Annotated in this window: 54 protein-coding genes and 1 pseudogene (2 of these 55 only partly in view); 31 read left to right on the top strand and 24 right to left on the bottom strand. The window is 36.1% G+C overall.

Features of this window, described 5'->3' with window-relative positions; genetic code table 11:
- On the top strand, positions 1-212 hold the 3' portion of the coding sequence (locus C8N46_RS10400) for a hypothetical protein (RefSeq protein ID WP_108114827.1). It extends 190 nt beyond the left edge of the window; the window shows 212 of its 402 coding nt (coding positions 191-402); its start codon lies off the left edge, out of view; its stop codon occupies positions 210-212.
- Positions 202-843 (top strand): YkgJ family cysteine cluster protein, encoded by a 642-nt coding sequence (locus tag C8N46_RS10395; protein ID WP_108114826.1) that lies wholly within the window; start codon positions 202-204, stop codon positions 841-843. Before C8N46_RS10400 ends, C8N46_RS10395 begins: the two co-directional genes overlap by 11 nt.
- Here C8N46_RS10395 and C8N46_RS10390 read toward each other — a convergent pair.
- The 8 genes from C8N46_RS10390 to C8N46_RS10355 form a co-directional block, all read right to left on the bottom strand.
- Positions 814-1,731, bottom strand: coding sequence for an ATP-grasp domain-containing protein (locus tag C8N46_RS10390; RefSeq protein WP_108114825.1), 918 nt, complete (start codon positions 1,729-1,731; stop codon positions 814-816). The two genes, C8N46_RS10395 and C8N46_RS10390, sit on opposite strands and share 30 nt — an antisense overlap.
- Positions 1,732-1,808: 77 nt before the next feature.
- Positions 1,809-2,990: a cytochrome-c peroxidase gene (locus C8N46_RS10385; RefSeq protein WP_108114824.1), complete on the bottom strand. Its 1,182-nt coding sequence runs from the start codon at positions 2,988-2,990 to the stop codon at positions 1,809-1,811.
- A 188-nt stretch (positions 2,991-3,178) separates the two neighbouring features.
- Complete coding sequence (locus tag C8N46_RS10380) at positions 3,179-4,069, bottom strand: GIN domain-containing protein (protein ID WP_108114823.1); 891 nt, start codon at positions 4,067-4,069, stop codon at positions 3,179-3,181.
- Positions 4,070-4,093: 24 nt separating this feature from the next.
- Entirely contained in the window at positions 4,094-4,480 is a 387-nt protein-coding gene (locus C8N46_RS10375) for a CBM20 domain-containing protein (protein ID WP_108114822.1), read from the bottom strand.
- Between the two features lie 49 nt (positions 4,481-4,529).
- A complete protein-coding gene (locus C8N46_RS10370) occupies positions 4,530-5,027 on the bottom strand; it encodes a DoxX family protein (RefSeq protein WP_108114978.1) in 498 nt (165 codons plus the stop codon).
- A gap of 214 nt (positions 5,028-5,241) precedes the next feature.
- Positions 5,242-6,030, bottom strand: a complete 789-nt coding sequence (locus C8N46_RS10365; protein ID WP_108114821.1) for a TerC family protein — start codon at positions 6,028-6,030, stop codon at positions 5,242-5,244.
- Between the two features lie 2 nt (positions 6,031-6,032).
- Positions 6,033-6,410 (bottom strand): hypothetical protein, encoded by a 378-nt coding sequence (locus tag C8N46_RS10360; RefSeq protein WP_108114820.1) that lies wholly within the window; start codon positions 6,408-6,410, stop codon positions 6,033-6,035.
- Between the two features lie 139 nt (positions 6,411-6,549).
- Positions 6,550-6,972: a helix-turn-helix domain-containing protein gene (locus tag C8N46_RS10355; protein ID WP_108114819.1), complete on the bottom strand. Its 423-nt coding sequence runs from the start codon at positions 6,970-6,972 to the stop codon at positions 6,550-6,552.
- A 308-nt stretch (positions 6,973-7,280) separates the two neighbouring features.
- Between C8N46_RS10355 and C8N46_RS10350 the strand changes: the two genes are divergently transcribed.
- The 4 genes from C8N46_RS10350 to C8N46_RS10335 all read left to right on the top strand — a co-directional run bounded on the left by C8N46_RS10350 (position 7,281) and on the right by C8N46_RS10335 (position 12,551).
- Positions 7,281-8,420 (top strand): M14 family metallopeptidase, encoded by a 1,140-nt coding sequence (locus C8N46_RS10350; protein ID WP_108114818.1) that lies wholly within the window; start codon positions 7,281-7,283, stop codon positions 8,418-8,420.
- 87 nt (positions 8,421-8,507) lie between these two features.
- The gene (locus C8N46_RS10345) at positions 8,508-8,987 is read left to right on the top strand and encodes an Lrp/AsnC family transcriptional regulator (RefSeq protein WP_108114817.1); all 480 of its coding nucleotides are present in this window, start codon (positions 8,508-8,510) and stop codon (positions 8,985-8,987) included.
- Positions 8,988-9,169: 182 nt separating this feature from the next.
- Positions 9,170-11,758, top strand: coding sequence for a phosphoenolpyruvate carboxylase (locus C8N46_RS10340; RefSeq protein WP_108114977.1), 2,589 nt, complete (start codon positions 9,170-9,172; stop codon positions 11,756-11,758).
- A 280-nt stretch (positions 11,759-12,038) separates the two neighbouring features.
- Complete coding sequence (locus tag C8N46_RS10335; protein WP_108114816.1) at positions 12,039-12,551, top strand: DinB family protein; 513 nt, start codon at positions 12,039-12,041, stop codon at positions 12,549-12,551.
- Positions 12,552-12,553: 2 nt separating this feature from the next.
- Here the strand turns inward: C8N46_RS10335 and C8N46_RS10330 are convergent, their stop codons facing one another.
- Together C8N46_RS10330 and aroB are read right to left on the bottom strand one after the other, a co-directional pair.
- Complete coding sequence (locus C8N46_RS10330) at positions 12,554-12,832, bottom strand: hypothetical protein (RefSeq protein WP_108114815.1); 279 nt, start codon at positions 12,830-12,832, stop codon at positions 12,554-12,556.
- Between the two features lie 126 nt (positions 12,833-12,958).
- The gene (gene aroB, locus C8N46_RS10325; RefSeq protein ID WP_108114814.1) at positions 12,959-14,026 is read right to left on the bottom strand and encodes a 3-dehydroquinate synthase; all 1,068 of its coding nucleotides are present in this window, start codon (positions 14,024-14,026) and stop codon (positions 12,959-12,961) included.
- Between the two features lie 97 nt (positions 14,027-14,123).
- Here aroB and C8N46_RS10320 point away from each other — a divergent pair, with 97 nt between their 5' ends.
- Positions 14,124-15,290 carry a proline dehydrogenase family protein gene (locus C8N46_RS10320; protein ID WP_108114813.1) on the top strand — a complete coding sequence of 389 codons (1,167 nt, stop codon included), beginning with the start codon at positions 14,124-14,126 and terminating at the stop codon, positions 15,288-15,290.
- A 57-nt stretch (positions 15,291-15,347) separates the two neighbouring features.
- On the opposite strand, the gene C8N46_RS10315 is transcribed toward C8N46_RS10320, so the two are convergent.
- The 8 genes from C8N46_RS10315 to porX form a co-directional block, all read right to left on the bottom strand.
- A complete protein-coding gene (locus C8N46_RS10315; RefSeq protein ID WP_108114812.1) occupies positions 15,348-15,740 on the bottom strand; it encodes a DUF4258 domain-containing protein in 393 nt (130 codons plus the stop codon).
- 4 nt (positions 15,741-15,744) lie between these two features.
- A complete protein-coding gene (locus tag C8N46_RS10310) occupies positions 15,745-16,944 on the bottom strand; it encodes an alanine dehydrogenase (protein WP_108114811.1) in 1,200 nt (399 codons plus the stop codon).
- 55 nt (positions 16,945-16,999) lie between these two features.
- Positions 17,000-17,527 (bottom strand): hypothetical protein, encoded by a 528-nt coding sequence (locus C8N46_RS10305; RefSeq protein WP_108114810.1) that lies wholly within the window; start codon positions 17,525-17,527, stop codon positions 17,000-17,002.
- 262 nt (positions 17,528-17,789) lie between these two features.
- Positions 17,790-18,293: a hypothetical protein gene (locus C8N46_RS10300; RefSeq protein WP_245896815.1), complete on the bottom strand. Its 504-nt coding sequence runs from the start codon at positions 18,291-18,293 to the stop codon at positions 17,790-17,792.
- A 264-nt stretch (positions 18,294-18,557) separates the two neighbouring features.
- Positions 18,558-19,010 (bottom strand): hypothetical protein, encoded by a 453-nt coding sequence (locus C8N46_RS10295; RefSeq protein WP_245896814.1) that lies wholly within the window; start codon positions 19,008-19,010, stop codon positions 18,558-18,560.
- Positions 19,011-19,086: 76 nt separating this feature from the next.
- A complete protein-coding gene (locus C8N46_RS20900) occupies positions 19,087-19,245 on the bottom strand; it encodes a hypothetical protein (RefSeq protein WP_245896812.1) in 159 nt (52 codons plus the stop codon).
- A 212-nt stretch (positions 19,246-19,457) separates the two neighbouring features.
- The gene (tsaE, locus tag C8N46_RS10290) at positions 19,458-19,865 is read right to left on the bottom strand and encodes a tRNA (adenosine(37)-N6)-threonylcarbamoyltransferase complex ATPase subunit type 1 TsaE (protein ID WP_108114807.1); all 408 of its coding nucleotides are present in this window, start codon (positions 19,863-19,865) and stop codon (positions 19,458-19,460) included.
- 88 nt (positions 19,866-19,953) lie between these two features.
- Positions 19,954-21,501 (bottom strand): T9SS response regulator signal transducer PorX, encoded by a 1,548-nt coding sequence (porX, locus tag C8N46_RS10285; protein ID WP_108114806.1) that lies wholly within the window; start codon positions 21,499-21,501, stop codon positions 19,954-19,956.
- Positions 21,502-21,573: 72 nt separating this feature from the next.
- Between porX and C8N46_RS10280 the strand changes: the two genes are divergently transcribed.
- From C8N46_RS10280 to C8N46_RS10245, 8 genes are all read left to right on the top strand, one after another.
- Positions 21,574-22,803, top strand: coding sequence for an HD domain-containing protein (locus C8N46_RS10280; protein ID WP_108114976.1), 1,230 nt, complete (start codon positions 21,574-21,576; stop codon positions 22,801-22,803).
- Between the two features lie 24 nt (positions 22,804-22,827).
- Positions 22,828-23,856 carry a UDP-3-O-(3-hydroxymyristoyl)glucosamine N-acyltransferase gene (gene lpxD / locus C8N46_RS10275; RefSeq protein WP_108114805.1) on the top strand — a complete coding sequence of 343 codons (1,029 nt, stop codon included), beginning with the start codon at positions 22,828-22,830 and terminating at the stop codon, positions 23,854-23,856.
- Positions 23,849-25,270: a bifunctional UDP-3-O-[3-hydroxymyristoyl] N-acetylglucosamine deacetylase/3-hydroxyacyl-ACP dehydratase gene (locus C8N46_RS10270; protein WP_108114975.1), complete on the top strand. Its 1,422-nt coding sequence runs from the start codon at positions 23,849-23,851 to the stop codon at positions 25,268-25,270. Before lpxD ends, C8N46_RS10270 begins: the two co-directional genes overlap by 8 nt.
- A 61-nt stretch (positions 25,271-25,331) precedes the next feature.
- Positions 25,332-26,117 carry an acyl-ACP--UDP-N-acetylglucosamine O-acyltransferase gene (lpxA, locus tag C8N46_RS10265; protein ID WP_108114804.1) on the top strand — a complete coding sequence of 262 codons (786 nt, stop codon included), beginning with the start codon at positions 25,332-25,334 and terminating at the stop codon, positions 26,115-26,117.
- 10 nt (positions 26,118-26,127) lie between these two features.
- Positions 26,128-26,694, top strand: a complete 567-nt coding sequence (efp, locus tag C8N46_RS10260; RefSeq protein ID WP_108114803.1) for an elongation factor P — start codon at positions 26,128-26,130, stop codon at positions 26,692-26,694.
- 67 nt (positions 26,695-26,761) lie between these two features.
- Positions 26,762-27,703, top strand: coding sequence for a UDP-3-O-(3-hydroxymyristoyl)glucosamine N-acyltransferase (locus C8N46_RS10255; RefSeq protein ID WP_108114802.1), 942 nt, complete (start codon positions 26,762-26,764; stop codon positions 27,701-27,703).
- A gap of 300 nt (positions 27,704-28,003) precedes the next feature.
- Positions 28,004-28,876 carry a succinate--CoA ligase subunit alpha gene (gene sucD / locus C8N46_RS10250; RefSeq protein WP_108114801.1) on the top strand — a complete coding sequence of 291 codons (873 nt, stop codon included), beginning with the start codon at positions 28,004-28,006 and terminating at the stop codon, positions 28,874-28,876.
- A 449-nt stretch (positions 28,877-29,325) separates the two neighbouring features.
- Positions 29,326-32,286, top strand: a complete 2,961-nt coding sequence (locus tag C8N46_RS10245) for a M16 family metallopeptidase (RefSeq protein ID WP_108114800.1) — start codon at positions 29,326-29,328, stop codon at positions 32,284-32,286.
- Positions 32,287-32,395: 109 nt separating this feature from the next.
- Here the strand turns inward: C8N46_RS10245 and C8N46_RS10240 are convergent, their stop codons facing one another.
- On the bottom strand, positions 32,396-34,321 hold the full coding sequence (locus tag C8N46_RS10240) for a S9 family peptidase (RefSeq protein WP_108114974.1): 1,926 nt from the start codon (positions 34,319-34,321) through the stop codon (positions 32,396-32,398).
- Positions 34,322-34,564: 243 nt separating this feature from the next.
- Between C8N46_RS10240 and fabG the strand changes: the two genes are divergently transcribed.
- The 4 genes from fabG (at position 34,565) to C8N46_RS10220 (ending at position 38,898) form a co-directional block, all read left to right on the top strand.
- On the top strand, positions 34,565-35,311 hold the full coding sequence (gene fabG / locus C8N46_RS10235; protein WP_108114799.1) for a 3-oxoacyl-[acyl-carrier-protein] reductase: 747 nt from the start codon (positions 34,565-34,567) through the stop codon (positions 35,309-35,311).
- 103 nt (positions 35,312-35,414) lie between these two features.
- Positions 35,415-35,951, top strand: a complete 537-nt coding sequence (locus C8N46_RS10230) for a hypothetical protein (RefSeq protein ID WP_108114798.1) — start codon at positions 35,415-35,417, stop codon at positions 35,949-35,951.
- A gap of 109 nt (positions 35,952-36,060) precedes the next feature.
- On the top strand, positions 36,061-37,992 hold the full coding sequence (locus C8N46_RS10225) for a hypothetical protein (RefSeq protein WP_108114973.1): 1,932 nt from the start codon (positions 36,061-36,063) through the stop codon (positions 37,990-37,992).
- Positions 37,993-38,082: 90 nt separating this feature from the next.
- On the top strand, positions 38,083-38,898 hold the full coding sequence (locus C8N46_RS10220; RefSeq protein ID WP_108114797.1) for a prohibitin family protein: 816 nt from the start codon (positions 38,083-38,085) through the stop codon (positions 38,896-38,898).
- Between the two features lie 165 nt (positions 38,899-39,063).
- On the opposite strand, the gene C8N46_RS10215 is transcribed toward C8N46_RS10220, so the two are convergent.
- Together C8N46_RS10215 and C8N46_RS10210 are read right to left on the bottom strand one after the other, a co-directional pair.
- A complete protein-coding gene (locus C8N46_RS10215) occupies positions 39,064-39,630 on the bottom strand; it encodes a hypothetical protein (RefSeq protein ID WP_108114796.1) in 567 nt (188 codons plus the stop codon).
- A gap of 20 nt (positions 39,631-39,650) precedes the next feature.
- Positions 39,651-40,493 carry an OmpA family protein gene (locus C8N46_RS10210; protein ID WP_108114795.1) on the bottom strand — a complete coding sequence of 281 codons (843 nt, stop codon included), beginning with the start codon at positions 40,491-40,493 and terminating at the stop codon, positions 39,651-39,653.
- A gap of 337 nt (positions 40,494-40,830) precedes the next feature.
- Between C8N46_RS10210 and hisG the strand changes: the two genes are divergently transcribed.
- The 10 genes and pseudogenes from hisG to C8N46_RS10160 all read left to right on the top strand — a co-directional run bounded on the left by hisG (position 40,831) and on the right by C8N46_RS10160 (position 51,137).
- Positions 40,831-41,688, top strand: coding sequence for an ATP phosphoribosyltransferase (hisG, locus tag C8N46_RS10205; RefSeq protein WP_108114794.1), 858 nt, complete (start codon positions 40,831-40,833; stop codon positions 41,686-41,688).
- The gene (gene hisD, locus C8N46_RS10200; RefSeq protein WP_108114793.1) at positions 41,688-42,971 is read left to right on the top strand and encodes a histidinol dehydrogenase; all 1,284 of its coding nucleotides are present in this window, start codon (positions 41,688-41,690) and stop codon (positions 42,969-42,971) included. The genes hisG and hisD overlap by 1 nt, the downstream gene beginning before the upstream one ends.
- A 65-nt stretch (positions 42,972-43,036) precedes the next feature.
- On the top strand, positions 43,037-44,083 hold the full coding sequence (gene hisC / locus C8N46_RS10195; protein WP_108114792.1) for a histidinol-phosphate transaminase: 1,047 nt from the start codon (positions 43,037-43,039) through the stop codon (positions 44,081-44,083).
- 134 nt (positions 44,084-44,217) lie between these two features.
- Positions 44,218-45,351, top strand: a complete 1,134-nt coding sequence (gene hisB / locus C8N46_RS10190) for a bifunctional histidinol-phosphatase/imidazoleglycerol-phosphate dehydratase HisB (RefSeq protein WP_108114791.1) — start codon at positions 44,218-44,220, stop codon at positions 45,349-45,351.
- A gap of 75 nt (positions 45,352-45,426) precedes the next feature.
- Positions 45,427-46,008, top strand: a complete 582-nt coding sequence (gene hisH / locus C8N46_RS10185; protein ID WP_108114790.1) for an imidazole glycerol phosphate synthase subunit HisH — start codon at positions 45,427-45,429, stop codon at positions 46,006-46,008.
- Between the two features lie 191 nt (positions 46,009-46,199).
- On the top strand, positions 46,200-46,955 hold the full coding sequence (gene hisA, locus C8N46_RS10180; protein WP_108114789.1) for a 1-(5-phosphoribosyl)-5-[(5-phosphoribosylamino)methylideneamino]imidazole-4-carboxamide isomerase: 756 nt from the start codon (positions 46,200-46,202) through the stop codon (positions 46,953-46,955).
- 129 nt (positions 46,956-47,084) lie between these two features.
- Positions 47,085-47,840 (top strand): imidazole glycerol phosphate synthase subunit HisF, encoded by a 756-nt coding sequence (gene hisF, locus C8N46_RS10175; RefSeq protein WP_108114788.1) that lies wholly within the window; start codon positions 47,085-47,087, stop codon positions 47,838-47,840.
- A gap of 263 nt (positions 47,841-48,103) precedes the next feature.
- Positions 48,104-48,715 (top strand): annotated as a pseudogene (gene hisIE, locus C8N46_RS10170) (bifunctional phosphoribosyl-AMP cyclohydrolase/phosphoribosyl-ATP diphosphatase HisIE); the annotation flags it as partial.
- 211 nt (positions 48,716-48,926) lie between these two features.
- Positions 48,927-49,364 carry a hypothetical protein gene (locus C8N46_RS10165; RefSeq protein ID WP_108114786.1) on the top strand — a complete coding sequence of 146 codons (438 nt, stop codon included), beginning with the start codon at positions 48,927-48,929 and terminating at the stop codon, positions 49,362-49,364.
- Between the two features lie 9 nt (positions 49,365-49,373).
- On the top strand, positions 49,374-51,137 hold the full coding sequence (locus C8N46_RS10160) for a tetratricopeptide repeat protein (RefSeq protein ID WP_108114785.1): 1,764 nt from the start codon (positions 49,374-49,376) through the stop codon (positions 51,135-51,137).
- Position 51,138: 1 nt separating this feature from the next.
- Here the strand turns inward: C8N46_RS10160 and C8N46_RS10155 are convergent, their stop codons facing one another.
- Entirely contained in the window at positions 51,139-51,558 is a 420-nt protein-coding gene (locus tag C8N46_RS10155) for a thiol-disulfide oxidoreductase DCC family protein (RefSeq protein ID WP_108114784.1), read from the bottom strand.
- Between the two features lie 199 nt (positions 51,559-51,757).
- Entirely contained in the window at positions 51,758-52,993 is a 1,236-nt protein-coding gene (locus tag C8N46_RS10150; RefSeq protein WP_108114783.1) for a mechanosensitive ion channel family protein, read from the bottom strand.
- 172 nt (positions 52,994-53,165) lie between these two features.
- On the opposite strand from C8N46_RS10150, the gene C8N46_RS10145 reads away from it, so the two are divergent.
- Positions 53,166-55,967, top strand: a complete 2,802-nt coding sequence (locus C8N46_RS10145) for a triple tyrosine motif-containing protein (protein ID WP_108114782.1) — start codon at positions 53,166-53,168, stop codon at positions 55,965-55,967.
- 99 nt (positions 55,968-56,066) lie between these two features.
- Here the strand turns inward: C8N46_RS10145 and C8N46_RS20460 are convergent, their stop codons facing one another.
- Positions 56,067-56,234 carry a hypothetical protein gene (locus C8N46_RS20460; protein WP_158269128.1) on the bottom strand — a complete coding sequence of 56 codons (168 nt, stop codon included), beginning with the start codon at positions 56,232-56,234 and terminating at the stop codon, positions 56,067-56,069.
- Positions 56,235-56,579: 345 nt separating this feature from the next.
- Between C8N46_RS20460 and C8N46_RS10140 the strand changes: the two genes are divergently transcribed.
- Positions 56,580-57,671, top strand: partial view of a SusC/RagA family TonB-linked outer membrane protein gene (locus tag C8N46_RS10140; protein WP_108114781.1) — the beginning only. 2,070 nt of this gene lie beyond the right edge of the window; only the first 1,092 of its 3,162 coding nucleotides appear in the window; its start codon is at positions 56,580-56,582; its stop codon lies beyond the right edge, outside the window.

Genomic DNA, 57,671 nt, shown 5'->3' with positions numbered 1-57,671 from the left:
GCGCACAACGCGTGGTAGAAGGCGTCTTACAACAAAAACTCGGTTGGAAAGCTGGACAAGGATATCCGAAAGATTCTAATGGCGAACAACAATTCTTAGCCTTGTGGAAGGCGAATGGTAATTATAATGCAGAAGCTTCTGAGGAAGAGCGCTTGGCGTCAATTCAAAAATGGAAAGATTGGTTAACAGAAAATTCAAAAAATGGAAAATAAAGATATTATAGATATTGAAAATGGACGTTTACATGTGCTGGAAGACCAAGTGTTGCGTGGCAATTTGTTTACGCATACTTCTATCGGAAATCAGGCAAATCGTATTAATGAAGTCGAATCTTTTGTATTTGGTTTGATTGATGTTTTGATAGAAAAAGGAAATATCAACGAAGAAGAAATTAAAGAAGCAACCGCTAGGATTCGTCAAGAAATGGTAGAAAAGGGTGAAATTGCCCACGCAGGCGTTCAGTTGCGAATGGACAGCGAAAAAGATAAATTGTTTACGCCTGTCAATTGTGAAGAACGCATGCCTATTTGTAATGCGATTTGCTGTAAGCTAACTTTTCCTCTGTCAGCCGAGGAAGTAGAGGCTGGAAATGTAAAGTGGGATTTGGGACAACCATATCACATCCGACATAAAAAAAGTGGATTTTGCACACATTTAAATGAACAAAAAGGATGTTGTTCTGTGTACGATAATCGTCCAAAAGTTTGTAGTAAGTATAGCTGCGCAGACGACAAGCGCATTTGGAAAGATTTTGAAAAAATGGAACTGAATACTGAGTGGATTGAAAAAAATCTAAAAGAACGAAAAATGGTATTACAGCGCGCTACGATGGTGTTGCAATAAACTCTTAATCCCTTTTGCTAATTGTATCGCCGCATTATTATTGAAACGAAACCACAATTCAGGCTCTATCAATTCCAATTCGGAAATGGCGAGTTGATTGTCATTATCCCAAATGATATCAACACGAGCGTAGATTGGAAATTCAATACAGGCTTTTACGGCGTTTTCGGCAAAAGTGATTTCTTCTTGTGATGGAGTGTATTCATGAACGCTTCCGCCGAAATCATCTTGCACTCTGAAATCGCCTTTTTTGGCTTGTTTTAGAATTGCGTGTGTGTACGTTCCGTTGATAATCATCAACGAGATTTCACCTTTGGTTACGACCTGATGCATAAACGGTTGCAACATCATGGCTTCTTCCGAAATTAAATCTTTAAATATTGTTTCGTGTTGGTGAATATTCTCAGGATGTAATTTATACGTATGTCGCGCAGCACCAGAAATACAAGGTTTTACAACCGTTTCTGTCCAACCCAATTCTTGATGAATTTCAGCAAGTGTGCGCGAATCGCCTTTTTCAATAAAATACGTCGGGACGATAGCTATATGTTGCTTCTTTAAATCTTGTAAATAATGTTTGTCAATATTCCAACGAATCATCTTGGCAGAATTCAACAAAATGGTTTGCTCGCTTACCTTTTTCAGCCAAATAGAAAATTCGTCAAAACGATCAAAATAATCCCACGTAGTTCTAAAAAGCGCATATTTGGTAGTATTCCAATCAAAATCAGCATCATCCCACGAAAGTCGTTTCACGGTTAATCCTTCGTTTTCTAGCGCATTTTGTACCAATGTATCTTCTAACAACACATTATCAATATAATCGTTGCGCTCTGTTGGATTCACATAACGATGATCAGTAAGAATAACGACGTCAATAGGTTTCATATTAAAAAAGGAATTGCACAAATATAAAAAGCCTGTCAATGAAAACAGGCTTTCTAAAAAATATATGCTAACAAAATTTAGTTGATAAATGGATTCGAAAATTTGGAGTCACTCACCACGGTTTCGTCTGTCAACGTTCGTAAAAAGGCAACCAAGGCATCTTTTTCAGCTTGTGTTAAATTCATACGTCTTGGACCATTTTGATCGCGCAAACGATTGTCTAACGCAGGACCATCTTGGATTCCTGAATTGTAAAACTCAACAACTTCTTCTAAACTTGTCAAGCTTCCATCGTGCATGAATTGTGCAGAAGTTGCGATATTTTTTAGCGATGGTGATTTAAAAATAATCGTTTCTCCAGCATCCAAACCATTACTTCTTGAATTGGCAGCTAATGAAAAACTTGGCAATTCATGACACGCCGCACAATTGATATTCCCTGCATTTGTAGTAAATAGTTGTTTTCCTAAGTTTTCTTCTGCGGTAAAGCTTGGAAAATTTTGTCCAACACCATTTCCAGGCGCATTCGGATTGTACACTTGCGCAAATGCTTGGTCAAATCTACTATCAGTAGAAACCATGCAACGAATATATTGCGCCAACGCACGTTGAATGCGATTTACCGTAATAGTTCCGTCACCAAACGCCAATTCAAATAATGCTGGATAATAATCAATCGTGTTCATCTTCGCAATCAATGCGTCCAATCCGCCATTGCTGTCATCAAAGCCCATTTCTACGCTGTTGATGATAGGTTCGGTAGTTTGTGCTTCCAGTGTTGGTGCGCGCTTGTCCCAAAAAAACGATTCGCCTTCATAAAAACGCGCATTCAGCAATCGCATGGAATGTGCGCCTGTTACGCTTACGCCATCAAATCCAGTACTAAATTGATTGTTGTCTGTAAAAGCAATTCCCTGTTGGTGACAACTTGCACACGAAACTGCATTGTTGATGCTTAATTGTTTATCGAAAAATAAAATTCGCCCTAAAATAGCGCCTGTATCTGTTGCTTGATTATCAGTAGGTTCGTTGTTGTTTCCAACGGTATTAATGTAGTGAATTGGATAGTCGGGACTGCTGTAATTTGGTAAATCGCTAAAATTAATTGAAAAATAATCCGACATGTCAATTCCATTTACAATATTGTCGTCAGGAATAATCGGTGTTTCAACAGTTTCATCAGGGATTTCCGTATATACTTCTTCGTCAGAAGCGCAGGCACAAAGTAAAATTGAAAATAGAAATACGTACTTTCTCATAAGGCATAGGTGTTTTGAAGTTAAAAAGTAGTATTGCGGCAATAGGCAAAATGGTTAGGGTTTTCATGTGTGTTATTTTTTTAGACTGAAAACAGAAAGAATGGTTTAATCTTAATATAAAAAAAGTAAGAGATTGTGTGATAAAATTTCTTTCACAGCACAATCTCTCGCGTATTTTGACAGTGATTTTAAAACAAATTCACCGTCGTATTTTCATCTTCTTTGGTAATAGTAACGAGTAGTTTTCGAAAACCTAAACGATTGACTTTATACACTTTAGTGCCAACAGTCCAGTTTTCTTTTCTTGTGGCATTTGGCATCATGGGAAAGCCATACCCAAATTTTGAACCGTCTTTTTTTGGACCGACAACAAAAAAGTTATTTCTATTGGAATTGTTGTTTTTTATGTTGAAATGAATCCACTCAGCTTCTGGATTTTTAACAGTTTTTGATGTTTCTGCACTTACAATTTGCCCGTTATTTCGTGTTTTCTTTTGAATCTTTTTTGGAGCATTTACATACACCAGTTTTCCGCCATCTTTCACTTCTGCATTTAGTGTATTTGTGACATTGACTTTGGCATTTCCCCAACTCCAAATATTAACAAAAGCATTGTAAGTCAATAATTTAGAAGCATCTACATTGGCAAGTTCAACGCCCAAACGGAATTCGTTGGTTTTTCCTTCCAAAATAATCGTCCCGACTGGCGCCGTAAGTTGCATGTAATCGTTATCAATATTGATAATTTTAGTGACATCGTGTGTTCCCGTTTGTACATGACGAAGATTTGGCGCTCCAATCGTAATAGTGGCTTGTGATGGTTCAATCCATTCTTTTTGGTCCAAATGCAATGTGTTATTTACGACTTCTTTCCCGATACGGTTCATCACATTTTCATCTGTTGTAATCGTCATGCCTTCTTTGGCAGAAAGGTCAATTGTGACTTTTGCATAAAAATTAATGTTGATTCGTTCCACATTTTCAAGTGCAAACGTACGCGTGATGATGTTTTTATTTCCGTGTATTTGTGCAAAAGTGAAGTTTCCTAATAGGAGTAAGGTGATTAGTATCTTTTTCATTTGTATATATTTTAGTTTGTTGATTTATTTTTTGGTGATGGTAGCTTCTTGTACATCAAAAGCCGTTTCATAACTAATTGTTTCTGGTTTGTATTCCAACTGTAGTGAGCGATTCGGTTGATTTCTCAGCTCATACTGTTCATTTTGATTTACAAATTTGAATTCAACCGTATTTGAAGCAGTTTTTCTGCGAATGGTTACTTCGTAAATTCCATCGTTATTTTCGTCCGTTAGCGGAATCATTTTTTGCCATGAAGGATTGGTGAAGTTTCCTTTAATACCCACGTTTTGAACATTTTCGACAGCATTCATATCCACTTTAAAAGTGATATTTTTTTGATGAGTTTCTTGTACGCAACTTACGGTAGTGAATAGTACAAGCGTTACAAATATGATGGTGAATTGTTTCATTTTTTTATGATTAAATAATTGAAAGATTTAAAGATTGAAGGATGATGATTTATGCGTTTGCTTTTTTATTGATGAGATAATCAATTCCAAAACGACCAGAACCGAAATAGAGGTTGTAAATCGCAATCCACAAGAAACTCATGGCAGGAAGCATTGCCCACGTTCCTTGTCCCCATTTCTGCATAAAGATGGCAACCAACATGGTACACATAATTAGGAAAGAAGCGATTCGTGTTTGAAATCCGATAGCGAGTAACAATCCACCAACGGCTTCACTAAATGCGCCCATCCAAGCAAAGAATATTGGGAATGCAGCGAAAATTCCACCATACGTGGCAACATCTTCTGGAAACCACGCAGAAACTTCAAATAAGTTGAGGTGTTGACCTTCTTCTGTCCAAGGCATTCCGAATTTACTAGCACCAAAGTCTAGTGCGAGAATCACACCTGCAATAATTCGGATACTTGCAAAAATAAAATCGGCAATCCAATCTTTTTGCGTAGTGGGTGTTGTAATTTTTAGGAAATACTTTTTGAGCGTTTTCATGATGTGTACAATTTGTTTCGTTTTGTGAATACAAATTTGCAACATCAATCGCCGCTGCACGACTTAAAACGTGTGAAGAAGGCTTATTGTACGATTTGAGACGTGGTTTTTAGACGCGCTTTGCGCTTAGATTCGCTTCGCTGTTAGAATTTAGACCGCTTTGCTACTAGATTTTAGATTTTTATTATTTATAGCTACGCTCAAAACAAAAAAATCAAGAACTCTTCCGTACTGCTCGTAAATTCAAGAATTCTACCATTAATGAAAACGCAATGGCGAAGTATAAATAACCTTTTGGAATGGCACCTACAGTTTGTCCGAATATTTTTAAATGTGAAATATGCGCTGCTTCTGCAATCAGCATGAATCCTATCAAAATTAAAAATGACAACCCTAAAATTTGTATGGATGGATTTTTAGTCACAAAAGTTCCTACAGGATTTGCAAACAGCATCATAATTATGACAGAAGCCACCACAGCAATAATCATGACAATCAACGCGTCAGTTGGATTGGAAGAAATTCCGTTGGTCATTCCAATCGCGGTTAAAATAGAATCAAAAGAAAACACAATGTTAATCATTGTAATTTGTAAAATGGCTTTTGAAAGGGTAGTAGCGCGTTGTCTTTTCACTTCGCGTTCGTCATGTTCACGGTCGACGACTTTTTCGTGAATCTCTTTGGTACTTTTATATAAGAGAAAAATTCCCCCCAAAAATAAAATCACCGCTTGCCAACTAATTCCGCCTGAAATCCATGATTTATTAATAATCCAAAATGGCGCTTTCATCGCGACTAACAACGAAATTCCAAATAATAATAGAATTCGCATTGCCATGGCAAGCACCAATCCGATATTGGTAGCGCGTTTGCGTAATTGGTCTGGCAATTTTCCTGCGGCAATCGAAATAAAGATAATATTGTCAATTCCCAATACAATTTCTAGTAATGTCAGTGTTACAATGGCTGCCCAAACATCTGGATTTGAAAATAATTCGAACATAATTAGTTAAGTTTTATCACGGTTCCGCGTTTTTTTGTAGATGGATCTTCTAGTAAATTATATTCTAACAAATACGAATTCTCCGTAGTAGAGAGAATTTTCATCTGAATCGGTTTGCTATCAGGATAATTCAACGGACGCAACTTTTGACCAATAAATTCGCACTCATTTACCCAGCGAATGGTAAACGTATCAATTTTATTGTCGTAATAATCAATACTCAGCGTATCTGTACGAACCGATTTCCCAGTTTTCGTAACACCATCAATTTCATAGGTAAATTCAAAAGTTCCTGTTTTAAAATCGTTGCAATTAAGTTCTGCTTGATAACAAGAACTGAATACTATCAAAATACAAATACTAAAAATGTAATTTTTCACTAGAATGTTTTTTTGTATGCGTTGTACAAAGTTAGGTAAAATAGTTGTGGGTTGTTTTTATTTTGGTTGCTGGTTGCTTGATGTAAAACATTATTTCATAAAAAAACGAATAACAAATAACAAAGAACAAGAGCAAAAATCACTTCTGATACGCTTCAAAAGTTCCGTCGGTGTAAAAAATGACAATTTTATCAATCGTTTTTTCTGAAGATATTGTTTGTGATGGAATAGCGGATGTAATTTTTTCTTCAAGAGGCAGCGATTGTTGTACGGACGTTTCTTTTGTTTTGGGTTTGGGAATTGTGGTAGAAGTTGCTGCGATTTTGTTTTCGTCTGTCGCTGGAAAATTTCCTTTTCCATTCAACAACCAGTACAATTCGACCTCAGGAAAATTACTTAAAATCTTCATGACAAATTCCAAACTCGGTTTGTTTCTTCCCGATAAAATATGTGAAATACTAGAGCGCTGAACACCTAACTGATCCGCAAATGCAGAGGCTGATAAGTCGTAATAATCGATGACTTTCTTGAGTCTTTTGGTAAAATTGTCAGTGTTTATCATTGTAAACAGTAGTTTTGAAATAATGATGTTTACAAATGTAAATATAAAGTTTGAATTGTACAAGATTACAATGGTAAACAATGAAATAAGGCTAATAAATACTTTAGGTAAACTATCTTAATTAATTGAAATTAAGATATTTGTTTTATTTTTATAATTGTATGTTACAAATATATATAGATGAATACTTTTTAAACACACATAAGGAATTGTCATGTTTACAATAATAAACAAAAGTGGATTAACTTATTGTTTACAATTGTAAAATATACAATGTTTACATTTGTAACGCTTATCAAAACTTACGTATGCATACACATCCATTGGCGAATTGGTATCGCTCACATTTTGAAACACAATTGCACGGTCGCTATATTACACTTGATGCAATTTTTCCCTTGCTTCAAAAATTGCCTTCACACAACAACGTGCAGCAAATTGGAACATCTGTTTTACACCGTCCTATTCATTCCCTAACGATTGGAAATGGCGAAAAAAAAATATTAATGTGGTCACAAATGCACGGAAACGAATCAACAACGACGAAAGCTGTTTTTGATTTACTACACTTTTTAAATGACGATTCAGAAGCTTCTAGAGCAATTTTGGCAAATTGCACCTTATGTGTCATTCCGATGTTAAATCCTGATGGTGCGCAGGCATATACACGTGTCAACGCAAATGAAATTGACCTAAATCGTGACGCACAAGCGCTTTCACAGCCTGAAAGTGTAGTTTTAAAGGCTGTTTTTGATGAGTTTCAACCGGATTATTGTTTCAATTTACACGGTCAGCGTACTATTTTCAGTGCGGGAAACCATGATAAATCGGCAATAGTATCCTTTTTAACGCCTTCTGAAGACGAACAACGCTCTGTAACGCCGAATCGTCAAAAAAGCATGGAAATCATCGTTAGAATGAACGAAATGCTGCAAAAACTCATTCCAAATCACGTAGGACGCTATGATGACGGTTTTAATTTGAATTGTGTTGGCGACACCTTTCAATCACTCGGAATTCCTACAGTATTGTTTGAAGCGGGACATTTTCCAGGCGATTACCAACGCGAAAAGACACGAGAATTGATTTTTTATGCACTTATAGAGGCGATTCAATACATTTCATCCACCGAAATCACAGGCGCGTATACAGATGCTTATTTTCAAATTCCTGAAAATAAAAAACAGCATTACGATATCATTTTAAAAAATGTTCAAACGGAGCAAAATGAAGTACTCGATTTAGGAATTATGTACAAAGAAGTACTTAAAAATGGAAAAATTCACTTTGAACCGTATATAGAGGATAAAAAAATCTTAAAAAAATCATTTGCACACAAAATAATTGATTTTCAGGACACAATCGCTCAGAAGTATATATTTCAATCGTTTTCGCTGGAAGATCAGGTTATCGAATATTTAAGAAAATTCAATAAAATTGACAATTAGTTAACATATCTCACAGTATTTTATGCATTATTATTCGATTTTTTTTGGTTTTTTTGCATTATCTTTAAAAAATAATATAAGATAATCATGGCAAAATTTAGGTTAGATGAGGTGGATCATCAGATATTAGACATGCTGATTGAGAATACTAGAATTCCATTTACAGACATCGCAAAAAAATTATTAATCTCTGCAGGAACGGTTCACGTTCGTGTAAAAAAATTAGAAGAAGCGGGCATTATTAAGGGGTCTTCGTTAACGTTAGACTATCAAAAATTAGGATATTCTTTCATTGCTTACGTGGGTATTTTCTTAGAAAAGACCTCACAAACAAAGTTTGTGTTAGAAAGAATACATTCCATTCCATACATTACTGTAGCACACATTACCACAGGAAAATTCAATATTTTCTGTAAAGTACGTGCCAAAAACACGAAACATGCCAAAGACATCATCTTTATGATTGATGATATTGACGGCGTATCTCGCACAGAAACAATGATTTCATTGGAAGAAAGCATTAACGACAAAAACCGATTAATGCACTCAATTTTTAACGAGTTATAAGAAAAACACGAAAAAATAATACGTATAAAACCCTTGCGCTGCTCGTGTAAGGGTTTTTTCGTTTGGAAATCCGCTGTAATATCACAAATCGGTTACAATTTGTAAGCGATGTTCAGCTGAAAAAATCGTATTTTTATGATGAATTCAATTATTCAAAAAATCAATACAAAACTTCAAAATATATGTCTCGCAAGCCCAAATTAGAACGTTTTCAAGAAAATGTTTCTGCTAAATATCAAATCTACAACAGTATTTTCATGACATTGCCTTTTGACGGCATTAGCAATACTGGAGCATTATTGCCTTTATTTAGCGATGTATGCGCAGAAGGATATGAACTGGATAAAAACCCAACACAAATCGTTGAAAAGTTCTTTGAGCGTTATGTCAATCACAACAAAACACGTGCTGAAAAGAATAATTTACTCTTTCGTTTCATTCAATACATTGAGCGTCAAGTCGTATTGTTTGATGCGGTTGAAGATGCTGCTTTTCCTATTGTAAATAATATGGACGGACGCGGAACACTTCGAAATTTAAAGGAAGAAGCAGAGGAAAAAGATAAAATCGACGACTTAAAAGAACATTTAAAGCGCTTTAAAGTGCGACCTGTGCTGACGGCACATCCAACGCAGTTTTATCCGGGACAAGTTTTGGGAATCATTACAGATTTGTCAGAAGCCATTAAAAAAGATGACTTATTAACCATCAAAAAACTATTGGCTCAACTTGGAAAGACGCCATTTTTCAAAAAGAAAAAGCCAACGCCGTACGATGAAGCCGTGAGTTTAATTTGGTATTTACAAAATGTATTCTACCATTCTGCGAGCAAAATATACGATTACATTCAAAAAAATATATTTGACGATGAAGAAGTTGAAAATCAAGTAATTGATTTAGGTTTTTGGCCTGGAGGCGATCGTGATGGAAATCCGTTTGTGACTACGGAAATTACCTTGAAAGTGGCGGATAGACTGCGAAATACAATTTTAATCAACTATTACAGAGATATTCGAAAACTAAAGCGTCGACTCACGTTTAAAGGTGTAGAGCAGCGTTTAGAGCGTTTGGAGCACATGTTGTACAACAATGTGTTCTATCAAAAAGAAGATGGAATGCTGTCTTTGGCTGAATTTGAAGCAGAACTAAAATCGATAAGAAATGTGGTGGTTTCTGACCATCAATCGCTTTTTGTGACAGAATTGGATGATGTAATCAATAAAGTGAAACTTTTTGGCTATCATTTTGCGATGTTGGACATTCGTCAAGATTCGAGAGTGCATCAAGGAGTGTTTGAAAACATTGTGGACACCATGAAAAATAGAGGAGAAGCCTTATTTTCAATAGATTACGCGAATGCTTCTGAAGCTGAAAAAATAAAAGTATTGACACATATTGATGCATCTGTGGAAGCAGATTATTTCGATAATGAAATCACCAATGCAACCATTTCGTCCATTTACGCGATGAAAACCATTCAAGAACGAAACGGTGAACGTGGTGCCAATCGATATATCATCAGTAACAATCAATCCGCATTGCACGTGATGGAAGCGTTTACGATGTTGCGTTTGTGCGATTGGAAAGCACTAAATGTAGATGTTTCACCACTATTCGAAACCGTTCCTGACTTACAAGCAGCACAAGCTGTGATGCGAACCTTGTACACGAATGAAGCCTATGCGGCGCATTTAAAACGAAGAGGAAACAAACAATACATCATGCTAGGCTTCTCTGACGGAACCAAAGACGGTGGGTATTTGATGGCGAATTGGAGTATTTTTAAAGCAAAAGAAGAACTCACCGCAATTTCGCGTGAATTTGGCATCAAAGTCATCTTTTTTGATGGTAGAGGCGGACCGCCTGCACGTGGAGGCGGAAAAACACATCAGTTTTATGCGTCGTTAGGAAATACGATTGAAGACGAAGAAATCCAATTGACGATTCAAGGGCAAACCATTAGCTCTAATTTTGGAACGCTCGATTCGTGTCAATACAACTTAGAGCAATTGTTGAGCTCAGGCATCTCAAACGAAATATTTTCAGGAGCTAAGCCTGAATTTTCAGAAGCAGATAAAAAAACGATGGAAACACTCGCTTCCGTAAGTTATGATACCTATGTAGCTTTTAAAAAACATCCACGATTCTTAACCTATTTGGAGCGAATGAGTACGTTGAAATACTATGCAAAGACGAATATTGGAAGTCGTCCGTCAAAACGTTCACAGTCAAAAGAATTCAATTTTTCAGACTTACGTGCGATTCCTTTTGTGGGAAGTTGGAGTCAGCTCAAACAAAACGTTCCAGGGTTTTACGGTGTAGGAACCGCGTTGGAACACATGGAAAAAAACGGACAGTTTGAAGCGGTGGAACAACTCTATAAAAACTCGTCTTTCTTCCGAACATTGTTAGCCAATAGCATGATGAGTTTAACGAAGTCTTTCTTTAAGTTAACCGCGTACATGAAAGATAATGAGGAGTTTGGTGAATTTTGGTCATTAATTTTTGAAGAATTCAATCGCACCAAGCGAATGCTCTTACAATTAACAGGTTACAAAACTTTGATGGAAAACGAACAAGCAGGAAAAGCTTCAATTCACGCCCGCGAAAAGATTGTGTTGCCGTTACTTACCATTCAACAATATGCGTTACGCAAGATTCACGAATTGCAAAAAGATGAAAATACAGATGAAAAGGAGTTGGAAGTCTATGAAAAAATGGTAACACGTTCGCTGTTTGGAAATATCAATGCGAGTCGTAATTCGGCTTGATGTTAGAAACGCTTCGCTTTTGGATGCGCTGGCGCTGTTAGATACGCTTTGCTTTTGGAATGTTGGTGACGCTTCGCTCTTGGCATTAGGTGTTAGGTGTTAGGTATTAGGTATTAGTCAAGTTCTGAGAACAATTAGAAAATCTAAATAAAATAGTATCTTCAATATTCAAAAAAATCGTAAATCAAAAATCGTAAATCAAAAATCGTAAATCAAAAATCGTAAATCAAAAATCTACAATCGTAAATCTCAAATCTACAATCGTAAATCTCAAATCCACATGATTCCATTTCCAGAAACCAACGAATACCATTCGTATTTTGATGCCTACATTCAGCAATTTAAAGGAGAAGATATTCTAGCAGCGCTTTCAGACGGCGCGGAAGATGTTACCGAACTCATGACATCACTGACGGAAGAACAATTGCAAAGTGCGTATGCAGAAGGAAAATGGACTATTAAAGAAGTGTTGCAACACATCATGGATACGGAGCGAATTTTTTGTAATCGAGCATTGCGCATTGCTCGAAATGACAAAACCAACTTGCCTGGCTTTGAACAAAATGAGTATGTACCATATTCTGGTGCCAACGAGCGCAATAGTATGGATATGTTTCAAGAGTACAGTGCTATCAGACAAGCAACGATTATGTTATTTAAGAGTTTTACTGCAGAAATGCTGGAAAGAATAGGAGTAGCGAGTGGACATGAAATATCCGTTCGTGCGTTGGTTTATTTGACCGCAGGACACGAAAAACATCATATAAATGTCATTAACGAGCGATATTTATAAGTTTATTCTTCTTCCGAAAAATCATTTATAAAAGTTTCGTCAGGTGCAATTTCTTCAAAATCATCTGCGTCTACATTTACCATTGTGTAATGTAGTTTGCTGCTGACTTTTACTAAATAAATAGTATCATCAGTGCGTATTTCTACAGCTTCAATGGTGTTGTTTCGATGATCGTCAAACTTAATGATATCCTTGTCAGAATAGCCTCCAGGATATCGCTCTTGCAACAACTGAAATAATTCAGGTGTTACCTTTTTGTAGTCAATAATTGCTTTTCTCATAGAATAATCTTTTAAGAATTAATACTACGGTCTAGGTAAAATAGGGAGAATTTAAGCTATTCTTAAAAATACGATTATTTTTTATGAAAAGGAAAAAAATACTGTTAGTTAGCTGTATTTTTTATGTTAAGAATTATAATACTGAAAAGCAGCGACAATCGTTTCGTTCGGAACTGTTTTGTCCAACACGGGCGCTCCTATGTCATTTAGTAACACGAAATTGATGTTTCCATGCGAGTTTTTCTTGTCGTACTTCATCAAATCCATAATAGATTCGTAATCAGAGTCTTCAAAGGTAACTTTTCCATACATATCAAGAATTACACGTTTGATTTCGGCTAATTTTTCTTTGGGAAAGTCTTCTTGTTGGTAAGAAATGTACGATTCAAGCACCATTCCAATCGCAATAGCTTCTCCGTGCAACAATGCTTCTTTGCTTTCGTGAGTTAACAAATACGATTCAATCGCATGTCCGAGCGTGTGTCCGTAATTTAAAATTTTACGCAAACCTAACTCTTTCGGGTCTTCCGTTACGACGGTATTTTTAATAATAACAGAATCATAAATCAAGTTATCCAAATCTTCGATGGTAAAACTAGCGAGGTCAATCATTTTTTTCCAGTAGTTTTCATCGTAAATAAGTCCGTGTTTCAACATTTCTGCCAAACCACTGCGCATTTCGTTTGCTGGTAAGGTGTTTAAAAATGAGGTATCAATCAGCACCATTTCAGGTGTATTAATCACGCCAATTTGATTTTTCAATGTTCCTAAATCCACACCCGTTTTTCCGCCCACAGAAGCATCTACCATAGATAATAACGAAGTTGGAACATTGATGTACGAAATCCCACGTTTAAACGTAGAAGCGACAAATCCGCCCAAATCCGTAACCACGCCGCCGCCAACATTAATCATCAGACTTTTTCGGTCGCCATCCAATTCAGAAAGTACATTCCAAACGCCAACGCAAGTTTCAATGTTCTTATGAATTTCTCCTGCCAAAATTTCAATTACTTCTACAGGAATCTCCGTTTGCAAATTGCTCATAAAATACGGCAAACAGAATTCGTGCGTGTGTTCATCCACCAAAATAAAAATTTTAGAATAATTATTTTCAGCGAGATGCTGTTGAAGTTCTGTGTAACAATTTGCATTAAAATGAACGAAATAATTCGCGGCTTGAATAGAATTCATAATCTGTTAAAAAGTAGTATTTACAGCAAAATAAAGCCTTTTTTAAACAAAAAAATAATAATTCAATAACTATATTTGTGAAAGCAATTATTTATAAATGAATCCTATTTTTGATAACACTGAGAATGCGTTTGCGTTAAAAACAGATTCTCAACTTGATAGAGCATACTTTCTATTCAAATTAATTTCAAGTCAACCTTTAGTTCGTATCGGAACTGCTGTTACCAATTTTGCAATTAAAGCGCATTTGCCAGTAGAAAGCCTTATAAGAGCTACTGTGTTTGATCATTTTTGTGGTGGAACTACGGAAGAAGAATGCTTGCCTGTTGTTGATAAAATGTTTGAAAAGGGCGTGTGTAGTGTATTAGATTATTCTGTAGAAGGAAAAGAAGAAGAAGAGCAATTTGATGCCACATTGGGTAAAATCTTAAATATTTTGCATTTCGTTCAAGAAAAAGAAGCCATTCCATTTGCTGTTTTCAAACCGACAGCTTTTGGAAGAATTGATTTATATGAAAAAATAGGAAATAAGGAAGCGCTAACAGAAGAAGAAGAAACAGAGTGGGAGCGTGTGCTAAATCGTTTTGATATTTTATGTCAAAAAGCGCATGAAATGGATGTAGCGCTGTTAATTGACGGTGAAGAAAGCTGGATGCAAGATGCTGCAGATGATATTGTGGCTGATATGATGCGAAAGTATAACAAAGAAAAAGCTATTGTGTACAATACGCTACAAATGTATCGCTGGGATCGTATGGATTATTTAAAGCAGCTTCACATGGACGCCAAAGCGCAAGGATTTCACATTGGAATGAAATTGGTGCGTGGAGCCTATATGGAAAAAGAAAATAAGCGAGCGAAAGACGAAGGATACAAGTCGCCAATTTGTGTTTCTAAAGAAGCTACTGATGTAAATTTTGATACCGCGGTGGAATATATGCTTGATAATTTGGATTGTATGGCAGTTTTCGCGGGAACGCATAATGAGGAAAGTTCTTACAAGCTTATCGAACTCATGAAAAGCAAAGGAATCACGAATAATGATCCGCGTGTTTGGTTTGGTCAATTATACGGAATGAGCGACCATATCAGTTTTAATTTGGCAAAATATGGATATAATGTAGCAAAATATTTGCCTTTTGGTCCTGTAAGAGACGTTATGCCATATTTGATAAGACGCGCAGAAGAAAATACTTCGGTTGCGGGACAAACCTCTCGTGAGTTAAGCCTTTTAAAACAAGAACGTAAAAGAAGAAAAATATAAATAAGTGTTGAGGAAGATATCTATGGAAATGTAGCTAAGTAATAGATTAATAATGATTTAATCGATAATTTTAATCGTTTTCATCAATGCAGTACTGTCGCAATTGTGAACCGTTAATTCAATATTTTTATTGCGAAGTGTTCCTTCAATAATATACACTTTACAAGTATCTGCATCTACTTTGGCTTTGCTACGCGAAAAATCAACATCACCATCTCTTAGAATATTTGAAATTTCGGTAGAATCGATTTCGTTATTATCCATCAACTGACGAATTTCAGGTGAAAAACGACGTTCTTTGATTCGAATGTTTTTTAGCGTACGTGCGTTTGGTAAATAAGCAAATTCACATCTCACACCACGACCCTTTACAAAAAAAGCAAATAATACCAAGCCAATGGCTAATCCTGCAAAATAAAAGCCAAAACGTCTTAAAAGACTAGAATTCATGTAATTAAAAAATTAATAAATTAATATCTCTGTACGGCAAATCGAACCATTCGGCAACCGATTTATTCGTCAGAACTCCGTGGTAAAAGTACAAACCATTTTTTAAACCTTTGTCAAAACGCAACGAATTTTCCAATCCGCCATCATCTGCAATTTTCAATAAATACGGAGTAAACATATTACTAATTGATACAGAGGCAGTTCGGGAATATCGTGCAGGAATGTTTGGTACACAATAATGAATGACACCGTGTTTTTCAAACGTAGGTTTGTCATGCGAAGTAATTTCGCTCGTTTCTATACAACCGCCCATATCAATACTTACATCGATAATTACCGAGCCTTTTTTCATGTGTTCCACCATTGTTTCCGTAACCAAAATTGGCGATCGGTTTTTTCCGCGTACAGCGCCAATCAACACATCACAACGTTTTAATGCTTTTAATAAATTTTTAGGTTGCACAGTACATGTATATACAGGACGTCCTAAATTTGCCTGAATGCGACGCAGTTTCGTAATAGAATTATCAAAAACTTTGATGTTTGCGCCAAGTCCCAAAGCAGAGCGTGCAGCAAATTCACCAACCGTTCCAGCACCGAGAATCACGACTTCTGCAGGTGGCACACCACTAATATTTCCGAGCATCAAACCGTTTCCACTGTTGACATTTGCCATGATTTCGGAAGCAATTAGCACAGAGGAAGTTCCTGCAATTTCACTTAATGAACGCACAGCGGGATACGTTCCGTCTTCATCACGAATATATTCAAATGCTAAAGCCGTAACACGTTTATTTGCAAGTAGTTCAAAATATTTTTTGGAGCGTGTTTTTATCTGTAGAGCAGAAATTAAAATCGTCTGTGGATTTAGCAACTGCAATTCGTCTAACGTTGGCGGTTCTACTTTCAAAACAATAGGGCAGGCGAATACTTTTTGCGTATCGTTTGTAATTTCTGCGCCAGCTTCTGTGTATTCTTTGTTGGAAAAATTAGCTTCTTTTCCCGCGCAACTTTCAATCAATACACGATGTCCATGTGCAACAATTGCTGCGACTGCATCAGGCGTTAAACACACGCGTTTCTCTTGATACGAAGTTTCCTTAGGAATTCCGATTAACAATTCCTGTTTATGCTTTAAAATTTCGAGCGTTTCTTCTTGCGGAAGTAATTGTTGTTTGGTGAAAGGTGATAAAGACTCAGGCATGAAGTAATACAATTGGTTAACACATGAAGTTACAAATAAAAATGAAGTTATAAAACTACGTATTGTTTTCTTCTAGTAATTCTTTTTCTTTTCGTTCGTATTCAGCGAGTTCAGCATCTATTTTTTGGAGGTCAATTCCATACACATATTTATCGAAGAGTTTAATTCTGATAAAATATACAATAGGAATAATAATCATCATTATGGGAATTAGCCAATAAATTTCAACTTCATCAACAGGATTAGAGTCATCATGTATTATACTGAATATTTGAAATGAGTACATTGCGATTGGAATTAATATTACGTGATACCACCAATCTCTACAGGTAAAAAACCATAGTATGAGAAAAAGTAATGGAACAATTTTTCCAGTTAATAACCACGCCAATGTGTATAGACTTTCACTGCTTCTAAATGTAAATAAAAAAGTTTTCCAAACCTTTTCGTCTGGAAAACTTTGATATAAATAAAATATATATGGTGAAATAGCTATAAATATAGCTACTATACTACCCGTTACGAGGGACTTTGATTTGAGACCTTTCGATTGTTTGCTCTGTTTGGTATGGGTTGTCTTCATCAGCAATACTGTCTGGGTTACAAGATACAAATAATATTGTTGAAAAAGCGGCTAATAAGTAAAAGTAAAATTTAGTTTTCATCTGATTAATTAGGTATTTAGTTTAACGATAGGTCAAACTTATATAATAACCAACTAATTATCAGAAAAATAGCAATATAAATTTTCTACGTACTTTTGCTAGTTAATCTAAAATTAACAAAAGCCGTAGAAAATAGTATATTTTGTTTGTTTTAAGTAAGTATTTTCGTAAAAATACAAATTATTTTATAATATCCGTTTCGGAGTCTTCTTTTTCTTTACGTTCGTATTCGTCTAATTCTGCTTCTATTTTTTTAAGGTCTATGCCATGTACTAATTTATCAAAGAGTTTAATTCTTATAAAGTATACAGATGGTATTATTACCATCATTATGGGAATTAAATAATAAATCTCAATCTCATCATGATACCGCATTTCATCATTCAAAGTAGTATAAATTTGAAATGTATACATTGCAATAGGAACAATTATAGCATGATACCACCAATGTTTACAAGTGAAAAACCACAAAAGAAGGAACAGCAAGGGAATTAATTTTCCCATTAATATCCATACTAAATAACTGATATCTTGATAATAAACACTTTTGTAAGAAAACCAACTAGTTTCCCAAGTATCATTGCTAGGAAAGCTACTGTAAAGATAGAAAAGATATGGTGAAATTACAATTAATAAAGCTATAACACTACCCGTTACTAGGGATTTTTCTGACTTTTTTCTCAAGTCCTTGTTCTGTTTGGTATGGGTTGTCTTCATCAGCAATACTATCTGGATTACAAGATACAAATAAAATTGATGATACGGCTGCTAATAGGTAAAGGTAGAATTTAGTTTTCATGTTTGTTTTATTATTTAGTTTAACGATGTGTCAAACTTATATAATAACCAAACGCTCCTTTAAAAATAAGCATAATATATTTTCTACGTATTTTTGTTAGTTTGCTTTGAAATTAACGAAATACGTAGAAAATAGTATATTAGTGTATGTCAATGAACTTCTTGTGTTTGAGCTTCTTTTGATGTGTTTTGTTGTTCTTGTTCTCTACGTTCATATTCTTCTAGCTCTGCATCAATTTTTTTCAAATCAATTCCATGAACATACTTGTCAACCAATTTTATTCTTATCAAATACACAAAAGGTATTATAATACACATTATTGGTAATAACCAATAAATTTCGACTATGTCAAGTATATTGGTCGTGTTGTTTAATGCTGTGTAGAATTGAAAACCATACATACACATTGGAATTAATATGACATGATACCACCATTTCTTACAAGTCATGAACCAGATTACCATTAATATTAATGGAATTATCTTGTTCATGTAAACCCAAAATGCCGTTCTTAAGTCATAATAATTCTTGTCTTCAATTCTAAACCAAGCTGTCTCCCAAACTTGAGTATTTTCAGGTGCATACTCATATAATTGAAACAAGTAGGGAGTTAAAGCAATAATTAATGCAAAAATAGTATTTGCAACTATAGTAGATCGTACAAGGGATTTTCTTCTCTTAGCTATTTGCTTGCCCTGGAATTCTGATTTTTGTCTTATCGACTCCTTGCTCTGTTTGGTATGGGTTGTCTTCGTCTGCAATGCTATCTGGGTTACAAGACACAAATGTTACTGATGCCAATACGACTGCTGCAAATACATAATTTCTTAATTTCATTTTGTTTAGGTTTTAGTTTTACGATGAGCAAACTTATCTAATAAACAAATGATTTTCAGAAAATTATCATATTTTATTTTATCCGTATTTTTATCGATTTTTCACTTCTGAACTATATAAGAATTTTCATTCAATATACTACAAAAGTCAGTTATTTGTCAGTCTTTTTAGGTTTAAATTTCGGTTATAGTCTCTTATTTTCGGTAAAATGCTCAATTTTTCAGATGAATTGAGCGTAATTCTTCGTTTATTTTTTCAATAGTAATCTTTGTGATGTCATCTGGTAGTAAATTTTCAATGCGTTCTGGCCATTCAATAAAACACCAAGCGTCACTGTATAAATAGTCTTCAATACCAATATCAAAGGCTTCGACTTCATTTTCCATTCGGTAACAATCAAAGTGATATAAAATATCAGTTGGAGTGTGATATTCGTTTACAATGGAGAATGTCGGACTGCTGGTTAATTCGTTGACACCAAGTTGCTTGGCTAAAACTTTAATGAGTGTGGTTTTTCCAACACCCATTTCTCCTTGAAAAGCTATAATCTTATGTTTAGTTTCCGCTAAAATAGCTCTTGCAATCTCATCAATTTGAGAAAGATGGTATTCTTTTTTCACTCGAATTTTAATTTTGAAGCATTATTCAAAAGTACTAAAAAAAACACTAATTGCTTATAAAATCACTTGCTGAGGCGTAATTTGTAATTTATCTAGGCGACAATACCGCAAACGGAATTATCATTTCTTCCAAAGAAACTCCGCCATGTTGATACGTATTTCGATAATAACTCACATAATGATTGTAATTGTTTGGATACGCGAAAAACAAATCCGTTTTGGCAAAAATAAAGGAACTACTCATGTTAATGGTAGGCAAGTGAATGGTACTTGGATCTTTTGCTGCTAACACGTCTTTATCTTCATACGTTAAGCTTCTGCCTGTTTTGTAACGCAAATTTAGACTTGTGTTTTTATCACCCACAACTTTAGAAGGATGTTTTACATTAATGGTTCCGTGGTCGGTTGTAATAATCAATTTAAAACCTAAACGCTGCGATTGTTGAATGATATCTAACAACGGCGAATTTTTAAACCAACTCTGCGTCAACGATCGGTACGCTTTATCGTTAGAAGCCAACTCTTTCACAACTTCCATTTCGGTTTTAGCGTGTGAGAGCATGTCTACGAAGTTATACACAACTACCGTAAGATCATTATCTTTTTGCGATTTAAAGTTCTCTGCGAGCTTCTTTCCGCCTTTTAAACTGGTAATTTTATGGTATTCATGTTTGATGTTTAACCCCAAACGTTTCAATTGCGCTTTCAAGAAATCGTCTTCGTGCAAATTCTTTCCGCCTTCATCGGTGTCATTTTTCCACAAATCTGGATGTAATTTTTCCATATCCGAAGGCATCAAACCAGAAAAAATAGCATTTCGTGCATATTGTGTCGCAGTTGGTAAAATGCTGACAAACGGTACTTCTTTTTCCTTTTTGTAATGTGTATTGACAAACGGTTCAAACGCTTTCCACTGATCGTAGCGCAAATTGTCAATCACGACCAACAACGTAGGTTGCGCTTTGCTAATTTCTGGAACAACCAACTCGCGAAACATGGTGTGCGACATAATTGGCGCTTCTTCTGAACCAAACCAATCAGGATAATTCTTATCAATAAACTTCCCAAACTGCACATTGGCTTCGTTTTTTTGCGATTCTAAAATCTCAAACATGCCTGTATCTTCAATATCTTCCAACTGCAATTCCCAATAAATCAACTTTTGATACAACTCAATCCATTCGTCAATCGAGTTTACCATTGCCAAATCCATCGCAATCTTTCGGAATTCTTGCTGATAGTTGGAAGTCGTTTTCTCAGAAACCAATCGCGAATGATCCAAATTCTTCTTCAAACTCAACAAAATCTGATTCGGATTCACAGGTTTTATCAAATAATCGGCAATCTTTGAGCCAATCGCTTCTTCCATAATATATTCTTCTTCACTTTTGGTAATCATCACCACAGGAAGATTATTCTGTTTCGCTTTGAGTTCGGAAAGTGTTTCAATTCCGGTCAAACCGGGCATATTTTCGTCTAAAAAAACAATATCGAAACTTTCTTCGTCAATCATATCAATGGCTTCGGTACCGCTCGTACACGTCGTAACTTCGTAATTTTTTTTCTGTAAAAAGAGAATATGTGGTTTCAATAAATCAATCTCATCATCAACCCAAAGAATCTTGAATGCGCTCATGTATATTTTTTATTTTGTTAGTAAGGTGTCTTGTATTGTACTTATATTTGTGCTGATTCTAAAAACAAACTTTTGAATACTAGAAACAAGCTCAAAATATTAAACGACCCAATTTACGGATTTATTACAATACCCAATCCGCTCATTTTTGACCTTATTGAACACAAATATTTTCAGCGCTTGCGCAGAATTTCACAAATGGGCATGTCTTATTTGGTATATCCTGGCGCGCATCACACGCGTTTTCATCATGCGTTAGGCTGTATGCATTTAATGCAAAAAGCGATACAAGTGCTTCGTTTTAAAGGTGTTGTCATTTCGGAAGAAGAAAAAGACGCTTTGCTCATTGCTATTTTATTGCACGATATTGGTCACGGACCGTTTTCGCACGCTATGGAACATAGCATTGTAAACAGTGTGCATCATGAAGAAATTTCGCTACTGTTGATGGAGCGATTGAATGCTGAATTTAACGGAAGTTTAACGCTTGCCATCGAAATCTTCAAAGGAAAGTATCCGCGGAAATTTATGTATCAGCTGATTTCTGGTCAAATTGACATGGACAGAGCCGATTATTTAAAGCGTGATAGCTTCTACACAGGAGTTGCTGAAGGAAATATCAATTCCGAACGCATCATTACGATGTTAAATGTGGTGAATGACGAATTGGTGATTGAAGAAAAAGGCATCTATTCGGTTGAAAAGTTTCTAGTCGCGCGCCGATTGATGTATTGGCAAGTCTATCTCCATAAAACAAGTTTGGTGGCAGAGCAATTGCTTATCCGAGTACTGCAAAGAGCCAAAGAATTAACCCTGCAAGGAGCAAATTTGCAAGCTAGTGCAGCATTAAGTTTTTTCATTCAAAATGAAATTTCTATTGAAGATTTTAACGAAGAAGTATTAGATCGTTTTGCAAAACTAGACGATTACGATGTGATTTCTGCCATGAAAGAATGGATGGATGAAGATGATTTTGTATTGTCCAATCTCTGTCAAATGATTATCAATCGCGATTTGCTTCGCATCAAAATCAAAAACAAAAAAATAGCGTCAAAGAAAATTCAAAACGAAACCGAAAGCTTGATGCAGAAGTACAACATCAGCAAACACGAGGCGTCGTACTTTGTATTTTCGGGCGAAATTTCCAATCAGGCATACAAAACAACGAGTCAAAACATTCATATTTTGATGAAAACAGGAAAAATTCAAGATGTTGTCAAAGCTTCTGACCAATTAAACTTGAAAGCACTTTCAAAACCCGTGACAAAATATTATATCTGCTATCCAAAGGACAAACTTTAGGACTTTTTTTATACTTTTGCGGGAATGAAGTTTACAGCGACACAAATAGCAGGCATTTTAGAAGGTGATATTGTAGGCAATCCGGAAGCAGAAGTATCAAAACTTTCTAAAATAGAAGAAGGTACGGAAGGTTCATTAACTTTCTTAGCAAACCCTAAATACACGCAGTACATTTACAGTACTCGCGCATCCATAACTATTGTAAACAAAGAGTTTACACCCGAAGAAGAATTAGCTACCACACTTATCAAAGTAGAAGACGCATACAAATCATTTTCAAAATTGTTAGAATATTACAACAAAGTGAAAATGAATAAAATAGGGATTGAGCAACCTACCTTTATTTCTGATTCAGCATCGTATGGCGAAGAATTGTATTTTGGAGCTTTCTCATACATGGGCGAAAATGTAAAAATTGGCGATTATGTAAAAGTGTATCCAAACGCGTATATTGGGGACAATGTAACGATTGGTGACAATGTTGTCATTTTTGCAGGCGCTAAAATCTATTCAGAATCTGTTATTGGTGATAATTGCGTAATTCACAGTGGTGCGATTGTCGGTGCGGACGGATTTGGCTTTGCGCCGAATGAACAAGGAGAATATCAAAAAGTACCACAAACAGGAAACGTTATTCTGGAAGCCAATGTAGACATAGGCGCAGGAACTACTATTGACAGAGCAACCTTAGGGTCTACCATTATTAGAAAAGGTGTAAAACTCGACAATCAAATTCAAATTGCGCACAATGTGGAAATTGGCGAAAACACCGTCATTGCTGCACAAACAGGAATTGCAGGTTCTACCAAAATCGGGAAAAACTGCATGATTGGTGGACAAGTTGGAATTGTAGGACACATCACTATTGGAGACAATGTTCGCATTCAAGCACAATCAGGAATTGGACGAAATGTAAAAGATGGAGAAACACTGCAAGGTTCTCCAGCATTGAATTATGGCGATTACAACAAATCGTACGTATATTTTAAAAACTTACCAAAACTTGCAAAAACAGTCAATCAAATCGAAAAAAAAATAAATGACAATGAGTGAAATTATTGTTAAACAAACAACCATCGCTAAAGAAGTTTCGCTTAAAGGCGTTGGATTACATACAGGAAAAGAAGTTACACTAACCTTTAAACCCGCACCTGAAAATTATGGGTACGCTTTTGTGCGTGTCGATTTGGAAGGAAATCCAATCATAGAAGCAGACGCCAATTACGTAGTAAACACACAGCGCGGTACAGTATTAGAAAAACATGGAGTTAAAATTCAAACCTGCGAGCACGTATTAGCAGCTTTGGTAGGATTGGAAATTGACAACGTATGTATAGAATTAGACGCTTCTGAACCACCAATTATGGATGGTTCGGCAAAATTCTTTTTAGAAGCACTAGAAGAAGCAGGAATTGTAGAGCAGGAGCAACCTCGCGAAGAATACATTGTAAAAGATGTGATTTCCTATATTGATGAAGAAACAGGAAGCGAAATTACAATCATTCCTTCAGACGAATACCAAGTGACCACAATGGTTGACTTTGGAACGAAAGTCTTAGGAACACAAAACGCTACATTGAAGCATCTTTCTGACTTCAAACGCGATATTGCGGACTCAAGAACGTTTAGTTTCTTGCATGAATTGGAAATGTTGCTAGAACACGGACTCATCAAAGGAGGCGATTTAAACAATGCCATCGTATATGTTGACAAAGAACTATCGCCAGCAACAATGGACAAACTCAGAGTTGCTTTTGGTAAAGAAGACATTGCAGTAAAACCAAATGGAATTCTAGATAACTTAACGTTGCATCACCCAAACGAAGCAGCGCGCCACAAACTTTTAGATGTCATTGGAGATTTGGCTTTGGTAGGAACTCGTATTCGTGGAAAAGTCATCGCAAACAAACCAGGACACTTCGTCAACACACAATTTGCGAAAAAGCTTTCTAAAATCATCAAAATAGAAAAGCGCAATAAAGTACCAAGTTATGATTTGCATCAAGAGCCGTTAATGGACGTAAATCAAATCATGGCAATGTTACCACATAGACCGCCATTTTTATTGGTAGACAAAATATTAGAACTCTCTGACAGTCATGTAGTTGGTGTGAAAAATGTAACGATGAACGAGCCGTTTTTCGTTGGGCATTTTCCAGGAGCGCCAGTCATGCCAGGTGTTTTACAAATAGAAGCCATGGCGCAAACAGGAGGAATTTTAGTACTAAGTACCGTTCCAGATCCTGAAAATTACTTAACATTCTTCATGAAGATTGACAAAGTAAAATTCAAACAAAAAGTAGTGCCAGGAGACACACTCATATTCAAAGCCGATTTAATAACGCCAATTCGTAGAGGAATTTGCCACATGCAAGCCTACGCGTATGCCAACGGAAAACTAGTAGCAGAAGCAGAATTGATGGCGCAAATCGCACGAAAAAAAGAAGAAGAAATTGAAAAAAAATAGCACCTATCAAAAAAAGTGTATTTTTCCATCAAATTTCAAAGTATTAATTAAAATGTAGTCGATGAATCAACCGTTAGCTTATGTTCATCCAGGAGCAAAAATTGCAAAAAATGTCGTCGTAGAACCGTTTACAACCATTCATAACAATGTCATCATTGGAGAAGGCACTTGGATTGGCTCTAATGTAACCATCATGGAAGGTGCGCGTATTGGGAAAAACTGTAACATATTTCCAGGTGCTGTTATCTCAGCGCCACCACAAGATTTAAAATATCAAGGAGAAGATACCATTACCGAAATAGGAGACAATACCACCATTCGCGAATGCGTAACTATCAACAAAGGAACTTCCGACCGAATGAAAACAGTTATCGGAAAAAACTGTTTAATCATGGCATACTGTCATGTAGCACACGATTGTATTGTAGGTGATAATTGTATTTTCTCAAACAATAGTACACTGGCAGGACATATTACGGTGGGCGATTATGTTATCCTTGCGGGAATGACGGCTGTACATCAGTTTTGCTCTATTGGAAATCACGCCTTTGTTACGGGCGGATCCTTGGTGCGTAAAGATGTGCCACCATATGTAAAAGCAGCCCGCGAACCGTTATCGTACGTGGGAATCAACTCAGTTGGATTGCGTAGACGCGGATTCACGACGGAAAAAATTCGGGAAATTCAAAACATCTTCCGAATTCTCTATCAAAAAAATTACAACAATACACAAGCTGCCGAAATTATAGAAGCAGAAATGGAAGCCACTACCGAGCGCGATGAAATCTTACAATTCATCAAAAACTCGCACAGAGGAATCATGAAAGGATATATTACATCAAATTAAAAAACAAAACATGGCAAATACTTCAGATATTCGCAAAGGATTGTGCATTCGTTACAATCACGACATTTACAAAATCATTGAATTTTTACACGTAAAACCAGGAAAAGGACCAGCTTTCGTACGTACCAAATTAAAAAGTGTTACGACAGGAAAAGTAATTGACAATACCTTTTCGGCAGGACATAAAATTGACGATGTTCGTGTAGAAACACATAAATTTCAATACTTATACAAAGATACAGATGCGTATCACTTTATGAACACAGAAGATTATACGCAAATCAGATTGCAAGAATCTGCACTAGACGCTCCTGATTTATTAAAAGAAGGTGAAATTGTAACGGTATTAATCAATTCAGAAGACAATTTGCCATTATCAGTAGACATGCCTGCGAGTGTCATTTTAGAAGTAACACATACAGAGCCTGGCGTAAAAGGAAACACCGCAACCAACGCTACCAAACCAGCAACTGTAGAAACTGGCGCACGTGTCAATGTTCCTTTATTCATCAACGAAGGTGACAAAATTAAAATTGAGACAGAAAAAGGTTCCTATATGGAACGTATTAAAGAATAATTCAAAAAAAAGCGCAATTTGTTCATATTGCGCTTTTTTTTGACATAAATCTGCATAAAATACACAGATGAAATTCCCTAGAAAATACACACTCAAAGAAATCGCTGAAATTATTGATTCCACTTTTGTTGGCGATGCATCTTTTCCGGTTTATGGGATGAACGAAATTCACGTTGTAGAAGAAGGTGACATCGTTTTTGTGGATCATCCAAAATACTATGACAAAGCGTTGGAATCGAAAGCGACGATTGTATTGATTAATAAGGAAGTAGCCTGTCCAGAAGGAAAAGCACTGTTAATCTCCGACGATCCTTTTCGAGATTTTAACAAACTAACGAAACATTTCAGACCGTTTAGAAACGCGTCTTCATCTATTGCACCTTCTGCAAATATTGGCGAACGCACGTTGATTCAGCCAAACTGTTTTATTGGAAACAATGTCACAATTGGGAACGACTGTTTAATTCACGCCAACGTAGCAATTTATGACAACACGGTTATTGGCAACAATGTAACGATTCATTCAGGAACGGTATTAGGAGCAGATGCTTTCTATTACAAAAAGCGTCCAGAAGGTTTCGATAAACTGCTTTCGGGTGGAAGAGTGGTCATTGAAGACAATGTAGATTTAGGAGCTTCTTGCACAATTGACAAAGGAGTTACGGGCGACACCACCATTAAAGAAGGTACTAAAATTGACAATCAAGTACATGTAGGACACGATACAGTGATTGGGGAAAAATGTTTAATCGCATCACAGACAGGCATTGCTGGTTGTGTAATTATAGAAGATGAAGTCACTATTTGGGGACAAGTAGGAATTACGAGTGGCATTACCATTGGAGCAAAAACGGTCATTTCGGCACAATCGGGTGTTAGCAAAGGTTTAGAAGGTGGAAAAAGTTATTTCGGAACTCCAGCAGACGATTTCAGAAAAAAATACAAAGAAATCGCTTCCATTCGTCAAATACCAGAACTCATCAAACGAATAGAAAAATTAGAAGAATAGTAATTTAATTAAAGTTTGTTACGATAAATATTTTCATATATCTGATTGTTAGATGATTAAGATTAATATAAAATCGAGTATTATCGTAGCTACCGAGCGAAGCTACCGAGATTCTATAAAATTTTAAGCTTTCTTAGTGTTCTCGACTGCGCTCGAACTGACAAGAGCTAATTTTTTAGTAGCTAATGATTCGTGTAATCATTTCTTATGTTAACTTAATTTAGTTTAATAAATCTATAAAAATACTTTACTAATACTTTAGAAAAAACTATTTTTGTTCAGCCAAAAAACAAATATCACATGAGCGTTTTAGTAAACAAAGATTCAAAAATAATTGTTCAAGGATTTACAGGAAGTGAAGGAACTTTCCATGCAAGTCAAATGATTGAGTACGGAACCAATGTTGTTGGTGGTGTGACTCCAGGAAAAGGTGGACAAACACACTTAGACAAGCCTGTTTTCAACACTGTTTCTGAAGCTGTTGCCCAAGTAGGAGCCGATACTACCATCATTTTTGTACCGCCAGCTTTCGCAGCTGATGCTATTATGGAAGCTGCAGATGCAGGAATTAAAGTAATTATTACCATTACTGAAGGAATTCCTGTTGCTGACATGACAAAAGTTGCTGCCTATATTAGCGACAAAGACTGTCGTTTGGTAGGTCCTAACTGTCCAGGTGTTATCACGCCAGGAGAAGCAAAAGTAGGTATCATGCCAGGATTTGTTTTCAAAGAAGGAAAAGTAGGAATCGTTTCAAAATCGGGAACGTTAACATACGAAGCTGCAGATCAAGTTGTAAAACAAGGATTAGGAATCACGACTGCCATTGGAATTGGTGGAGATCCAATTATCGGAACTACCACAAAAGAAGCGGTAGAATTACTCATCAACGACGACGCAACCGAATGTGTGGTTATGATTGGAGAAATCGGCGGGCAATTGGAAGCAGACGCTGCAAAATGGTACAAAGAAAGCGGAAGCAAAAAACCAGTAGTTGGTTTTATCGCTGGAGAAACAGCTCCAAAAGGAAGAACGATGGGACACGCAGGAGCTATTGTTGGTGGCGCAGATGATACTGCAGAAGCGAAGAAAAGAATCATGCGCGAGTGTGGAATTCACGTAGTAGATTCACCAGCAGAAATTGGTAAAAAAGTAGCAGAAGTGATGGCGTAAGCTCACTTTTTAAAATTTATATAAAGCGCATTGTCTACAAAACAGATAATGCGCTTTTTTTATGTAATTATTTAAAAATCAATATAATGAACTCTTGAATAGTGCTTATAATTTATAAATTTGAAGCAGCAATACTTTTAAATTTTTTATTTGATGCGTACTTTTAGATTGTTATTTCATTAGTGTAGAAGTTGCTAAAGAAATGACAATCATGAAAAAAAGTAAAAGCGAGTCGAAAGATTCGCTTTTTTTCTTTACACGAAATTTCATCACAAATCATTGATGCGTACCAACTTTTCTTATTAAATCAATTCTATAATGTTGATTCACAAAATATACATTTACCTTTCAATATATAATAGGCAAAAAAGTAATATATTGTCACCCGCTGTATCATAAAAAAGAGATACAAGCGTTTGTTTAACAACATAATCACTCAAAAAAATAAAATGAAAAAAATCAATCTGCTGCTGTTATTTGTGTTTACAATCACAATATTCAGTTGTAAACAAACCAACGATGGTGTTGAAGGAGCAACACAAAAAGATGCCAATGGCTATTCATACCAAACTTTTAAAAACGATCCGACAGGATTGCGTTTATATACGCTAGATAATGGTCTGAAAGTATATTTAAGCAAAAATACAGACGAGCCAAAAATTCAAACCTACATTGCGGTTCGCGCCGGTTCTACGTATGATCCTAAAGAAGCTACAGGGTTAGCACATTACTTAGAACACATGGTGTTTAAAGGAACCGACGAAATAGGAACGCTCGATTGGGAAAAAGAGAAGGAATACCTAAAACAAATCTCTGACCTTTACGAGCAACACAAAGCGGAAGCTGATCCTGAGAAAAAGAAAGCATTGTATCAAAAAATAGATAGTGTTTCTTTAATTGCGTCAAATTACAGCATCGCGAATGAATATGATAAAATGACAAGTTCATTAGGAGCAACAGGAACCAACGCATATACTTCTTTTGAGCGTACAGTATACACCAATAAAATTCCGGTAAACGAATTGGACAAGTGGCTAGCTTTGGAAAGCGAGCGTTTTAGTCAATTGGTGTTGCGTTTGTTTCATACCGAATTGGAAGCTGTTTTTGAAGAATTTAACAGAGGACAAGATAGCGATGGTAGGAAAAGCTACTTCGCGATGTTAGATGGCTTATTTCCAAAGCATCCGTATGGACAACAAACAACGATTGGGACAGGAGAGCATCTAAAAAATCCTTCTATGGTGTCCATTCACAACTATTTTGACAAATACTATGTGCCAAATAACATGGCAATGATATTGGTTGGTGATATTGATTTTGAAGAAACCATTCAAAAAGTAGCCAATACTTTTGGAAATCTTGAAAAAGAGGAAGTTACACATCCAACATTGCCTACAGAAGAGCCAATTGCGTCTCCTGTAGTAAAAGAAGTATTTGGACCAACTACTGAAAATATCTCTATTGCATTCCGTACGGAAGGAATCAATTCTAAAGATGAAAAACTGGTTACGCTTGCTGATATGATTTTGTCAAACGGAAATGCGGGTTTGATTGATTTGAATTTGAATCAACAGCAAATAGTACAATACGCAGGTAGTGGAACAAGTTTCTTAATCGATTATGGACTTCACAGATTGGTTGGATATCCAAAAGCAGGTCAAACACTAGATGATGTTAAAAATCTGCTATTAGCACAAATCGAAAAACTCAAAAAAGGGGAGTTTGAAGATTGGATGATTGAAGCCGTTGTAAACGATTTAAAATTAAGTCAAACACGTCAATATGAAAACAGTACTGCGTTGGCTAGTATGTATGTTGATGCGTTTATCCATCAAGAAGATTGGGCAGAAAGAATACAATTCTTAGACGAGTTGCGAAACATCACAAAACAAGAGTTGGTAGATTTCGCGAACAAATTCTACAAAGATAATTATGTAGTAACCTATAAGCGTAAAGGAGAAGATACGTCTATTGTAAAAGTAGAAAACCCAGGAATTACGCCTGTTAACTTAAACCGCGATAAGAGTTCAGCTTACATGCAAAAATTCAACAAAATGGAAGCTACGCCTTTGACACCAAAGTATGTGGATTTCAAATCTGAAATCAAAGAAACACAACTGACAAACGGCATCAAGGTTTCCTACATTGAAAACAAACAAAACGACTTATTCGATTTGAATATCATCTTCGATATGGGAACGGATAATGACAAAAAACTTGGTTTAGGTGTTGGTTATATGGAATACTTAGGAACAGATACATATTCGGCAGAAGAACTAAAGAAAGAGTTCTACAAATTAGGAATTGATTATTACGTAAGTACTGGCGCTGAAAAATCGTATGTAGGATTGAGAGGTTTAAAAGAAAACCTATCAGAAGGATTAAAATTATTATCTCACTTATGGAACAATGCTGTGCCAAATCAAGAAGCGTATGACAAGTATGTAGCACAGGTTTTAAAAGGGAGACAAGAAAATAAAACACGTAAAGGTGCTATTTTACAAAGTGGATTGATGAGTTACGCTAAATACGGTGAAAACTCACGTTTGCGTAATATTTTTAGCAGAAGCGAATTGCAAAACATGAGTCCGCAAGAGTTGGTAGATATTGTAAAAGAGTTCAAAAACTACGAGCAGCGTATTTTCTATTATGGAAAAGATGTTGAAGCTGCGGTTACCGCTTTAAACACACATCACAAAGTTGCTGACGAATTAAAACCATATCCACAAGCTACGGAATACACAGAGCTTGAAACGGGCGGAAATGTATATTTTGTGGATTATGACATGGTACAAGCAGAAATGATGTTTTTAGCAAAAGGAAGTCCGTTCGCACCAGAAAACATGGCAGCATCTTCGTTGTTTAACACCTATTTTGGTGCAGGATTATCTTCCATTGTATTCCAAGAAATCAGAGAATCGAAATCTTTAGCGTACTCAGCATATTCGTATTATGCGGAAGCTTCTGATAAAGACGATTCTAACTACGTAATGGCATATATAGGAACACAAGCGAACAAAATGGAGCAAGCAGTAGAAGCGATGATGACATTGATGAACGACATGCCAGAAGCCGAAGAGCAATTCAACGCAGCCAAAGAAGCAACCTTGAAAAAACTTGCGGCACAGCGTATTACAAAATCAAATATCTTTTGGACATACGAACGATTACAAAAGTTAGGTATTGACAAAGATCACCGTGAAGAAATGTACAAAGCAATTGAAAACATGACGATTGCAGACTTAAAAGAATTCTTTAACAAAAACATCAAAGGCGAAGAATACAACGTCATGGTGATTGGAAACAAAAAAGATGTAGATATGAAAGCTTTATCTAAACTTGGAAAAGTTCAAGAAATGGACGTAGATTATTTATTCAATTACGAAAAAGTACAAGACATTAAGCAATAAGCTTAAAAATGATATAAACCAAAAAGTGCTTCCAATTGGAAGCACTTTTTTTTATGGTTAAAAAATAAATTGATACATTTTCAAATCATCAAATTGACACATTAAAAAATTACCCTTTTACCTTCGTTTGCATATTTTCATTTAAAAATTTAATCATAGAATTGTAAAAATCAAAGCGGTTTTCTTGGTTTCTAAATCCGTGACCTTCGTTTTCTTTTAGCATATATTCTACTGTTACGCCGTTATCGCGTAAGGCTTTTACCATTTGGTCAGATTCTGCTTGTACCACACGCGGATCGTTGGCTCCTTGCGCAATAAACAACGCTGCTTTAATTTTATCTACATGAAAAACAGGACTATTTTGCTTCATCATGATGCTATCTTTCGTGTTTGGATCGCCTACCATTTCGTATAACATTTTCTTGTACGGTTCCCAATAAGGCGGAATAGTTTCCATAAACGTAAATAAGTTAGAAACACCTACATAATCCACAGCCGCTGCATACAAATCTGGCGTATTGGTAATTCCTGCTAAGGTTGCATAACCACCGTAACTTCCTCCGTAAATCGCGATGCGGTCTTTATCGGCAATACCTTCTTTAATCAACCATTCTACGCCATCGGTGATATCGTTTTGCATTTCCTGTCCCCATTTTTTAAACGAGCTTTCCCAAAATTTCTTTCCATAACCTGTAGAACCTCTAAAATTCATCTGTAATACCGCAAAACCTCTATTCGCTAAAAATTGTACTTCAGGATTGAATCCCCAATTATCACGCGCCCAAGGTCCACCATGTGGATTCACTACAACAGGCAAATTTTCAGCTTTTACACCTACAGGCAACGTCAAATATCCGTGAATGGTCAATCCATCTCTAGAGGTGTAGGAGATAGGTTTCATACTTGCCATGTGTTCAGAATTAATCCAAGGACTCAAATCAGCCAAATGCTTTAAATTTTCTGATTTAGTATCATAAAAATAATATGAACCTCTCGTTTTGTCGTTTCCAGCATAAATTAAAAACTTATCTTCTTCTTTATTGCTCGACGTGATATAATACTCGTTGTCTTCGCCCAATTTTTCTTCAAGCATTTTAAATAAATTCTCAGCATCCTTATCTAAAAACTTACGATTTAATTTTGCTCTTGTGTAATTGATAAACGTTGGCACTTTTCGTTTCGGAGAATAAGATATACCACCAGCATCCGCTTGTGTATCTACAAAAATTTCTTCAAATTCCTTGTTTTCTTTCAAATCGTACTTTACAACGGCAGCTTTATCTCTTCCTAAATTAGAAATCGCATACACAACATCACCGTTATTAAAGTCAAAAAATTGTGGTGATAAAGTTTGCTTAAAGTTTGTGGTAATCACTTCTTTGAACGGCTCGTCTTCAGTTGCTCTGTACATAATCGTATTATCAACGCCGTTTGTCACAGAGGCAATACGCAGTTTTCCATCATGATCGGTTTGCCAACCAGTAATATTTCCAGGGTTTTCATACAGCAATTCCATGTCGCCCGTATTAATATTCAAGCGATATGGGTCAAATACTTGTGGAATTCGTTTGTTCAGTCCGACAATCAATTCAGCTTCATTATCTTGTAAAACATCAATAATTTGCGCTCTTACACCATCAAAAGGCGTTAAGTCTTTTTCGTTACTTCCATCTTTATTTACGGCAAAAAGATGAAAATTTTCATTTCCACCCTTATCTCTCACATACACCAAACGGTCGTCACTTGCCCAAAAATAGCCAGACAAATCACGATCTTCTACACTCGTCACTCTTTTTACGTCGTCACTGCCAATTTTTTGAACGTGAATGTTCATACGGTCTTTATAAGGAGCTAAATAGGATAAAAATTCTCCATTAGGAGACAAACGGAAAGATGTTTTTTCAGAATTTTTAAAGAAATCTTCCACGGAGATTTTAGGTGCGGGTTTCATTTCAGAAAGTTCAGGTTGTTTTTTGGTTTCCTCTTTACAAGCGATAAAAAGCATCACTAAGGAAAAAAGCAGTAGTTTTTTCATGTTTTTATTTTTTGTTTGATTTGTTTCATACGACGAGAAATCAAGGTGGTTGTTACAGGTTTTTAGATATTTTTTTGAATTTATTGGAAACTCATAATTTTTATGATACATTTATAACCTATTCGATATGAATTTATTAGCATCGATTCCCTTGATAATGACGAATAATCCCAAAAGGAAGTATTGCAAACCTAACTATTCTGAGTATATTTGAATTAAATAAAAATCAACCATTACATACGTATGAAATTACTAGAAGGCAAAACAGCCATCATTACAGGCGCGAGTAGAGGAATAGGAAAAGGAATTGCAGAAGTATTTGCAGCGAACGGAGCTAATGTTGCGTTTACATACAGTTCATCTGTAGAAGCTGCAAACGAATTAGAAAAAGAATTAAACGGATTAGGCATCAAAGCCAAAGGATATCAAAGCAATGCAGCCGATTATCAACAAGCTCAAGACTTAGCTGCGGAAGTGTTGAAAGAGTTTGGCTCGATTGATGTATTGATAAATAACGCAGGAATTACAAAAGACAATTTATTGATGCGTATTTCTGAAGAAGATTTTGACAAAGTCATTGAAGTCAACCTAAAATCCGTGTTCAACATGACCAAAGCTGTGCAACGCACCATGTTAAAGCAACGCAAAGGCTCAATCATCAATATGAGTTCTGTAGTTGGAGTTAAAGGAAATGCTGGACAAACCAATTATGCGGCTTCCAAAGCAGGAATTATTGGATTTTCAAAATCTGTTGCATTGGAATTAGGTTCTCGAAACATTCGTAGCAACGTCATTGCGCCAGGCTTTATAGAAACTGAAATGACAGGTAAATTACCTGAAGATGTAGTAAAAGGTTGGAGAGAAGCCATTCCACTCAAAAGAGGAGGAACGCCAGAAGATGTTGCCAATGCATGTGTATTCCTTGCCAGTGATTTATCAGCCTATGTCACAGGACAAGTGCTGAACGTGGATGGAGGAATGTTGACATAAATATCAAAATCATAATAAAATAACGCCACTAGCATTTTTAAAGCGAATTTGGAATGATTTTAGGCGAATTACATCTTTTAACATAACACTTAACATACACAAGATGAAAAAAACTGTAGTAGCAATCATGGTATGCTTTCTGTCTTTTAGCGCAGTACAAGCACAAAATTGGGAAAAGTACAAAGCTGAAGATTTAGAATTTGTAGCCTACTATCCAAAAGAGCCTAAAAGAACCGTACAAAAAGTACCTACAGCTGTGGGCGAATTGGACATGCACATGATTATGTATTCGCCAACTTCAGGAGATGACAATGCGGTATATTCTGTAATTCGTTCTGATTATCCTGAAGAACAATTCAAAGATGCGGATGATGAATACAACAAAACAGTATTAGACGGAGCTGTAAAAGGTGCGGTGTCTAATGTAAAAGGATTTCTAGTTTTTGATCATGAAGTGAAATTTAACGGATATCCAGGTAGAAGCATCAAAATAAAAATGCAAGGCGGTTATATATACATCAATGCCTATTTGGTTGAAAACTCGATGTTTATAACGCAAGTAATTTGCTTAGAAGACAAAGATAGAAATGATAGCATTTATCGTTTTTTAAACTCTTTTGAACTGATAAAAACAAAATAAACTATTGCAAACGACAACTATCGTATATATCTGTATAGCAGTCCTAATATCGGCGCTTGTCGCGATATTTCATTACTATTACAAAACAAAAAAACGCACTAAAAAATTAGTGCTTTTTTCGTTTTTACGATTTTTAAGTGTGTTTGCTTTGTTGTTGTTAATTATCAATCCGAAATTTAAGCAAACAAGCTATTACACGGAAAAACCGATATTGACGATTGCAGTTGATAATTCTTCTTCCATTACAGAATTAGGCTATGATACGAAAGTAAATGATATTGTTACAACGCTTAAAAATTCTCAAGAATTAAATGATAAATTCGAGATTGATTCCTATACATTTTCATCAACGCTGCAAGAAAGTGATACGATTGACTTTTCAGGTGTGCAAACAAACATAAGCAAAGCACTCAAAGACCTGAACAAACTCTACAAAAACGCCATTGCACCAACAATTCTTATTACTGATGGAAATCAAACCTACGGAAACGACTATCAATTCATTTCATCCAAAATAAAGCAACCTATTTTTCCTGTGATAGCAGGCGATACCACCACTTTTGTGGATGTAAAAATAGATCAGCTCAACGCGAATAAATACGCCTATTTAAAAAATAAATTTCCTGTAGAAGTCATCGCAACCTATACAGGAAACGAAACGGTGCAAACAAATTTAGTCTTAACTGCCGATGGAAAACGCGTGGCGAGTCAAGCACTGACATTTTCACCAACAGACAATTCTAAAGTCGTCAATCTCAATATTTCGGCAACGAAAATTGGTGTACAAACCTTACGTGCAACATTAACGCCGTTAAACGAGGAAAAAAACACACAAAACAACTCACGTTATTTTGCGGTAGAAGTCATTGACCAAAAAGTGAAAATTGCCTTGGTTTCCGATATCATTCATCCCGATTTAGGCGCGATAAAGAAAAGTTTGGAAAGCAACGAATTGCGCGGTGTGGACATTTTAAAACCGAATGAAGCTTCCGGGAAACTCAATGATTATCAGTTGATTATTCTCTATCAACCAACCACAAAGTTTCAAGAAGTATATGACAATATTCAACGTTTAGAAAAAAATACCTTTACCATCACTGGAACGCAAACCGATTGGAATTTTCTAAACGATGTGCAATCCAGTTTCCGAAAAGACGACTTGGCAGAAACGGAAGAAGTACAAGGACAACTCAATTCAAACTATACAAATTTCTTAATCGAGAATATTGATTTCACAGATTATCCGCCGTTAGAAAATGCATTTGGTGACGTGGAATTTAACGTTGCACATGAAATCATTCTGACGCAAATCATTTCGGGAGTTTCCACAAATTCCGCACTCTTGGCAACATATTCCGAAGATTCCAAGCGAGCAGCAATTTTAGCGGGAGAAAATATATGGAAATGGCGCGCCAACAGCTTCTTATCGCAAGAAAACTTTATAGAATTTGATACCTTTTTAGGGAAATTGGTGCAATATTTAGCATCTAACAAAAAGCGAGAACGTTTAACAGTGGGTTATGAATCGTTCTATTACGGAAATCGAGAAATTCAATTGACAGCACAATATTTCAATCCGTCGTATGAATTTGATTCAAATGCCAATCTCACCGCAATCATCAAAAACACAGAAACAGACGAAACCACCACATATCCAATGTTGCTCAATGCTGGTTTTTACACGGTCGATTTAAACAATTTGCCGCCAGCATCCTACACATTTACGGTTCGCGCCGAAGGAAAAAATATCAGCAAATCAGGTAGTTTTAAGATTTTAGAATTTGACATCGAAAAACAATTCTTAAACGCAGATACACCACGTTTACAATCGATTGCAACAAAAACTGACGGAAAAGCATTTCACATTGATGACAATCCAGAAAAACTTATAAATTCTTTGCTAAACGATCAACGTTTCAAAACCATTGAAAAAAGTAACGAAAAGGTCGTATCTTTGATAGATTGGAAATATTTGCTAGCTTTCATAGCGCTATTACTTGCGCTGGAATGGTTTTCAAGGAAGTATTATGGACTTATCTAATTAGAATCAAGAATATAGAGTCAAGACATATTGAAAAAACAACAAACAGAAGAAGAACAAAAAACAAAATAATCAAAAACTAAAAGAAAAATGGACAAATTACCCAAAATCGGAATTCCCGTATTAATCATTATCATCATAGCAATCATTGCCATCGCAAAGTCTGCCGTTACTATTGATGCAGGTCACGCAGCAGTTTTATACAAAACATTAGGAAATGGTGTAGATTCTGAAGAAGCTGCATTGCAACCAGGATTTCACCTAATTGCACCGTGGAACCGCGTGATTGACTATGAAACGCGTTTACAAGAAGTGCCAGAAACCATGTCTGTATTATCATCAAATGGTTTGGATATTGAATTAGACGCTTCTGTACAGTACATGCCAGATATCAATAATTTAGGAAGATTGCACAACGAAAAAGGAGAAAGTTATTTAAAACGTGTGTTACAACCAGCAGTACGAAGTGCGGCAAGAAGCGTTGTAGGACGTTATACACCAGAGCAGTTATATTCTAGTAAGCGTGATGCAATTCAAAATGAAATCTTTGAAGAAACAAAGAAAATTGTAGAAGATCAATACATCATTTTGGAAAGAGTATTGATTAGAGATGTAAAATTACCACCAACCATTAAGCAAGCGATTGAGCGTAAACTAAAGCAAGAGCAAGAATCGTTGGAATATGAGTTTAGACTCGTAACAGCGCAAAAAGAAGCAGAAAAAGTACGTATTGAAGCGCAAGGTAAAGCAGACGCGAACCGAATTTTAAGTGCGTCACTAACGGATAAAATTCTACAAGACAAAGGAATTGAAGCAACGTTAAAAATGTCTGAATCACCAAATAGCAAAGTTATTGTAATTGGTTCTGGAGACAGCGGATTGCCAATCATTCTTGGAAATCAATAAAGAAAGTACACATATCAAATAAAAAAGGGAAACTGGCTTAAAGTTTCCCTTTTTAGTTGTAAGTAATTTTAGGTAAGGAGTAAGCTATCATTCAATTAGCTAACTACAATCTTAAATATTTTAAAAAATCTAACAAATCTAAAAATCTAAATAGTCTAGATAAATCTACTTCTTAGAGCCCAATCGTTTGCTAAAATCAGTATCGCTGCCTTTCTTCAAAACGGTTGCTTGTCCTTTCCAGTCGTCGCGTTCAATGCGACCTGGGAAAAAGGAAATCAATTCGGTAACAGTTTGCATATCTTCAGGTGAAAATTTACTAATCTGCTCAAAGGTGTAAATTCCGATAGCATTCAATTTATCTTCAATAAAAGGCCCAATACCTTTAATACGCTTCAAATCATCTTTTTGAGAAGCATCTGCCACACCAAAACTATCAAAATTCAACGGTGAATTCTCAATATCAACCTCGATTGTATTTTCTGAATCAACTGCTCTTCCGGAGCGTTCACGTGTTTTCCGAGCACGTACACCATGAGAAGGGGCATAATTGGTATTGATATATTCGTCTTTTGTTTTGGACTTTTCCGCAGCAAGTAACTTTTCAAACTTTCGTCGTGTATTGCGTTTTCCAAAAATCCAGCCAATCAAAAAACAACCAAATCCTATCAAGAATACTACAATATATTCCCAAGTTGATGTCGGTACAAAATTTTCTAAAAATAAAAAAGGCATAAAAATAAGGGCGTATTAAGTTAGTTTTGGGTGATGTTTATTTCAATTCGTCTGTTCAGTCGTTGTCCTTCCAAAGTGGTATTTGGAGCTATAGGTGTCGTTTCTCCTTTTGATGAAATCGTTAACTTATTCTCATCAATTCCTTGAGAAACAAAATATTGCATTACACTTTTGGCGCGTTCTTTTCCAAACCACATATTGGCTTCTGCATCTCCATTGCTATCGGTATGACCAATAATCTCTACTTTTTTTGTGGGATGTTTTTCTAAATAATTCTTCAATTCAATCGCATACGCATTCAAGGTATTATCTGGTTGAAACGTCTTCGAGCCAAAACCTGCATACAAAATCTTTGACGCAATGCTTTTATCGATTGCATTCATGCGTTCCTCAGACATTTTTTGATACTCGTACGCAAATCCTTTTGCATATTGATTATTCTCGTCAAATGTAAAATCGTTTTGTTTTGTTTGAAACACCACACGATCTGTGTTAATTCCAAAATCACTCAATCGTTTCTGAATGCTATCATTTCGCTCAAGCGCAATAGCACTATTTTCTGATTTACTAAAAAAGGACGTTACCACCAATTCTTCTTGCTGATGCGAATTCAAATACTCAAAAAAGGACTGCAACGGATTCGAAACAGAATCAATCAATGACACCTTTGCTGTATTTTTAGTAATCGAAAACGGTAAAAAAGTAAGTGGTTTTTTCGCAGGAATTTCCTTGATAACCTTTATAGTGTCCACAACAGGAGTCGTCGGGACTTCACAAAGATTTTTTACAGAGCATTCGTAGTAACGAACACCAAAGTAAAGCCATGTACAAAAAAGTACAAAAGCAATCAAAAAATGTTTCATAGGTGGGCTGGCTATTAATGCTTTAAAAGTAGGAATTCATTTTTTCATATCACAACGAAACTCCTAAAAAAATGCTGTTAATCGTAAATTTTCGATAAAATGCAGAAAAATAATTTTAAAAAATAGTTGCAAGCAATAAAAATTATTAGTTACATTTGTGGCAACAAAAAAACAAACATGTCTTTTACACAATTACATCATCATCATTTTCATACTTGCCCTCAAGCGAGCTGATAATGTATTGAAGTAATTCTAAAATATATTAAAAACCCGTTTGAGTACATCAAACGGGTTTTTTTTATGCCCAATTTTTGTATTCAAACACAATCAAATAACTATGAAAAAGTTAAAAATTGCCATTCAAAAATCGGGACGACTCAACGAAGACTCGCTCAACATCTTAAAAGACTGCGGAATTTCCATCGACAATGGAAAAGATCAACTCAAAGCAGCAGCACGCAACTTTCCATTAGAAGTATTCTACCTCAGAAACGGAGACATTCCACAATACTTGCGCGATGGCGTGGTAGACATTGCTATCATCGGAGAAAATGTATTGGTAGAAAAAGGCGAAAACATCACCATTGCAGAAAAATTAGGATTCTCCAAATGCAAAGTCTCGCTCGCCATTCCAAAAGGAGAAACCTACAATTCGGTCAAAGACTTTGAAGGCAAGCGCATCGCGACTTCCTATCCGGAAACAGTAAAGGCATATCTCAAAGAAAAAGGTGTCAATGCCGATTTACACATTATCAATGGCTCTGTGGAAATTGCACCAAATATCGGACTCGCCGACGCTATATGTGATATTGTTTCCAGCGGAAGCACACTTTTCAAAAACAATCTCAAAGAAGTGGAAGTCATGCTCAAAAGTGAAGCTGTTTTAGCCGTTTCTCCAAAAATAGACGACGAGCGCCAACAATTACTTCAAAAATTACGATTCAGAATTCAATCTGTACTCACGGCACGCGAATCCAAATACATTCTCCTCAACGCGCCAAACGACAAAATAGAAGCCATCAGCAAAATATTACCCGTACTCAAAAGTCCAACCGTATTGCCACTCGCCGAAGAAGGTTGGAGCTCATTACACTCTGTTATCAAAAAAGAAGATTTCTGGGAAGTCATTGACGAACTCAAAGCCAATGGAGCCGAAGGAATTTTAGTATGTCCAATCGAAAAAATGGTCTTATAATGAACAAAATATTCAATCCACAACCGAACACTTGGACAGCTATTTTAGAGCGTCCAACGCAAACTGTTGACGACATCGAAGAAACGGTTTCGCAAATTTTCTCCGAAGTCCAAAAAAACGGCGATATCGCTATCAAAAAATATACCTCGTTCTTTGACAATGTTCAGTTGGATGAGTTGGTGGTCAGTCAAGCTGAAATGGACGCTGCTGCAAACAACGTCTCTGCAAATTTAAAAGATGCTATCGCTGTCGCGAAAGCAAATATTACGTCGTTTCACAATGCACAAAAAACCGATACAGTTTCGGTAGAAACGACTCAGGGCGTACACTGTTGGCAAGAAAAAAGAGCCATCCAAAAAGTAGGTTTGTACATTCCAGGCGGAACAGCTCCGTTATTTTCTACCATACTCATGTTGGCGATTCCAGCCAAAATTGCTGGTTGTGAGGAAATTATATTGTGTACACCACCAAACAAAGAAGGAAAGGTAAATCCTGCAATATTGTACACAGCGCAATTGTGTGGCATCACGAAAATATACAAAGTAGGAGGCATTCAAGCTGTAGCAGGAATGACCTTTGGAACGGAAACCATGTCTAAAGTCTACAAAATCTTCGGACCAGGAAATCAATTTGTAACGGTTGCCAAACAATTAGCCACCAAATACGGCGTTGCGATTGACATGCCTGCGGGACCAAGTGAATTATTAGTAGTTGCTGACGAAACGGCAAATGCTTCCTTTGTGGCTTCCGACTTGTTAAGTCAGGCAGAACACGGAACGGACAGTCAGGTTATCTTAGTAACAACCTCAAAGAACTTTCTCACGGAAGTGGAAACAGCGATAGAAACACAGTTGGAAGACTTGCCACGAAAAGAAATCGCGACGAAAGCCATTGAAAACTCCAAACTCATTTATGTAGAAAACAATCAAATTGCATTAGATTTAATCAACGAATACGGTCCAGAACACTTCATCGTCTGCGTAAAGGACGAAGATTATTACACACAAAACATTCAAAATGCAGGTTCGGTATTTGTGGGGAATTACACGCCAGAAAGTGCAGGCGATTATGCTTCTGGAACCAATCACACCTTACCAACAAACGGTTATGCAAAAAACTATTCGGGTGTGAATTTGGCAAGTTTTCAAAAAAGTGTCACGTTTCAAAAAATCTCGAAACAAGGCATTCAAAACATTGGAAACGCTATTGAACTCATGGCAGAAGCCGAAGGTTTACAAGCACACAAAAACGCAGTCACATTACGTTTAGAAAGTTTAAAATAAAACGCTTTGTCATTCCTGCGAAGGCAGGAATCCAATAATTGAAGTAAAAGTCAAAAGCTACACAGATGAACACAATCAACATACAATCTCTCATCAGAGAAAACATCAAAACACTCAAACCGTATTCTTCCGCAAGAGATGAATACAAAGCTTCTGGAAGCGACATGGTGTTTTTGGACGCTAATGAAAATCCGTTTGAAAATGGCGTGAATCGCTATCCCGATCCGAAGCAAAAGGATGTAAAATCGGCGTTGGCAGCAGTCAAAAAGTGCAATGCTGAAAATATAGTGTTAGGAAACGGAAGCGACGAAATTCTCGATTTGATTTTCAGAGCGTTTTGCGAGCCAAAACAAGACAATATTATCACGTTGCCACCAACTTACGGAATGTACAACGTATTGGCAGGTATCAATGATATTGCGGTAAAAGAAGTGTATTTAACCGAAACGTTTCAACCCAATGTAGCTGAAATTTTAAATGTGGCAGACGAAAATAGCAAACTACTATTTCTTTGCTCGCCAAACAATCCTACAGGAAACAGTTTTTCTGAGGAAGCGGTAGAAAAATTACTCAAAGAATTTAACGGAATTATAGTGATAGACGAAGCATATATAGACTTTTCTAGTCAAAAAAGTTGGTTGAATAGGCTAGAGGAATTCCCGAACTTAGTCATTACGCAAACGCTGTCAAAAGCGTATGGAATGGCTGGTATAAGGCTTGGTGTCTGTTATGCTTCGCTCACTATTGTAGATGTTTTAAATCGCATAAAACCGCCATATAACGTAAATTTGCTAACGCAAGAAAAAGCGTTGAACCGAATTGATAATCAAGAAAACGTTCAGCAAGAAATAAAGAACATTTTACAAAACCGAACAGCATTAGCAAACGCGTTGGAACATATCAATTTCATTGAAAAAATATATCCATCAGACGCCAACTTTATTTTGGTAAAGGTGGATGATGCCAATCTTCGCTACAATCAGTTGGTTGACAAAGGAATCGTCATTAGAAACCGCACCACGCAACCGTTGTGTGACAATTGTTTGCGATTTACGGTTGGAACAGAAGTAGAAAATCAAAGATTAATAAAAGCGTTAGAAGCGATTGTTTAAAAACCAAATTGTCACATCGAGCGCAGTCGAGATGGCATCGAAACACAAATTAAAAAAGGAAAGAACAAATTCCTGCCTTACTTTGATAAACTCAGTACAAGTCGCAGGAATGACAAAATAATAAAGCTAAAGCTATGAAAAAAGTACTATTTATAGATCGTGATGGAACGATCATCAAAGAACCTGCAGACGAGCAAATAGACAGTTTTGAAAAACTGGAATTCTATCCGAAAGCCTTATCCGCACTGCGAAAAATTGCCAGCGAACTGGATTTTGAATTGGTGATGATTACCAATCAAGATGGTTTAGGGACAGACGTGTATCCTGAAGATACGTTTTGGCCTGTACACAATTTTATTTTACAAACTTTAAAAGGTGAAGGAATTGTGTTTGACAAGATTGTCATCGATAGAACCTTTGCTAAAGACAACGCGCCCACACGAAAACCGAATACAGGTTTATTAACGGAATATTTCTCGGACGAATACGATTTGAAAAATTCGTTTGTGATTGGCGATCGCTTGACGGATATCGAATTAGCTAAAAACTTAGACGCAAAAGGAATTTACATCAACGATGAAACCTTCTTGGGAACGGATGAAATTACCGTAAAACGTTCAGAATTGGACGCTTATATCGCATTGGAATCGAATGACTGGGATGAAATTTATGCATACTTAAAAGCCGAAGAACGCACCGCTTCGTTGACGCGAAACACCAACGAAACCAAGATTCAAATCGATTTGAACCTTGACGGAACAGGAAAATCGAATATTGACACTGGAATTGCCTTTTTTGATCACATGCTCGACCAAATTGCACGTCACGGACAAATGGATTTAGACATCAAAGTTAAAGGCGATTTGGAAGTAGACGAACATCACACGATTGAAGATACGGCAATTGCCTTAGGTGAAGTATTTGCGAAAGCTTTGGGAAACAAATTGGGAATTGAACGTTACGGTTTCTGTTTGCCTATGGACGATTGTTTGGCACAAGTCGCGATTGATTTTGGAGGAAGAAATTGGCTTGTGTGGGATGCAAAATTCAACCGTGAAATGATCGGGAAAATGCCGACAGAAATGTTTTTCCACTTTTTCAAATCGTTCTCGGATGGCGCCAAAGCAAATTTAAACATTCAAGCCACAGGCGTTAACGAACACCACAAAATAGAAGCAATTTTTAAAGCGTTTGCCAAAGCCATCAAAGCAGCCGTAAAACGCGATGTAGAAAAAATGATTTTACCATCAACCAAAGGAATGCTCTAAGAAATTATAAATGTTGAATGCTAAATTTTAAATTATCAATCTAAAAGCAAAAAGCTAACAGCCAAAAGCTATCAAATGAAAACAATCATCATAAATTACGGTGCAGGAAACATCCAAAGTATCAAATTTGCGTTACAGCGGTTGGGCGTGGAAGCTGTGTTGAGTAACAATGCCGAAGAAATCAGAAACGCTGATAAAGTCATATTTCCAGGTGTAGGAGAGGCGAGTAGCGCAATGCAAAAATTACGCGAAAGTCAACTAGACGAAGTCATTCCGACACTACAACAACCTGTTTTGGGAATTTGTTTGGGAATGCAACTCATGTGCAATTCATCGGAAGAAGGAAATACACAAGGTTTGGGCATTTTTGATACGGAAGTCGTTCGTTTTTCTCCGACTGTGAAAGTGCCACAAATCGGTTGGAATACCATTCAAAACTTGAAAAGTGAACTGTTTGAAGGTGTTCGCGAAAACGAATATATGTATTTGGTACACAGTTATTACGCCAAAAAATCAAGTGAAATGATTGCCGAAAGTGAATACGATATTCAATATGCATCTGCTTTGCAAAAAGATAACTTTTACGGGGTGCAATTTCATCCAGAAAAAAGTAGTAAAGCAGGAAGTATAATTTTGGAAAACTTCTTGAAACTATGATTTTTAGGCATTAGGCAATAGGAATTAGTTATGTTATGAATTTTAAAGTTGTTCTCGATACAAAATTCTTTCAGAATTCCACTCGAACTGACGTTTGGAGCAGGTTATTGAAATTAGATTTTAGAATCAAGACAAATTGACGAATCCACAAAAAACAAACAACAAACAACAAAAAACAAATAACCAAAAAAATGCGAATCATCCCAGCTATAGACATCATCGATGGAAAGTGTGTACGACTTTCCAAAGGTGATTATGATACGAAAAAAATATACAACGAACATCCATTAGAAGTCGCGAAACAGTTTGAAGACGCGGGAATTCAATACTTGCACATGGTCGATTTAGACGGTGCGAAAGCGAAACACATCGTAAATTATAAAGTTTTGGAGGAAGTCGCTTCGAAAACGAATTTGAAAATCGATTTTGGTGGCGGATTGAAATCGGATAAAGATTTAAAAATAGCTTTTGAAAGCGGCGCGAAACAAATTACGGGCGGAAGTATTGCCGTGAATAATCCAGAACTATTTACCCGTTGGATTCAACAGTACGGAAGCGAAAAAATTATTCTAGGCGCAGATGCCAACAATGAAAAAATCGCGATTAGTGGCTGGCAAGAAGAAAGCGAAGAAGAACTCATTCCATTCATCCAAAAATACCAACAAAAAGGCATCGAATACGTGATTTGTACTGATATTGCTAAAGACGGAATGCTAGAAGGTCCATCATTCGCACTTTATGAAAAGATACTAAAAGAATGCAATCAAAATGTCACATCGAGCGCAGTCAAGAGGTCTTCAAAGTCCATTAAATTAATCGCTTCTGGCGGAATTTCCACCTTTGACGAATTGCCAAAACTCAAAGAATTAGGTTGCGAAGGTGTCATCATCGGAAAAGCCATTTACGAAAACAAAATATCTCTAAAACAGTTAGAAACATTACTATAATGCCATTCCTTAGTGTCACATCGAGCGCAGTCGAGATGCAGTTGGGAAACCAAGAATTATAATACATAAGTCAATAGAGATTTAATTATTTAATCATTAAATATTTTAATCTTTCAATCAAATAATAAAATGCTTACAAAAAGAATCATTCCTTGCCTAGACATCAAAAACGGTCGTACCGTAAAAGGTGTCAATTTCGTAAATCTCCGTGATGCGGGCGATCCTGTGGAATTGGCAAAAATTTACGCAGATGAAGGCGCGGACGAATTGGTGTTTTTAGACATTTCCGCAACGGAAGAACGCAGGAAAACCTTACAAAAACTCGTCTTGGACGTTGCCGCGCAAGTAGACATTCCATTTACCGTTGGTGGTGGAATTTCCTCTGTAGAAGATGTCGATAGAATGTTACAAGCGGGCGCAGACAAAGTCTCGATTAACTCTGCCGCTGTAAAACGTCCAGAACTCATCAACGAATTGTCTTCTAAATTTGGAAATCAGTGTATTGTGGTGGCGATTGACGCGAAGCAAATCGATGGCGAATGGTTTGTGCATTTGGTAGGAGGAAAGGTGCCAACAGACATCAAATTGTTTGATTGGGCACAGGAAGTCGAGCAACGTGGCGCGGGAGAAATTCTATTCACGTCCATGAACAATGACGGCACTAAGAACGGTTTTGCCAACGAAGCCTTAGCCAAACTTTCAGAAATCGTCAACATTCCGATTATTGCTTCTGGCGGCGCAGGCAACATGCAACATTTTCAAGATACATTTGTGGATGGAAAAGCAGATGCCGCTTTAGCCGCAAGTGTATTTCACTTTAAAGAAATTCCCATTCCAGCATTGAAGCACTATTTAAAAAATAATGGAATTAACGTTAGAATCTAAATTGTCACTTCGAGTGAAATTCGTTAGAATTTTGTATCGAGAAGTACTTTGAAATGATGAATGTTGGACTTTAAATTTTGAATTTTTGCATAAAAATTTTTAGAAAAACCTATTGAATAATTTATTTTTTATGAGCCAAGAGCCAAGAGCCAAGAGCCAAGAGCCAAGACAAATTGACAAATAGACAAACCAACAAAAGAGCGAAGCGAACAAAAAACACTTCGACAAGCTCAGTGTAAACGAATAACAAAAAACAAAGATCAAAAAACAACAAAATGACAATTAACTTCAATAAAAACAACGACGGATTAGTCCCTGCGATTATTCAGGATAGTGAAACGAAAAACGTATTGATGCTAGGTTTTATGAATGAAGAAGCCTACAACAAAACGGTGGAAACCAAAAAAGTGACGTTTTACAGCAGAACCAAGCAACGTTTGTGGACCAAAGGTGAGGAAAGTGGCAACTTTTTAAACCTTGTCAGCATCCAAAACGATTGTGATGAAGATACACTGCTCATCAAAGTAAACCCAGTGGGACCAACCTGTCATAAAGGTTCTGACACCTGTTGGAACGAAGAAAACACACAAACGTTTGGATTTTTATCACAATTAGAAAAAACTATTCAAAATCGTAAGGAAAATCAGGAAGACGAAAAAAGTTATGTCGCGTCATTGTTCCGAAAAGGTATCAATAAAATCGCGCAAAAAGTAGGCGAGGAAGCCATAGAAACAGTGATTGAAGCCAAAGATGACAACGACGATTTATTCCTAAATGAAAGTGCTGATTTGTTGTTTCATTACTTGATTTTGCTACAAGCCAAAGGATTTACGTTGAATGATATTGTAAATGTGTTGAAAAGTCGGGAGAAATAATATTGATGCGAAATTATTTAAGAAGCGGATTTGTCAGTTTGAGCGCAGTCGAAAACACTATGATGATTACTAATGAACTTATAAAACACATATTTCCTACAACTTTTTCGCCCTTTTCAGAAGACATGTAGCTAACATATCAAAAAAATCGTACATTTGAGTAATTCTCCCAAAGCGTATTTAAAATCTCAAAACACGATTCAACAACTGCATGAAAATTCACTGGACACTTATTTCTTTATGTATCGGAATTTGTAGCGGAGTTGCTGTACAGCTAACTTTTGAAAGTTGGAAAATAGCCTTGCCCGCAGGAATTCTGAGTTTTCTTATTGCCTTATATTTTGATCCGAAACGAAGATACTTTCGTGCGTTTTCTATGATAATTGCTATCATAGCGGGATTGAATAAATTCTTTTTTGAAATAAAAGGTACGCTGTTTGGAATAGATTTTAAAGTTGGTAGTGGTGAGATAAGTTGGGTGGTGACTTTTGGTTTAATTCTATTAGCAGGATTTTGCTTGTTTCTTGATTATTTTGAACGAAATGGAAAGTTAAAAGGTACGTTTCTTGATTTTACTATAAATAAAAATGTAGTAAAAAATGTAAAGGGAGAAAATATACAGGTTCATCAAAATATCAATAAAAAATAAACTTCAAGGATGTTTAATGCTAACATAAACAAAGTAGAAAAAGTAGAAGGAAGTAATATTTTTATCTTTCAATACGCTGATAGCAATGGAAATACAACTGAAGAGCGTAAATCTCTTGAAGAATTTCTAAAACCATTTATTGAGTCTTACTTAGAACAGATTACATTACTAAAAGAACAGCTTTCAGTACAAAAAGCACTAATCAAAGAAAAAGAAGAAAACAAAACCTATTTGAACAAAGAAGTACTCTCCTTATCTCAAAAAATTCAAATACAAGAAGAAGAAAAACAGCGACGAATCGCACAAATTAAACATTTACTACAAGAAGTTTCAGGGAAAGATTTAATCGATGAAACCAGCTTATATAAAGAAGCATTTAATTTATTTATTGAAGAAAAAATTGAGGATGCTTTATTGGTTTTAAGTGAAGCAAAACTACAAGAAGCGGAACATAAAACTAAGGAAAAGAACAAAAAGCGGAGTGAAGCTATAGAAAACGATAATCGTAAATTAGCACAAAATCGTATTCTAAAAGCACAATTACTGCGCATAAAACATAACTACGAAGAAGCAGGAGAAAATTATGAAAAAGCAGTAGAATTGTATGAAAGTTATGACACTTGTTTCGAAGCAGCGTATTATTTTGAGTTTTTAAATAACTATAATAAAGCTGAAAACTACTATCAAAAATGCTTGGTAAAAACCTCTTCTAAAGAACAAAAAGCAGCTATTTTAAATAATTTAGGAAATTTACAGAGTGATCAAAATGAGTATACGAAAGCCAGTGCAAGCTATGAAGAAGCTTTATCAATACGAAGAGCTTTAGCCGCGGAAAATCCACAGACGTATTTACCAGGCGTTGGAATGACTTTAAATAATTTAGCTGTTTTACAGAGAGCTCAAAATGAGTATGTTAAAGCCAGTGCAAGCTATGAAGAAGCTTTATCAATCCGAAGAGCTTTAGCCGCGGAAAATCCACAGACGTATTTACCAGGCGTTGGAATGACTTTAAATAATTTAGGGAATTTACAGAGAGCTCAAAATGAGTATGCTAAAGCCAGTGCAAGCTATGAAGAAGCTTTGGAAATCTATCGACCCTTAGCCGTCGAAAATCCACAGACGTATGTACCGTATGTAGCACATACTTTAAATAATTTAGGGAATTTACAGAGGGCTCAAAATGATTATGCGAAAGCAAGTGCGAGCTATGAAGAAGGGTTATCTATCTATCAAGCCTTAGCCGCCGAAAATCCACAAACGTATTTACCAGACGTTGGAATGACGTTAAATAATTTAGCGAATTTACAGCGAAATCAAAATGAGTATGCGAACGCTAGTGCGAGCTATAAAGAAGCTTTGGAAATCTATCGAACCTTAGCCGCCGAAAATCCACAGACGTATGTACCGTATGTAGCAGGTACTTTAAATAATTTAGGGATTTTACAGAGTAATCAAAATGAGTATGCGCAGGTCAGTGCGAGCTATAAAGAAGCTTTATCAATCTATCGAGCCTTAGCCGCCGAAAATCCACAGACGTATTTACCAGACGTTGGAATGACTTTAAAAAATATAGCAATATTTTATCAAGAATCGCAAATTGATAAAGAATTGTCTCTACAATATATAGAAGAAGCTATTACTATTTTAGTACCTTTTCAAGAAATAGGTTACATTCAAAATTATTTAAAGGAAGCTTTTTTAGTATTGCTGAACTGGGATATTGACGTAGAAACTTGGATAAAAGAAAAGTTTCCAAACAACGAAGAAGAATAATCTACCCCAAAAACTTCGCACGTTCCTCAGGCGTGGGCATTCTGCAGGTTTCTTTTTGCCCAAACCATTTGTAACGGTATTTGGCAACGAAATTATACACGGCGTCATTTACGAATTTTGGTAAAATACGAAAGACTTGCAACAATTTCCAAGCGCCGCCAAATTCATTGATAATACGCAAGGCTGCTTGTGATTTGTGGTAATACGCAACGCCAGGTTCATACAAAATCACAGAATCCAATTGCTCAGGATTGAGCTGCAAATGTTTTTGTATCTCAATACCAATATCCGATTGCAACGACGCAAAACGAAAGACATCATTTTTATCTTTTGCTATGATTTTATCAACAAAACCGTTGCACAAATTGCAAACGCCGTCAAACAGCACAATCTTTTTATCTTTTGGTAAGGAATCTATCATTTTCTGAGATTTCTAATCTGTCCTACAAAGATACAACTTTGAAATTGGAATTATAAATGTTGGATTTTGAATCTTTTCAGTTTTCAGTTGTCGGTTTTCAGTTGTGTGTTGTCGGTTGTGAATGAAAAACATACATATACAAATTAACGAATCCACAAAAAACAAACAACGAACAACTAAGAGCGCAGCGACCCAACACCTAAGACCCAACACCCAACTCATACATCTCCAAATCAAAGTAAGGCAATGCAGCTAGTAAATGATCGAAAATATCGCCCATGATGTATTCGTAGTTTTTCCAGACTTTATCTTTGCTAAACGCGTAAATTTCCAGCGGAATTCCCTGAGGCGTTTGTGGCATTTGTCGGCTCATAATAGTCATGTCTTTATTAATCGCAGGATGGTTTTCCAAATACGATTCTACATATTTTCGGAATACGCCAATATTGGTCATATTTCGTCCGTTGACGAGTAGTGATTTGTCGATTTCTCGTTCTTGATTGAATTTGATAATATCTTGCTGACGATTTTCTAAATAATCCGAAATCAACTGAATACTTTTTAGTTCTTCAATTTTTTCATCGCTCAAATAGTGTATGCTCGGCGCTTTAATGATGATAGCGCGTTTGATACGGCGTCCGCCAGAATCGTTCATGCCGCGCCAGTTTTTAAACGAATCGGAAATGAGCGCATAGGTTGGAATAGTAGTGATGGTTTTATCAAAATTCTGCACTTTTACGGTTGCCAAATTGATTTCAACCACATCACCATCGGCGCCGTATTTTTCCATCGTTATCCAATCGCCAATGCGCACCATATCGTTCACCGCGACTTGAATACTCGCCACAAAACCAAGAATGGTATCTCTAAAAATCAACAAAATTACCGCAGACAATGCTCCTAAAGTCGTCACAAAGGTCAACACGGATTTTCCCGTAAGGATAGAAAAACTCAACACAATTCCCACAAACCAAACAAAAATCATAAATACTTGAATATAGCTATCAATGGGCTTGTCTTTAAAAGCATTGAGCGTTTTCAAGAAATCGCGCAGGGAATTGAGAATACTACGAATGACTTTAATCACCAAGATGACAATAAAAATATCAATCGCGATTAAAAAGCTGTGTTGAAAGTTTGGAAAATCGGCAAATAAATACGGTGTTGTCTGTTCAATAAGTAAGACGGGCACAATATGTGCTAAATTTTGCGGCGTTTTATTTTTGATGAGTAAATCGTCAAAATTGCTTTTTGTTTTTGGTGCCAAACGATGCGAAATAGCAATCAATACGCGACGCACGACGTAATCCGTAACAAATGCCAATATGGCTACAGCAACAACACCTACAATCAAATTGATATAAATTGCGGTAGTTTCTCCATAATCATCTTTTAAAAGATGGTACACGTAGCGAAACAAATTTTGTGGATTCATGAACAGGTATTTTTTGCAAAGATACTACGATTTTGTTGTTTGTTCAGTTTGAAGCCTTCATAACTGTAATTAAGTCTGAAAAAAGTTACAATTGATATATATTAAACTTTAAAAAGTTTTCATTTCAAAAAATAAGCTTAAATTTACCTTAAACCCATAAACCGATTCATTTTTGCGAACCTTAGTAAAAGCATTACTTGTATTGTTTATCAGCTGTTCCTTTGCACAGGAATTGCCACCAATTATAAAATATACTCCAAAAACATACAACGCAGGCAATCAAAATTGGATGATTTCACAATCTGACGATGCATATATGTATGTAGCGAATAATCAAGGATTGTTGGAATTTAACGGAGCGCAGTGGAAACTCTACAAATCGCCGAATGAGACCATTATGCGTTCGGTGAAAGTTATTGGAAATAGAGTGTACACAGGTTGCTATATGAATTTTGGCTATTGGGAACGCAATGCTGCGGGCACACTAGAATATACTTCTCTCAGTGATGTTTTGCAAGTAGATATGAAGGAAGATGAACAGTTTTGGCAAATCATTCAACTGGATAAATGGGTGCTTTTTCAATCGCTAGATCGAATTTATACGTATCATACGGAAGACAATAGCTTAAAAGTCATCAATGCAACCAATACCATTACCAAACTATATAAAATTCAGGACGAATTACTTTTTCAGGTGCTTGGAGAAGGTTTGTATAGTATTGAAAATGGCGAAAAAGTATTGGTAACTAATGATGCGATTCTTCAGAATAGCAGAGTCGTTGGAATTTTCCCGAAAAACAATCAAAAAATTATCATTACACGCGATAGTGGCTGGTTTACGCTTGATAAAAACGAATTGACAGCATTGCAACTTCCGTATCATGCAGATACGACTCAAAAAAGTATTTACACCAGTATGCAATTGGCAGATGGAAGTTTTGTGTTAGGAACCATTGCCAAAGGAATTTTTTTGATTTCGCCCGAAGGAACATTGCGCTATCATATTGACCAAGAAAAAGGATTGAGCGATAATACGGCGTTGTCGTTATTTGAAGATGTAGAAGGAAATTTATGGGTAGGCTTGGACGATGGTATCAATTGTATCAACACCAAAGAACCGTTTAAATACTATGCCGATCAAACAGGACGTTTGGGAACGATTTACGCTTCCATCATTCATGAAGATTATGTGTATTTAGGAACCAATCAGGGATTATTTTACAAATCGGTCAATAGTACAAACGATTTTGAGTTTATAGCAGGAACCAAAGGGCAAGTATGGTGTTTGCGGATTATTGATGGCGAATTGTTCTGCGGACACGACACAGGAACGTTTCTCATCAAAGGAAATACACAGAAGCAAATAGGAACTATTCAAGGAACGTGGGATATTAAGAAAATTCCAGGTGTGAATAACAAAATCATTCAAGGAAATTACGACGGATTGTACATTTTATCAAGACAAAACGATACTTGGCAGTTAGACTATAAATTGAAAGGATTTGACATTTCATCCAAACATTTTGAATGGGCGACACCGACAAAAATTCTGGTAAATCACGAATATAAAGGCGTATATGAGTTGACGCTAGATGAAAACTATCAAGAAGTTGTATCATTTACCAAAAACACAGACATCGAAAAAAGCGCCAATACCAGTTTGGTCACTTTTGATGGTAACATTTACCAAGCTAATAAAAATGGTATTTTCAATTACGATATTGCTTCTGGAAGCTTCCAGAAAAACGCAGCATTGAGTGCCATTTTTGAAAATGATGCGTACACTTCAGGAAAATTAGTGGTAGACGATGTTGGCTATTTATGGGCGTTTACAAATAATTATATCAATTACGTTACCAAAGAAAAAATCAACGGAGACTTTAAAATACAGCGAATTGCCATTCCGCAATCGTTGCGTAACGAGATGAAAGGTTATGAAAACATTTCGCATATCAAAGGCAAAACCTATCTTTTAGGAACTTCAAACGGTTATATTACCATTGATTTAGGTGAAATAGCGTCCAAAAAGTATGAAATACACATCAATTCGGTTTCCAATCGTACACTCACAGGAGCTGAGCGGCAAATAGCTTTACAAGCAGAAGACCAAGAATTTAATGCTAACGAAAATTATTTGGCATTCAGTTACAGTATTCCTGCGTATAACAAATATGAAGTTGCGGAATATTCTTATCAATTAGAAGGTTTGTACAATAAATGGAGCGATTGGAGTACGCAATCGCAAATATCGTATGAGAATTTACCGCATGGCAGTTACAAATTCAAAGTAAAAGCACGAATTAACAACGAAGTCACGGAAAACACAGCAACCTATTCATTCACGATTAATCACCCTTGGTATCTATCGAATGTCGCCATTGCTATTTATGCCATTCTTACAATCTTACTTTTTGCAGCGATTAATAGTTTTTACAAGCGTTATTACAAAAAGCAGCGTGAGCGTTTGTTAGAAAAGAAAACACGCGAATTGGCTCTAAAAGAATTGGAAGCACAAAAAGAAATCGTTGAATTGAAAAATACCCAATTAAACAGCGATATTGAAGCGAAAAATAGGGAATTGGCAATTGCTACGATGAACATGATTAAGAAGAATGAAACACTGAACAACATCAAGCAGGAATTGCAAAAACAAAAAACAGAACAACAAGATGTAAAACCAGTAATAAGGCTCATTGATAAAAATATCAACAATGCGGAAGACTGGAAATTCTTTGAAGAAGCGTTCAATCATGCAGATAAAGACTTCTTTAAAAAAGTAAAAGAATTGCATCCACAACTTACGGCAAACGATTTGCGATTATGCGCGTATTTGCGTTTAAATCTATCTTCAAAAGAAATTGCGCCGTTATTGAACATATCGGTTCGAAGTGTGGAAATAAAGCGCTATCGTCTGCGTAAAAAGATCAGTCTCGCACGAGAAATCAATCTGAACGATTACTTTTTAAATTTATAATAAAGTTAAATTGTGATTATCGAGTCAAAAAAAATACGCTACAACACAGAACGTATTATAGCATATTCTTTCTAAAATGGTATCAAAAAATAAAAAATCTTATCCTGTAACAGTAGTTGGGCATTCAGGCTGCGTTTTTGCACCGCCACATCCTTGTGCTCCAGATGCATCAATAGGTACATCTCGTCCACCTACAATCGTTGGTATTTGGTTCAATTTTAAAATGGCAATTTTACGTAAGTTTAATTTTTTAACAGATTTTTTCATGATTTAATATTTTAAGTATTAATTACTTAAAAATACGTAAAATCATCGGAAGATGAGGATTTATAGCCAATACAAAATTACAGCAATTACAAAAAGACCACAACATTACTAAAAAAGACCACAACATTACCACAACAATAACGTTGTAGTTAGAATTTTCATACCTCAACATTCATTTTTTTTCAAAAACAAGACTATTGTGAATAACGTATAAACAAAGGGGTTTTCTTAACAATTATTTAAAAATAGCAACTAAAAATTAACATGTATGTTTTTTGTATAGGTGTTTTTTAAGGATTCGTTAGCAATTGTGGATAAATTGCCTCGAATTAAAAAATTAACCATATGAACCGTTATGTTATCATCCTTGCTTTCATGCTCTCCTCGATATGGAGCTTTGGGCAAGAGTTTGAAGTAAAAGGGAAAGTAGTAGAAGATGGCAGTCAAATGCCACTACCTGGAGTTACCGTTTTACTGAAAAACACTTCAAAAGGAACGTCCACTGATTTTGATGGAAATTTCAGTCTGAAAAATGTTCCTGGCGGAAGTACAATTGTATTTTCTTCCGTTGGATATGCAACTCAAGAAGTTGTCATAACCTCAAGTAAAGAACTAACCATAGTCTTAAAAGAAGATGCAGAAGCGCTAGAGTCTGTAGTCGTTATTGGATATGGTTCACAACGAAAAGAATTGGTTTCAGGAGCTTTTTCTTCGGTAGAATCGGAAGAAATTTTAGAGCGTAACCCTGTGCGAGTGGAAGAAGCACTACAGGGATCGGCTTCGGGAGTACAAGTAAATGCTACTTCGGGTTCGCCAGGTGCGGCACTCAACATTCGTATTCGTGGTATTACATCTAATGGAAACAACAATCCGTTAATTATTGTAGATGGTGTCAATGTTGGAGATGATTTAAGTGTGATTGATCCAAATGATATTGAAAAACTAGATGTCATTAAAGATGCCAGTTCTGCTATATATGGTGTGCAAGCTTCTAATGGAGTTATCTTAATCACCACGAAAAGCGGACGTAGAGAATCAAAAACAAAATTCAATTACAACTCTTTCTATGCTGTACAGGAAACATCTAATACGTTAGATTTAATGAATGCTACAGAATATGGAGTATATGTCAATGAAACTGAAATTGCAGATGGAAATCCGTTGCCATATCCAAACCTTTCCACTTTAGGTGTAGGAACTGATTGGCAAGATGAATTGTTTACGACAGCGCCATTATTCAGTCACAGTTTAAGTGCGTCTGGAGGTTCAGAAAACATCACTTATGGAATTAGTGGAGGTTATTTAGGACAAGATGGTATCATTGCGAGTGAAAAATCAAACTTTACACGTTGGACGCTTAAAAATAACTTAAGTATCAACTTGACAGAAGATTTAAAATTAAACACCTTACTTCTATATACAAATGTAAAAAGAAGA

Origin of the sequence: Kordia periserrulae (assembly GCF_003054265.1) — a bacterium.
Lineage (GTDB): Bacteria > Bacteroidota > Bacteroidia > Flavobacteriales > Flavobacteriaceae > Kordia > Kordia periserrulae.
This window is presented reverse-complemented; position numbering and strand designations above follow the sequence as displayed.

What these genes read in the sequence shown, in the direction of transcription:
- C8N46_RS10365 (WP_108114821.1), bottom strand. Translation starts at nt 6,030, where the DNA reads ATGTTCGAATTATTTTCAAATCCAGATGTTTGGGCAGCCATTGTAACA.
- aroB (WP_108114814.1), bottom strand. Translation starts at nt 14,026, where the DNA reads ATGAATTCTATTCAAGCCGCGAATTATTTCGTTCATTTTAATGCAAAT.
- C8N46_RS10315 (WP_108114812.1), bottom strand. Translation starts at nt 15,740, where the DNA reads ATGAATTCTAGTCTTTTAAGACGTTTTGGCTTTTATTTTGCAGGATTA.
- C8N46_RS10255 (WP_108114802.1), top strand. Translation starts at nt 26,762, where the DNA reads ATGAAATTCCCTAGAAAATACACACTCAAAGAAATCGCTGAAATTATT.
- efp (WP_108114803.1), top strand. Translation starts at nt 26,128, where the DNA reads ATGGCAAATACTTCAGATATTCGCAAAGGATTGTGCATTCGTTACAAT.
- lpxD (WP_108114805.1), top strand. Translation starts at nt 22,828, where the DNA reads ATGAAGTTTACAGCGACACAAATAGCAGGCATTTTAGAAGGTGATATT.
- hisF (WP_108114788.1), top strand. Translation starts at nt 47,085, where the DNA reads ATGCTTACAAAAAGAATCATTCCTTGCCTAGACATCAAAAACGGTCGT.
- C8N46_RS10385 (WP_108114824.1), bottom strand. Translation starts at nt 2,990, where the DNA reads ATGAGAAAGTACGTATTTCTATTTTCAATTTTACTTTGTGCCTGCGCT.
- sucD (WP_108114801.1), top strand. Translation starts at nt 28,004, where the DNA reads ATGAGCGTTTTAGTAAACAAAGATTCAAAAATAATTGTTCAAGGATTT.
- C8N46_RS10245 (WP_108114800.1), top strand. Translation starts at nt 29,326, where the DNA reads ATGAAAAAAATCAATCTGCTGCTGTTATTTGTGTTTACAATCACAATA.
- C8N46_RS10215 (WP_108114796.1), bottom strand. Translation starts at nt 39,630, where the DNA reads ATGCCTTTTTTATTTTTAGAAAATTTTGTACCGACATCAACTTGGGAA.
- C8N46_RS10340 (WP_108114977.1), top strand. Translation starts at nt 9,170, where the DNA reads ATGTCTCGCAAGCCCAAATTAGAACGTTTTCAAGAAAATGTTTCTGCT.
- C8N46_RS10330 (WP_108114815.1), bottom strand. Translation starts at nt 12,832, where the DNA reads ATGAGAAAAGCAATTATTGACTACAAAAAGGTAACACCTGAATTATTT.
- hisB (WP_108114791.1), top strand. Translation starts at nt 44,218, where the DNA reads ATGAAAAAAGTACTATTTATAGATCGTGATGGAACGATCATCAAAGAA.
- C8N46_RS10345 (WP_108114817.1), top strand. Translation starts at nt 8,508, where the DNA reads ATGGCAAAATTTAGGTTAGATGAGGTGGATCATCAGATATTAGACATG.
- C8N46_RS10375 (WP_108114822.1), bottom strand. Translation starts at nt 4,480, where the DNA reads ATGAAACAATTCACCATCATATTTGTAACGCTTGTACTATTCACTACC.
- lpxA (WP_108114804.1), top strand. Translation starts at nt 25,332, where the DNA reads ATGAATCAACCGTTAGCTTATGTTCATCCAGGAGCAAAAATTGCAAAA.
- C8N46_RS10350 (WP_108114818.1), top strand. Translation starts at nt 7,281, where the DNA reads ATGCATACACATCCATTGGCGAATTGGTATCGCTCACATTTTGAAACA.
- C8N46_RS10390 (WP_108114825.1), bottom strand. Translation starts at nt 1,731, where the DNA reads ATGAAACCTATTGACGTCGTTATTCTTACTGATCATCGTTATGTGAAT.
- hisH (WP_108114790.1), top strand. Translation starts at nt 45,427, where the DNA reads ATGAAAACAATCATCATAAATTACGGTGCAGGAAACATCCAAAGTATC.
- hisA (WP_108114789.1), top strand. Translation starts at nt 46,200, where the DNA reads ATGCGAATCATCCCAGCTATAGACATCATCGATGGAAAGTGTGTACGA.
- C8N46_RS10380 (WP_108114823.1), bottom strand. Translation starts at nt 4,069, where the DNA reads ATGAAAAAGATACTAATCACCTTACTCCTATTAGGAAACTTCACTTTT.
- C8N46_RS10150 (WP_108114783.1), bottom strand. Translation starts at nt 52,993, where the DNA reads ATGAATCCACAAAATTTGTTTCGCTACGTGTACCATCTTTTAAAAGAT.
- C8N46_RS10220 (WP_108114797.1), top strand. Translation starts at nt 38,083, where the DNA reads ATGGACAAATTACCCAAAATCGGAATTCCCGTATTAATCATTATCATC.
- C8N46_RS10370 (WP_108114978.1), bottom strand. Translation starts at nt 5,027, where the DNA reads ATGAAAACGCTCAAAAAGTATTTCCTAAAAATTACAACACCCACTACG.
- C8N46_RS20460 (WP_158269128.1), bottom strand. Translation starts at nt 56,234, where the DNA reads ATGAAAAAATCTGTTAAAAAATTAAACTTACGTAAAATTGCCATTTTA.
- C8N46_RS10335 (WP_108114816.1), top strand. Translation starts at nt 12,039, where the DNA reads ATGATTCCATTTCCAGAAACCAACGAATACCATTCGTATTTTGATGCC.
- C8N46_RS20900 (WP_245896812.1), bottom strand. Translation starts at nt 19,245, where the DNA reads ATGAAATTAAGAAATTATGTATTTGCAGCAGTCGTATTGGCATCAGTA.
- hisG (WP_108114794.1), top strand. Translation starts at nt 40,831, where the DNA reads ATGAAAAAGTTAAAAATTGCCATTCAAAAATCGGGACGACTCAACGAA.
- C8N46_RS10230 (WP_108114798.1), top strand. Translation starts at nt 35,415, where the DNA reads ATGAAAAAAACTGTAGTAGCAATCATGGTATGCTTTCTGTCTTTTAGC.
- C8N46_RS10210 (WP_108114795.1), bottom strand. Translation starts at nt 40,493, where the DNA reads ATGAAACATTTTTTGATTGCTTTTGTACTTTTTTGTACATGGCTTTAC.
- C8N46_RS10395 (WP_108114826.1), top strand. Translation starts at nt 202, where the DNA reads ATGGAAAATAAAGATATTATAGATATTGAAAATGGACGTTTACATGTG.
- C8N46_RS10165 (WP_108114786.1), top strand. Translation starts at nt 48,927, where the DNA reads ATGAAAATTCACTGGACACTTATTTCTTTATGTATCGGAATTTGTAGC.
- C8N46_RS10305 (WP_108114810.1), bottom strand. Translation starts at nt 17,527, where the DNA reads ATGAAGACAACCCATACCAAACAGAGCAAACAATCGAAAGGTCTCAAA.
- fabG (WP_108114799.1), top strand. Translation starts at nt 34,565, where the DNA reads ATGAAATTACTAGAAGGCAAAACAGCCATCATTACAGGCGCGAGTAGA.
- C8N46_RS10355 (WP_108114819.1), bottom strand. Translation starts at nt 6,972, where the DNA reads ATGATAAACACTGACAATTTTACCAAAAGACTCAAGAAAGTCATCGAT.
- C8N46_RS10160 (WP_108114785.1), top strand. Translation starts at nt 49,374, where the DNA reads ATGTTTAATGCTAACATAAACAAAGTAGAAAAAGTAGAAGGAAGTAAT.
- C8N46_RS10310 (WP_108114811.1), bottom strand. Translation starts at nt 16,944, where the DNA reads ATGCCTGAGTCTTTATCACCTTTCACCAAACAACAATTACTTCCGCAA.
- porX (WP_108114806.1), bottom strand. Translation starts at nt 21,501, where the DNA reads ATGAGCGCATTCAAGATTCTTTGGGTTGATGATGAGATTGATTTATTG.
- hisC (WP_108114792.1), top strand. Translation starts at nt 43,037, where the DNA reads ATGAACACAATCAACATACAATCTCTCATCAGAGAAAACATCAAAACA.
- hisD (WP_108114793.1), top strand. Translation starts at nt 41,688, where the DNA reads ATGAACAAAATATTCAATCCACAACCGAACACTTGGACAGCTATTTTA.
- C8N46_RS10270 (WP_108114975.1), top strand. Translation starts at nt 23,849, where the DNA reads ATGAGTGAAATTATTGTTAAACAAACAACCATCGCTAAAGAAGTTTCG.
- C8N46_RS10240 (WP_108114974.1), bottom strand. Translation starts at nt 34,321, where the DNA reads ATGAAAAAACTACTGCTTTTTTCCTTAGTGATGCTTTTTATCGCTTGT.
- C8N46_RS10155 (WP_108114784.1), bottom strand. Translation starts at nt 51,558, where the DNA reads ATGATAGATTCCTTACCAAAAGATAAAAAGATTGTGCTGTTTGACGGC.
- C8N46_RS10320 (WP_108114813.1), top strand. Translation starts at nt 14,124, where the DNA reads ATGAATCCTATTTTTGATAACACTGAGAATGCGTTTGCGTTAAAAACA.